We start from the raw sequence: 55,299 nt of genomic DNA, 5'->3' as shown, positions 1-55,299 counted from the left end.
GGCTCTCGCCGTTCGATCAATTACATTATCGCGTCGAGATTTATCATAGCTTCAGTATGCAAACCATTTCTAACCATATATAGGAAGAAGTCTCTATGTCAGTTACAGCGTGTTGGACTCTAAACCAGAAATCCGGTCTTTATGAAGTCGCTATGGGCTTTATGGACTTACCACATGACAACTTTGAATCTTTTAAGAAAGTCTTTACCGAAAAGGTTTCAGAGAAAATGGGGAAAGCTGTCAGAATTTCATTTTGCCTGAATAACACAACCATGAGCAGCTACCAAACTACACACCAAGACGCAGCGCAATTAAGCCTCATCTTTGATCAGGTAAAACTCGAGATGAAACACCCGATCAAATCGGTCAATGCCTCGCGAGTGCTTCAACTGATGGATTCTTGTTTGGATGGTGAAGATCGTTACCAAGAGTTTGTGAAGCAGGTCGCTGTAGAAGCGAACATGTCGGTGGAAGCATTGGAATTCGAGTTAGAGCCATTTATCTAATTTAGTGACTATTTTCGATGCTCTGCTTGCTGGTGGAGCATCTTTATCCCACTTCCCACTTGTCGTCATTTCGTTCCGATCAATTGCTTATGATAGGTAATTAATACCATGACTCCTGTAAGCACAACCGTTTACTAGAATTTAAGGAGACATCATATGCAAAGAACTTTTCAGCTTATCCTTTTCCCAACTCGCTTTAGTACCTACGCTGACGCAATAAAATACGGAAAGGTTATTGAGACCGATTCTCTAGATGCATTCTCTAACCTGTTCGAATCGATGCACACAACGGGCTTCTATGAGGTTCAAGAGGTTGCTCACCTAATTCTGACGCAGGTGCAAGATGAGCACACATTAGGCACCTTATATCGCCATACAGACGGTTTTGTGTACTTTGTTTCTTACGACTTCATTAACAGTCTAATCCAAGAGAATGAGCATCCGGTTAAGCATGGTTACGACTATTTACCAACTATGGTTGACGAGTTCCTTAAGGGTAATTTTGGCTCAGAAACGCGCAAAGAGTACGGCAACAAGCTGGAACATGAGTTTCACAAGCTTGAAGTTGAAGAAACTGAAGAAGACCAAGAAGATTAATGTCTTTTGGGGCTAGCTTGACTGGCCCATTTCATTACCACTTATTTTCGACTTGAGATCATGTTAATGGATATTGAATTTCTAACGCAGCACCTTTTTGAAAACGCACATTTTACTAACCACACACTAATGGCTGTAGACACAAAGCAAGTGTCTGGTGAGCCTGTTCATACCATCTACGTTCCTATCGACGTGAAAGATGACGAAAGCGGAGAGTCATTCTCTTCAGCGGTAACTATCACCCGAAATAACCCAACCAAATCATGGGAAGTAAAATGTAGCCAGATCCAGAACACCAAGGAACTGGCCGAAGCTTGGGAGTACGGAATTGAGAAACCAGAAATCACAAAAAACTGCCTGCCGTTAGGTATGCAGATCAAGTGTTCAGGAGATGTGTTTGTAGTGAGCTCTCATAGCAATGGTGTTAATGGTGAACTTCGAGCCGGACTGGTAAACTCTCAGGATAAGGTTATGAGTGTATCAGTTGAGTCAATGCTACATGAGCTAGGAACTGGTCGCAGTGTAGCCTTAGGCCACTTAGATCAGAATGACTTAACAGACAAAGACTTCTTCGCATGGAGAAAATCCTTTTTTGACTCCTTGAAATAGCAATCCACTGTATAACCACCAGATCAATTGTTTCGTTCTGGTGGTTTCTATAATGGTTTCACTTACAGAAATCGTATTAAACATTAGCGAAGAGGATTGTTAATGGACAGTTTGCCAATACTCGATAGATCACCTTGCTCTAAATGTGGCTACCCTCACATACACAGTGACCAGGAAGCAATGAAGCATCTGGCCGATAAGCTACCTGCTTACGTTGTGGTTGATATAAACCAGTGTGAAGAAAAGGTTCTGCTTAACAATGATCAAGGCAAGATAGTGGTATTTAGTTACAATCTTCGAATCTCAAGTAGCCTGTCTGACAACCGCTTCGATTACTACATCCACGGTGATACAACCGCTCACGATCGCCTGATTACTCAGCTATTCAAAAGCCAAGCAATTACTAATTTGTGCCATAAGGAGCCAGAAATGAACATCGGTGAAGAAATTACAGAAGAACAGTTCGATGCACTTTGTGAAAATCACTCGGTGCTGGCTGGTGGAACAGACTCGGGTAATTGCTCAACGGTAACGGTCATTGGCAATGCTAACGGTACACCGGTAGCCATTCGTTATTCATCTATTGAAACGGATCATGATTTCAAATGTTATCTGTTCAACTTTCTCCCTATACACTCGGTAACATTGGAGCATGAATCATGATTACAGAAGATCAAATCAGAGCTCGCATTAAAGAGCTCGAAGCTGACGAGCGACATAGCTATGCGCCAGCAAATGTTTTTTCTAACGCTCCTTTGGCAATCATCCAAACGAGTATTAAATCCGAGCTTAATGGGTTGTACTTTGCTTTAGGTGAAGTTCCGCCGAATCAACAAAACCGCCGAGAGGTAGTAAATGGAAACTGAACAACAATTTAAAAATCAAATTGACCAGATCATCTACGACTTATTCTCTAAACGTTGGGTTGGTGAGTCAGTCACATGTAGCTTAGATGCTATGAAGAAGCAGCTTCATAAAAACCTTACTGATCAGGTTAATGGCTATTGGTCAGGTCACACTGCCTATCACATCATGGTTGAAGGTGGCTTTTTGATTGATGCTAAGCACGTTAACGGTAAACCTAAGAAGTTAACAAAGTTGGGGGAGTCGTTTATGGCTCAATACAAAGAGAAATAGACTCTCCTGTAGGGCGTCATGATCAATGGGAATTCTATGCTTAATCGGATAATCACCTTGTGTTTTTAATAAGTATTACAGATTCGTTCACATGACCAACATGAGGTGAATATGAAAGGTATCAACTGGGCGGCAATTGGTAATCAGGCATTCAACGTTTTCGACCCTCATTATGGGTTTTGGTGTGAAGGCGGTTTTACTCGAAATCAGCATAAAGCTACCAATTACACGCAGGCAAATCTCACAGATGAGGAACGCCTGTCGATTGAAAACGATGGCTGCACTCTGATGTCTGCATAGCAGCATGAGCAATTAGAGCTGGCTGTTTTTTAGAAAACGAGCAAGTTCACTCAATTTACAGGAAATGTTAGTATGACAGGCTTTGAAAATCAGCTTAAAACAGAGCTCGAACGGGGTTTCTTCCTTCTTCTTGAAATTAAAACTCGATGCATAAAGACTATGCATGAGCTCAATAATGTATTTGTCGGTTTGCTTCGTGATAATCCTGCTGCCAGCGAGCTTGATTGGGTTGAACCATTGCGTTTAGCTATTCTTGACCTTGCGGGCACTGGTACAGAGTTTTTCTCTGTACATGATTATGTTGAAATCATTGAACGCAGATATAAGGGCACTGCTCTACTTTTGGGGGATAGACAGGTCATAGGCTTATCCGCATTCACGGCGGATGAACTGAAATCACCTCACCTGCAGTGGGTCAAAGAACTAGATCGGAAAGTACACGGATATCGTGAAATATTCCCTGACTTAAATGACTCTGGTGCTGTAACGATGGCAAAATACAGCACGTTAAAAGAACTCAGCGATCAGGAGTTATATGAACTCTATAAAGAGTTCTCAAGCCATGAATGTCCGTATAACACCAGCATGAACTTTAGCAGTTGGGTTGAATGGTATGAAGGTTCAAAGGCTTATTTTGATGGTGAAGGCAATGTGATTCCAGAGCTTTCAAAGCAGATGCTTAAAACGCTCACTGCTTGGAAAGATCAGAGTTTGGAGGAGAACAAATACTGGTTGTGCCGGAACTACGAAATTCACCCCTCTCATGAAAAAATTATCACGCCATGGATTATTGAGTCCCGCAAATCTATGGGTTCCGATAACGCCGCGTAAAGTCACAAGATCAATTGGTACGGGTCGGTTAGGTCGATAATCGCCCTGTACTTTCAATTAATCACAAGGTGACAAGCAATGGAAAACGTAGATAGGCTAGCAATGTTCATTTTAGAAGTGTTTCAGATTATTGGAATACTCTCAATTTCATATTGCCTATTTTCTGCCTGCGTAGCAGTAAAGATCAAGGCTCAAAAGGTTATCGCAGCCATTAAGAAGGTTATCTTCGTTAAGCGTGGTGTAGTGGTTCAAAACAGCTACAGTTCAATGCACTAAGGGGCCAACAATGACCACCAACGTTGAGTATCATCAAAACCCGAAGATTAACGCGATCATGGTTAATGCCAAAGACGCTGATCTGGCATTCGGTGATTTACGTGAGTATGCAGAAAAGTACGAGGGTACTGGAGCTTTCGCATATTTTTTAGGCCCTTCACTATTAAGTAAGCGATTTGATGAACCTCAAGTAATGGATGCCATTCACTCCCTGGCACAATTTGATCAGGATGATGAGGACAAGCGCCTTGCTACACGAGCAAAACGTTTCATTGAGAAATTCAATAAATGGCGTAGTGAAGATAAGTTCATTGCCGACTTGTTAGAGTACGGCTTAGCCGCATACCGAGCTGGTGGCGTTCTACATGTGGCGCACAAGTGCCAGAAAACAGATGCGAAGCCTTATCAGGTATCACGTTTTGTAGTAGGTCAGGGAGTTTGTGGTGACACTACTTACTGGAAGCCTGAACAAATTTTCGAGCATGGTGTATGTGGCGCAGGAATTCCAAATAGTGCAGTGTATATTCCTTATGATCAGATATTCGACTTAGAAGACGAGTTTAAGGTTGATAGTTACAGCACTTCAGACAGAGAAAAAATCAATGTTTTTTAAATATCCAAGATCGCTACTACTATGTTTACTACCAATTGTTGTATTGGTTAGTGGTTGTAAAACAGAGTTAGAAAAAGGCCTTGATGAGTATAAGGTCGCTACGAGTAACTATTTGGAAGAACAGTCAAGTGAAAGTCGTCTGGCGGTCATTGAGTCTGGTACCAATTTGAACACTGTTTATTCTAATGAAGCCAATCGCCTTCTGTCATTAATGTTCCGAGGTTCCGAGCTTAAATCAATTCGCTCAACTACAGCGGTGGTGAATGTAAAACTGATTGAGTCTGTACCATCATCAAAAGATTGGGATCTGTTAAAATTCCTAACGTCCAATAACCCATACATCAGTCATTCTGATTTTTCATTTCATCGTTTCAGTGACGAGGTATTTGCAAAGGTAGGCCAACAACTAGTTCTTGACGAAGAATGGGATGCCCTTTTAATTCTCGGCGCACCCTATCGTACTTTTTCTCATGACTCTCTGACATATTTAGTAAAAAACTATCACGGGAAGGCCCCATACTTGCTCGCATTAAAAGGTATTGGATTGCATGAACTTGGTAATTATCATGCTGCTTTCAACGTGTTCCAGTCGGCAGCTCTTTTAGATCGTAAGTATGCAATGTGGCCTGTAGCCATGGCGAGGCATTTTGGATGCGAGGATCTTGAATCAATATGGATTGAGTTTGTTTCAGACCCATCAAGCATTAACCAATACACAAGATTTTTCTCTGGCGGTACTTATCCCTCTTTTGGAGCTACTTTGACAAAAGATCAGATTTTTCAGTATCGTTCTGATATCAAGGGCGGCAAGTTAGCCCCCATTTTTAAAGGTTGTTTACCAAGAGGGAATGGGTAGTGGAACTGAATGAAGCATTCAACTTATTAATTAAAGATAAGTACAGAAGTATGACTTTTGTCGTCGGAATCATGTTCTTTGGTGCCGTTGGTTGCTATATGTTCAATGCGCCATTTGGTTATTTCATTGTGTTAGCACTCTTTGCAATAGCTTCTGTTCTTGACTGGTGGATACTACGTTACCGCGTTGCGAAAGGTTTATATTGTGATAATGAGTATGAGTGTCGGGAGTTCATAGCCAAAGCAATTGAATTGCGTAGGCGTCAACATAAGCACAAATAATCTCATGATCAATCGTGTAGTCGTGGTAGCGCTTATCATTGGCTTATTGAATGTTTTGAGGACAAACAATGAAACTTTTTGAAGCCATACACAATGCCGCAATCATCGATACAACTGATTTTCACGATGATCAAATGACAACGGCGATTGCTGATATTCAGGACATCTTGGGCCAGGAAGATGGTGGCGTTGCAGGTGTTCACTTCTGCGGTCTAGAAGAAGAGTGGTCAGCAATGCCTTATGAGCAACGAATAGACGCTCTCAAAAAATATGTGAATGCAGAGCTCTCATATTTTGAGGGGCATTTTGAATTCCAAGAACAGCCCAAAGGGAAATAACCGGATGAGCGATAATAATAAATTACTACCTAATGCAAACTGGCAGACTCAGCAGCGTGGAAGCAATAATGATGAATATCAGATTTACCTAAGCTGTGCTGATAATGGGAATGGTGGTGACATTACTAATGGCGGCAAGCCATTGAAGACTTACGATGAATGGTTGGCTAGCTGAACCTCCAAACGCTTATCCCCAGTTTTCACCAATAATGAATCTCAAATATAGGTAGAGTGCATGATAGTATCGCGACCGTTACATGACAATGAACCTGATTTGCTAGCAGGCTTCGAGAGTCAACCATTAGTAATAAAAAATTTGGATGATATAGAGATTCATCGAATTGGCGCGCCTCTTAGTGGATGGTCACACGATGCCTTAGAACGCTATGATTACTATAGTATTAGCTCGGAATGGGATGCATATCTTGGTAGTCAGTGGATTGGTTCATCGGAACTATAAGGGGAATATCGATGGCAAAAACTCACCTCAAAGTATCAGGTGTTGATGCTAGAAGTAGCGGACAAACTCAGTTTGAGTTCACACACCAAACAGCCTGTGGTTATGTGAGAGACAACGTTACAAGAAACATGGATCACGTTGATTGCTTCTATTGCTTACGTTCAAAAGAAATGCAGAACTACCTCCAGATCAAAAAATCATTCAAAGATAGTTAATTTCAGCCTCTGCCGCATTTGTTCGAACAAGTTGCCGTTTAAAGTCTGTGGCACTTCTTAACCCATTGTTCATCTGTAGGTTCAAGGCTCAATCCGTCCTTGCCTTGTACTAATCCCATGATCAACTGCTTTGCTTTGGTGAGATTTATCATTGATTCATCAAATGACTTATCAATCGCAAGGCAGGAATCATGGAACTTCAACGCTTACTCCAACTTATCGACGCTCAAGACTTTCGTTCTGACTGCAATTATCCAAACGTTAACGCTACCGCATTCGTAGAAGAGCAAATAAATGAATATTGCCGAGCTCCTGTTCACACAAAACAAGCCATGGTGGAAGCGTTTAGCTATGAAAATGTTGAACTGTTTGTTAAAGACCTAGCATTTGCTTTGAAAGGCTGTTACATCAAGTCAATTAAGGTTTCATATGGTTTGAGTGAACGTCATGTAAAACTCGCACACAGTCTGTTAGCGTTTGAAAATAACGACAAAGAACTCGCCTTTGCCAGCTATAAGCGAGTAATGCAAAACAACTGCTCTATGCGCGATTTTGAAAAGCTTCTTAATGATGGTGATGCTGTACCGGACTATGAAATACCACAACAGCTATCAGAACGTGCTTTGCGTTGGATTGATGAGCTTGAATACCTAGAGTGCGTAAATCAGTTCGGGACAGCTCAGGACAATTACTGCGAGAGCAAGATATCGAATGTTGTTGCACTGACAGAAGAGCTCACTGAAAAACAACAAGAAATGGATGTTCGCAAACAATGTGGAGATACATTTTCTGCTCTTGTTTATAAACGTGCCGACAAGGTTTTTTTCAAACCAGTCGTTACTGAATTTGGGCAAAACATCATTAAGTAATTACAATAACTTAAAGGCTTCTTGTCATGGTGAAAACTTCACTTATCGACAACAAAGCGCAGATCCTGCTCACCATAGCAGGGTCATTGGCTTTGTTTGTAATAGCATTATTGATCACTGTTTTAGACCTCAACATTTATGCAAGCGTTGGTGCTCTGATTCTTTCTATGTTGTGTGGTTGGGGTTGCTGTTCCATCGGTTACATGTTGGGAAATCGTTGGATCAGTGTTGAAAAGGAATTGCCTCCTAAGAACGGACGGTATCTGGCTAACCTAAATGGCTCTGTTGTGGCTATTGTCCCGTTCTACAATGGCAAGTGGCAGGATAGCGACAAGGCAGATTGCATAACGCATTGGATGTCAGTTCCTTACAAACCACGCCCCGAATTCTAGTGGCTCATTTGGATTGACCGTATTTAGCTGTTGTTCGATATTATTTTTTAAAAGAATGGAATTAAGAATGAAAATTAGTGAGCTCAATTTAGTTGGTCGAGAAGACCGAACGGTTAAAGACGTATCTGATTACGTAACTGATGCTATAGATGTGGACTACCATGACCGTGAAGGTATTGCCGAGGAAGCCGATCGACGCTCAACAAACACCTTAAATGCCTTTGGACGATTATGTGAAGTATTAGCTGACAAAGGCATACTTTCTGCACAAGAAATCAGTTACATCGCGACTGACCGCATCCAGAATGATGTTAGGTTTGAGACTGATCAGAAGGACAGTTCGCAGATTATCGAGTGACAGGCTCATTTAAAATATACGTTTATTTAAGCCTCGTCCATTTGAAACTGGAACACTGAGTAATTCCGAATAATCCTTTACTTCAGGCAATATCAATGAACAATAAATATTCATGGATCATATTCAACCTAGTATTCTCAATAGGTTGTTTTTTAGTTCTGTACACTACAGATTTTACAGAGATTCTTGAGAGGCAATTAGGCATCATTCCCTTTGTGTTTGTGGTTGCTAATTTTGTCTGGATTTACAAAACCGTCATTTACTGGCGCAAGTGTATTCAGGCCGACGACCCTGCTTTCGACGCTATTGTTTGTAGTATCCAGAAACAGCCTTATACCAAATCAAGAAAGGAAGTTGATTCTGATAAGGAGAGAAAAGATGCTGCTTAAGAAGATCAAACAGGGCTATACGGTTTTACTTTGTATCTGGTATAGATTGTTCTCAAGTAGGGTTTAATCGAAGAGGTCTTTTAGTAGCGTATGACTTTGCAACTACCTACTGAGGGCCGAGAGCTCAATCAAGCGGCAGAAAGGCTAACGTTCCACGTTGGCCTTTTTTATGCGAGTAAGAAATTATCTCCGTCCGACCTAAATGGTCACATGATCAATTGTATTAGGTCATGAATTCATACACTAGCTAGGTCCCAGGCATGAATCAGAGATAAGGAACAACAATGAAGGATTTTACAGTGATCGGCTTTTACGAAGAGACTAGCCAGATCTTTTCTCACCATGTATCTGCGCCAAACGCTCAAAAAGCATTCTTCCAAGTAGCAACTGATTTCCCTGAAGCAACTTTGACAGCTGCTTTAGAAGGGCACCTAACTGAAGGAAATGGAATTGAGTTCCCCGGTGAGTCACTTGTCGAAGCTGAAACCATTATTGATCAGCCAGAAGTTTTCAACGTTTAAGTTTCATTTACTCATTACAGAGAGAATCACTATGCATGACATTACCCCAAAATCAGAACACATCATCGTACCTGTAACCCTAGCTATGCATTCCAACGTCACAGACATTGATACTGCAGCTGATGGTCTAAACGAACTGCTACGCGGCTCTGTGGACGCTGGATTTATTGCAGACTACAAGTTTGTGACAACCAACAATGAAACAGTGACGAGCTCGGTTGACCCGCAAGAGGGCGAACTTTTCGAAGTCCCTATTGCAATCAACACGTTCCTGTATCCTGATTCTATTAGTCCTGACGTGGAGACCAAGCTTGTTTGGGTAACTACTGGTGAATCTCTTAACTCTTGTAGCTTTGACTGGTATTTCGACATGAATGAAGCGGCTGACCAGTTTGAGAAGGATAAGCGCGTTGTTCCTCTCGGTAAAACGCAGTGCCACTTCTTTGCGTATGAAGTGGAAGCAAAAAAAACCAACGAAGAAATCACCGAAGAGATCGATGCTTTCTATGCGGATAACTCAGTGAGTCGTGAATTCAATGAACATTCGTTAGTTACTGGATTTCCATTCAGTCCGGAAGGTTGGCTTGCTGTAGTGGCGGAGAACCAGAAGTTTCTCAATAAATCAGAATCAACCCAAAACTAAATGTGAAATTTCTGATTAGTCTGTTAGACCCAACCGATACAGGATTTTGCATGTATCGCAAAAACTGCAGTGAGACGATGGAAGGGGACAGTTATACGGTCGTTTTTCATTGTCCTAATGATAAGGAGCTGGACGTGAATTCAGTATATTGCGATTAAGTGGAAAGCTAACAAGTTTCTTTTCAGATAAAACATGCCTAAGGCTGGTGGATTCCACTGGCCTTTTTTATTGGCGGGCTCAACGCGCAGTACTCTGTGATGAACTTTGAATAGTTGAAGCGTGTGTAACTGTCACATGATCAATTGCTTATGAGTGGCTGATTATAAACTGACCTTACAAAGACTTAATAACATTCACTTAGGTACGAAATCATGAAAAAAGCAGATTTGATTCAAATAGTACAGTCAGTATTCGCGGCCAAACAAGCTGAAAAGGACGAAATCCAAATCATCAAAGATTGCAAACCACTTCGCATAAAAGGTCAGCTATTCTCACTCCACTTTATGGGCGACCATTTAAGCATTTCTCCTTACGGTGGTGGTTATCTTCGTCGATTCACGATCGAAGAGCTTATGTCTGATGATGTTGAAATTGCAGAACACCCATCTATGTTGGGCAAGCAACATGCATTTTTCGAAGTTGGGGACAACATGGTTGCTCAGGGTTGGTTTAATCCGGAGTATCGTTGGAACGGTTGGGCTGTGCCTGTCTTCAGCATCGATGAGTGTAAAAAAATCATTGAGATGCTTCATAACGAAGGCGGAGAAGAAGGATATAAATTCCGTCGAAATGAAGATGATACAGGTTTCTATTTCATTGATTTCTACAGCGATCCAGATGAAGAGTACTTTGTTGAAGATAGCACTCTTACCCTTGAGAGCGGTCAAGAGATCAAAGTTAACGGTCTTATCGATGGTTGGTGTTGGGACAATATTGAGCCAGAGCGCTACGAAGAATTTAACAAAGCAATTGCTGATGGTTCCTACCAGTCAACAGTAAGTAAGCTAGCTTAATCCATCCGTATGAGCCCTATCAAGGGCTCCTTTAACCGATCGTCAGCCAATAATACTTTTACTGTCAATCTTGGAGTAATCTATCATGAGCCGATACAGCCGAAACAAAGACATTAACAACTACATCAAATCGCTAATAAAGAAAACCAAATGGACCTGCGCACCTGGCACAAAGCATTTCGCGCTTATTTCGCCTTTGGGTAAAAAAATCACAATACCTGGGTCACCAAGCGATCACCGCGCATTCTCGAACTTTGTGCGAAACATCGAAAAGATAAAGGTCACTGAAGCTTCGATGCTGCACTAGCCTTAACGTCCACCAGCTGAAAGGAGTTGTTTCAATGTCTAACCGCGATGGTAAAGGGGCCAAGAGACGCAAAGGCCAAAAGGTTTCTCACTCTAAACGTGGTGATAAATGTCCACGCTGCCGCTTTAGCAATTTTTAGTACTCAAAGAGGTCCATATGTTTAGACTAATATCGATGCTTCTTGTCGTTACAGCCTTAACCGCGCTTAATGGTTGTACTGTGCAAGGGGTCCGAGTTGAGGGCCTGCAGTATACCCCGGGAAAAACTGCGATCGTTGATGACGATGTTAGCGCTAGTTATGACGATACTCGACGCTATTTTTCTGCATACATAGACTCGGTTAATGGGCAGTCAATGCCAAGCTTTCAGCTGACAGGCCACGGTTACGCAGCTGTTAGCAGTGTGGAGCTTCCTGCCAACGAAGAACTAAAGTTAGGTTTTACTTGTCACGATCAGGTAGACGGGCAGGATGTTTGGTCCATGTACAACGAACTTAGAGTGACCCTTTCCTCCGGGAAGTGTTATGAGCTCTATGGCTCAAGGGGGACAATGTTTAGGACCAGATTTATCGAGGTTCCTATACATCACAGGTTTGATTCGAAATATGAGCATTTTAATCGCAATCATAAGAAAACACGCGTAAGGCGCATAGTGACCGCTCTACCTGACTTTAGACCGTATTGTCCAACCATACAGCTAAGAGAGGTGCCATGTACATCTGTCTTGAAATCAACCAACTCGGAAATTACAGATCAATGATTAATAGTGTTCTTAAGGCAAAGCCACTCGAGTACATCCAAGTTATCGACACTGATGATGAGGCTGATGTTCGCAGGGTGATTGAATTCTGTGGCGTCCCTAGTCATGGCATGGATCAGGAGCTAATTTATCATTTCGAGGGGAGCCCTTACATGTTTGATGGAACTGAGCTCTGCAATATCAATGGTTCGTTTATCATTAGACTTGATAAGGACAAGTATCGTGTAATGTCCGAGCCTGTGTTCAAACAACTGTTTGAGCTCTCTGTTTAGGTTATGTTACATTGTGTCGCTTGTTGTGGCGTCATTTGTCGCCTATACTTGTTTTGTGAATTCTAAATGAGGAATAGACCATGTATGCAAGTGCTTATCAGATGCTGAGCGGTACGAAAATTAAAATTGGTTCAGTACCAGAGATACTTTCAATTATTCGAACGGGTCTACCTGTATCTATCCTTGATAATGGGACCGAACTGCTTGGCGTTAATAAAACCGAGTATGCTCAATTGATCGGAGCTAACCTTCGAAGCATCCAGCGTAAGCAACAAACAAGTGGCAAGCTAAGTCCAACATCTAGCGAACATGCGTTGATGCTTGCGGAGTTAGTTCGTCTTTCAGACGAATATTTTAAGGATAGAGAAGCAACTTTACGCTGGCTCAACCGTCCTTCACTGGCATTCGGAAATTGTTCACCATTGTCAGTCTGTGACACTGTTACAGGCATCAACATGGCGATGGAAGAGATCAATAAAATGAAATACGGACTTACTGCATAATGGAAATGTTCAGATTATCACACGCTGATTACCCTGACTTATCTGGTGCTGGTGGTTTATACGGTTCTGGTCGCTGGCATGAAAAAGGAGTCCTTGCTTGTTACACTGCTTCAGCACGAGCTCTATGTGTCCTAGAGCGAATGGTTCACGAGTCATTAGAAGATCTACCAAACTTAGTCATGATGACTATATGGGTTCCTGATGACGTGAGTATCGAGCGCTATTCAAGTCAGCAACTACCTGTAGGTTGGGATAGCATCCCAGACTCAGGAGCAGCTCGGTCAATCGGGCAAGATTTCTTTTCAAGGGGTGATTCTCTTCTGATGCAAGTTCCAAGTGCCATTATTTCTGAGGAATACAATTACATCATCAATCCCCGCCACAAAGATGCCGGGAAGATCAAAATCGTTGAGACCAGAGATTATTTTTACGACGCTAGATTGCAGAAAATGATTAGATAAAATTGTGCCGTTCTACTATCGAACGGCATTCGCTTTCGCTCATCATTATTCTACCTTCCTACAATTCCTTACCCTCAATTCTTGGTATAGCGAGAAGATCAATCAATTCGACCTTTTATTTTTTATCCTAGTCTTATTGACAAAGAACGGTTCCATTAGGGGCTGGTCAATTCCGAAAAGTCGATTTGTGCATAGGAGGGAATATGCAACCATACGGATTCTACAGCCAGCATGACGCGGTATACCCGCTTGATGTTGCCGACACTCAAATGCTATTGCCGAAAGGCGCTCGCATTCGAAATAAGAAACAAAAACGTCGCTTACATAAGAAATCAATGCGACAACATCTAAAGCGTCAAACTACCAAAGAAACATTGTTTGCGTGTTAGTTCTCGTGGCGAAGGCTTAGATCAATTGGAAAATCTAAGCCATTTCTAAAATGGTACGAACAAACAACGATGGTTTGGTTATTTATTGGTAGTCGAATGAGGTTTTTCAAATGGCGCTTACAACTGAACAATTCGATATGATTAAGCTTCATGCTTCAATTGGTCGGAAATCGCATCCAGGACACTGCAAAGACCAGTTAATGCCAGTTGATCTGTTTGGTTCTGGGGCGGTATTGAAAAAGCCGGCACCAAGTGAGTATAGAGCAGACCAATGGCATTTAGTCGATGGGTCACTACCAAGAATAGTTTCAGAGTGGGCCTGTAAGCCTTACTAACCTTGATTCAAGTTAAAGAGACATGTAATGAACAATCGTAAAGAACGAATTACGGATTCCCTCGTGTTGTTTTGGGGTGGAATATACAGCAACTGGTTCAAGCGTAGTTTTAACTACGGGAATGTGACGTACTCATCTTGCGAGCAGTTTCTGATGCACCGAAAAGCCCTTTTATTCGGAGATGATGTTACTGCTGTCAAGATTATGAACACTCACAACGTAAGCAAGATCAAGAAACTTGGTCGTGAGGTTCAAGGTTATGACGATGCAATTTGGTCAAACCAACGCTTGGGTATTGCAGTTCGTGGTATTTACGAGAAATTCAGTCAACACGAAGATCTTAAGCAGCAAATGCTTAACGACTTTCAATTCGGTTTTCGTAGCTTTGTAGAGGCGTCACCAAAAGATGAGTTGTGGGGCGTATTCCTCGGACAGAATGATGATCGAGTACTGGATGTTCATAACTGGCAAGGGACAAACCTTCTTGGCACCGCTCTTGATCTTGTAGCTACTCGTTTACTTATTGAGTCCGGGCATAACCTTCGAGAGTTGCCTTTAAATGTGGGTATATTGCTCCAATACATTCCTCTTGCCTGTCGTTTGCATTCTAAAGCGAAAAAGCTATCGATCGTCACTAACGTTTGTATGAAAGCAAATGGCTCAACATTTATGAGTGCAGATGATTGGCTAAATGGCGGTGACGTTATGTACAAAACTATTCGACACTTTCTCGGGTACAGAAAGTTTAACGAGACGGTTGATTTCAGCAAATTTCGACCATGGGAACATAATTTGGAAGAGTGTATTTTCCCTAATCCCTAAATAGTGGTAGAGGATCAATTACGAAATAAAAAGCATTCAATGCCGTTCCCACCTTAAATTCTTCTTTTCAGTAAATGAACCTAAAATGCTCCGTTCGGCGCAAGGCGTTCCCTTAATCTGTTGAAAGCCTATAGATATACAGAAAAATCTATACTTAGAGCCTTTAAATTCAGCGATGTGTATAATATCTTGTATATACATCGTATTTTTATGAGGTATCGAAATGGCTACGAAAGTGGAGTTGAAAAAGGTTAGCATGAATCTAACCCAAACCGACATTACCAACTGTGAAGAATTAAAAACCACCCTAAATCAGAGGACTGAGGCAAGTGTAGTTAGCCTGTCACTGGCTTTAACGAAAGAGTTCACCGACATGATCCTGTCAGGACAGAGAATCTTAACGGAAGATAAGGATGGGAAAATTCAAGAAATCCGAATCGTTGGACTTGTGCAAAACAGATAAACCGAATTAGCCCGTAGCGCTGCCTTCTCCGTCTTCACAGGAAGATATCTTACCCACAGAAAAAGCCCAATAACAAAGTAATATTATGATTTATTGGGCTTTATTTAAAAGTACCATCAACTTTCAACAGCTTAAGCGAACGCCTTGCGTTCGGCGGGGCATTTTTACCTAAAACTCCTGAAGACTGCCGTTTGGTATTATGTACTTAGATCACTTGCTTTGTGCCGCGACTGGATACAATGAACAGGCTACTAAGCTAACGAATGGTAGACGCCATGGAGGTATCTTATGCCAGCACAAGGTTTTTACCCACGTTTGGGTTTCAATTTTTTAGATGCACAAGATAAGCACGACATGCTGCCGCCAGGATTCCGAAGCCGGAAGTCAAAACAAGCTCGGCATTTTCATAAGAAAAGTATGCGTCTTTATTTAAAACACTGCACTCAGATCAATGTTAAGGAAGCTTGATGAAAATAGAAAACTTGTCAGATGATGCTAAAGAATCTTTGGTCGCCATGATTCAGCACTGTACTTCTCACGGTATTGGCATGGGTATGGATGAAGGGTTCGACGTTGATGACAAAAAGCGTCCGTTTCGTCTTGAACTAGAGTCGTTAGCCAAAGAGCTAGAAAGTCAAATTGATAGCAATAAAACAACTAATTAGGGAGTAAGCATATGTTTATGGCGGTAGGTCGCCCGGCTATGGGTGAAACAGCAGTGCATGTTATTGAAGATGCTATGACACACGAAGAAGCAGCAAAAAAAGCCGCTCTAGAGATCCTTGAAGAGCAACACGAAGACTGGAACGACAATATATACATCGATGTCGTTACAGATCAGCACTTCGAATATAAGACTGATTTTGTCTTTGCAATTGAAGACCTTAAAGCCTAAGCCACCAGCGTACGCACTCAAGGAGTAACATTCGATGTTATATGAAGTGACCGGATACCAAACTAAAGAAGATTACAAGCAGAACAAGCCGGACGTGTTCCCGACAGAGTGTGAAGACCACGCGAATGCTGTGCACAGTGATCTTGAAAATGATGGCTACTATTTGGTGACCACGACTGATGATAACGGCACTCTAATTCGATAGCGATAATCAGTTCCATTCTCTTAGATCATTAAAGCTCGGTGGTTATTGTTAATAGCGATCGGGCTTTTTGTTTGTCAGAATGTCATAAATGCATATCTATTTGCTCATATTCACTTTTGCTTGATATATCCCCGAGATATTGCAAGACCTAAGCGAATATCTATTCAATACCCCATTTCTCTTCAGTAAGAAAAACTCTATAGCCTCAACTAACCACTAGGGCACATCTTCTATTTGCACCTCAACCTGTCGTCTTCGTGAAATGTAATCCGATCAATTGCTTCTTGTTGGACGTTAATAAAATGAACTCATAACGCAATTAATCAATTCAATTACTTAAGGAATTCAGCATGACGAACACAGCTAAAATCACCGAACTTAAATCTATCGTTGACCAAATAAAATCAGGTATTAATGACAAGTACCTGAATGTCATGAAAAGCGTTTCTCTTGCCTTTGGTGAGCCTATGGGCGATAACCCATTCAGCGGGTCTTGCCTGTACCTGAATCACCTTCTTTGCGAAGGTCTAAAAGAAAAGGGCTTTGATGCTCATTATGTGGGCGGTGCTGCTAGTTTCGGTTTTAACAAGTCTGGCAATGGTTACTGTGAATACGGTTACGTTACTCAAGAACAAATGCAAATGTACCGCGCAATGGGCTACACAATTGATGATCTGCCATTTATGGGACACGCATGGGTAGAGGTTCCATCCCTAAACGTCATTGTTGATTTAACTCTTATGCACCTTGAGTCGGTGATTAATGACGACAACAAAATGAATGGACTCCCACCGGAAACAGAGTTCTTAATTGATACTAATAAGCTTGTATTAGAGCAATCAGAACTCATCACACGCGATGCAGTTTGGGATTTTAATGCTGGTTGCTCTTACGTCAAAACAGACTCGATCACTCATGAAGCTAAACGCCGCTCTGAGCTGTTGCTAGAAAAAATCGGCTACGCTGAACTAATTCACAAGCAAGGCGGTCCAGAAGCGGTAAACGTTCAATTCTTGTAATTCAAAAATAATTCCGGTGTGCCTTGAGAGGCGCACCACCCCCAGAATTTTAGTACAGGAACATGATCATGAACCACGAAGCACATCAAAATGAAATTTTGGTTACCGACTTGTCTACACTCGAGATCAACGACGTAATCCGAATTTCTGACGGCACCAAACAGCCGCCAAAGCATCACACGAAAAAGCTATCTCGTTGGACGCAGAAGAATCAAACTGCTCTGTTCCATGGTCTGGAGCACAACAACACCATGATTAAAATTAAAGATAAGCCTGAACCGATCATGGTTCATTGGATTGGTCTGGACGGTCTGAAAGTATTTAAGCAAGTATCGGCTCTGAGCTAACTTTGGAAATGTTACTAGATCAATTGATAAGTGTTGGTCATCAATAAAATGAACTCATAACGCAATTACTAAAAACTCATTTTTGGGAGTTCACTTATGAATAACTCAGCTCAGCAATCAGAAGTACTTGTTACCGATTTATCGTCACTTCAAATAAACGATGTGATTCGCATCTCTGACGGCACCAAGAAGCCACCAATGCATCATACGCGCAAGTTAGCTGATTGGGAGAATCAGAATCAGGTTTGTTTGTTTAACGGTTTAGTTGAAGGAGGTGAGCGCCTGTCCGTTAAGGACAAGCCAGTTCCTTCAGCTGTTTATTATGTTGATTTGGCTAATTTACAGGTGTTTAAGCAATCAGAAGAGCAAGCCGAGAGTTATACACCAATGGAAACTCCAACTCGTCGTCAATTACCAAAATTTCCGTATTAAGAGGTTCTCTTTATGTCAGAAATAAACTTTAAAGAAGAAATCAAACTTGACCTATGCGTGCTAACTAATGAAGAACTAAACATCATCGGGTCAAGCACTGTATTTGTTAATCACCGTTTTGTTCCTGCTGTTGATCTAACAAAGCTGCGTAAAACTTATATGGAACTTGTAACCAAAGCTAAAGAGTTAAACCTTAAAGTTCTTCACCGCAATGGACTTAAAAAGCGCCTAGATGACCTCATGGGTCGTAGTGTGCATTACTCGATGGCTCGCAAAGACTACGAAGCAAAATATGCTCTGTTGCGTCTTGGCTTTCAGGCGAAGGTTGATAAGGGCATCTTTGTCGGGCACAGCGATGATTTGGAACTCGAAGGATTAACGAATCTACGCAATGAAATGGAGCGTTTATGTCTATCTCGAGAACTGCTTAAGCAGGCGATTGATATCCGTGACCAGATCACCGACAAGCTTTTAAATATCAATTCTGCAACTCAGTTGGTGTTGTAGAGCTTAAAGCAGGCAAAGGGGCTAACTGTTACCATCACGCAGTTGCCCTCAAAACATAAAGCATTAGATAAGGAAGGAACACTGTGAAGCCAGTCGTTACATTGATAACAGACAAAGTGGGCATGATTAACGTCTACATCGGTGATGCCAAGTTCGGGGTATTTGATCAGATAGACGGTAAGGAGTCAGATTATTGTTGGTTCCCTCGTTCTACAGAAAAGCTTTCGGGCGATGCAATCATGGCTATCGGTGAAAAGCTCAATGAGCTGAATGCCGAGCGTAAAGGCGAAGCCCAATCTGAATCAACGAAAGTTTTTGCTGACGTGCATAATCTGTTTCTTGTATCCGGTCGCGTATGTGGTGACGACGATGACACTGTTCATATTGTTAGCGGTAATGATATCGGTGATGCTGTAAGCACATTTGAAGAACAGTTACGCCATGATTCACGACACCCTGATGAAAACGGACAGGTGTACATAAATACATCGCATCCATTAAGTTACGCTATCGATCAGCACATTTAAAAATAGCTGGTGGACGTATGAACATCTCAATTGCCGGGAATCTTCCCGGCTTTTCTTTGTCTGTTGGGTGCCGCAGTTATCATTTGATAAATGTAACTCGATCAATTGCATTTACTGACTCGTTCATACAATGTCACCATCACCGCAATCACTTTATATAGGCATTTGTCATGGCAACTAGAGACGAATCACTGGGAGCACTAGACGTGCAAAAAACTATCCCCGAGGAACTTTCGGACATATCCACTTTAGATTTGTCAGTACTCTCTGGTGCAATAAATGCCGTTGAGCAGCAGTTTGGTATTGATGCCTGCTTAGAATATTGTGAGCGCCAATACAGCGAAATGTTTCGTTCTGAAGAGTATGCTCTCAACACCATTCTAAGCGATGAATTCACACTTGATGAAGCCAAAGAAGAGCTGTCTGACGGAATCATTATGTCAGTGTTTCTTCAGTCTCAGGCAGAGTACAAACATACTCCCGCGAATGACGATCAAGACTGGTACGCAGAAGGTTTTTACAATTCGTTCGAATGTTGGCAAGAGGCTAATGACAAATTAGTGCAATCTATTCGTGATCAAATCACACCAAATACTCTCGTTGTTGAAATTGTTAACTACAAAGGAGAAGGGGAGGGAATATCATTATTCGACACTAGCAAAACCCTTCGCATTTTCCGCGGTAAGTACTTCTACTCGTAGTCCCTTTAGTAGCCCAAACACATAAGACTAATAGCCGGGTATGCCCCGGCATTTCTTTAAATATGAACTGCCGCGGTTAAGATTTGTGAAATGTAGTCAGATCAATTGCTTTTAGGCGCTCGTTTATATCATCTACTTACTTGTAAAGAAGATTTCAATCAGTAAGGAATTCACCATGGCTACTTGCACCTATACTCCTTGGGGAGCAGCACATAACGTTATCTCGCATATTCGTGGAGTTAAAACTGTTTCTACTTCAACACACGGCGGAATAATGGTGAGCCAGGGATTTGCCAATAAGTTCTTCTCTAAAGCAGCCCTGAAGGTTGCAGAGATGTATAGCGGGTATTTCTGTTACGAAGAGGATGCAGATTGGATGGTCCCTACTTTCGAACTTAACGTCCAACAACGTCGAACAATCCTAACCTCGGATAAATTTGTGCAAATGTCAGATCAGGAAATTGAAGATTACCTGATTGAACAATTGAGCGGGACTAATCCTGATTACCTGGTAGAACGTGGCTTTGAGCCCCGCGGGGAGCTATATGAGGTTCATAAGATGCGTATCGTGGTGGATAAAGCTCGATTAGCTAAAGACCCAGACTTGATCACATGCCCTTGGGGTGACACCAAAACATTCATGCATGGTGTAAATTTAGTTACTACAGCTGACCATAAACGTCACTTCGTTACGGCAGAAAGTTATAGCAAGCAAAGAGATTCAGATCGTGTAGATAGTTTGTTTATGCGATTAAGTGAATGTGATGTAGTCGTAAGTGATATCGTGGCAAACAGTAGTGAGCTAGAGCCTCTTGACGTCCGATTACCTAAGTACGCTGTAGACTTAGCCAACTCGTACCTTGAATTGCTTAAGAATGACCCAGAAGCAGATAAGCGCGAATTAGCTGGTGGGTTTTATGGCTTTCGCTCTAGATACAACGGTACCATGGAAACAGCACGTAGTGAGTTCATTAATCAGTATGCCGCAGAACGCAACGTATCTTCTAGCGAAGCGATTGATATGTTCAACAAATGCCTATCTGACGCGTTGGACAACGTAAATACTGAATTCCACAATTGCCGTATCTTCGCGGATGCTAAAGCAAGACTCAACGCATAATACAAAGCCCAGAGGACAGACTATGTTTAATCATCAAGCAATCAATCCAATGGGCGCTAAGTTCTACCACTTAGGCGCTGGATATCAAGCAACAACCAATAACCGCTATCAGTCTCTCAACGGCATCATGATCAAGCGTAAGCTTTCTGAGCAGGAGAAACGGAGCCCGAAACTCCTTGAGTTGCGCCGTTCGCTTTCAATCAACGCAGATGGTAAAGCGACAGGCATGGACTTCAGTATTAACTCCCAGATCAACTTATTATTGCAGTCGTATGTTGCCAGACGTGTAGGAAGCGCGTTTCTAATCCGAACGTTACGTTATTTGTCAGAGCAATCGCCAGCAAATCGAGCAAGTGGTATCATTGAGATGATCCAACGAAACAATATCCTAGACCTTAAGCGACTTCAGTCTAGGCATTAATATTAGGGTTCACGAATGGAAGTGATTTTGATTTTTCTTTTTGAGTCATTGATTTACGGTGGAATTTATTTAACTGGAGCTTTCGCTTTGAAAGCGTTCACACTTGGTAGATACAAGATTGTGAGTGATGATTGTTACCGTAAGACTGAGTACTTAGCCTTATTTATTGGTATTTCTATATGGGCAGGCACTGGCTATTTAGTCTGGCATCATTTTGTAGCGGTTCAATAACCCTCTACTTTAACGGCGGACATACACTTGTCCGCTGCCTTCCTATCCAAATCGTGCCCTTTCTCATGATCAATTGAATACGAATTCCCCACCATATAATTCTTATTTGTTCAAACGCTCTTATCATCATTCATATGTTTTTATTCTATAAGGATTGATTATGGTTATTGCAGACACTTCAGATGATCTACAAATACTCGACGTACCAGATGGTGCAACGCATCATCACACAATGGGGCGTATTACCCTTTTCTATAAACGCGAGGATCTTTACCGGGCAAACGATGGTCGCAAATGGATGCTTTGGTCAGAGAAATGTAATCGCTGGGTCCAAGCAATGGTAAACACCGTGCATGTTCAAGCGAACGGTCTTCCACACGGGTTTGCTACTTTATAAAATGAATGAGGCTGGTGGAGCTCAAGTTCCGCCACTTGATCATGCTTCCGATATCTGACCATGCTTCCGTCTAATGTTGTAGGTCAATCAAACAATCAGATATACCTGATGTATCCAGCATCATCCTCTGACTGACGAAACCATTAAACTCAACCAGATCACTTAGAAATGGTCTTCTTTTCCTAAAATGGTGATGTCTTTAATCACTACCATATGTCAGGAGTATCAATATGCAGTTATCACTAGACCAAATAACGGGCTTAAACATCGGACTGTTCTGTTATCCAGAGCCAGAATCGGTAGAAGCGTTTAACGATGCGGTATTAGCAATAGGTTTAGGGTACATTACCATTCTTCACACGTCCGGGCGCAGCTGCAAAATGGATACGGGGTGCTACTACTACGATGAAGTTGGCAAATGTATTGTATCGAGCTTCACAGAGCCTGAAGAAAACAGCCTGCTACCTGATGACCTGAATGATTCCAATGAATTGAAAATTGATGTCTTTGTGCAATATGAAGACCATCTATCTGCAGACTTCCACCTTGGAGACGCTGAATTGCTACTTTCTAATGGCGACAAGTTGAAAGTAGGTATCGATGACGGTATGGATGAGCGCGATCGAGTCATCGCGATTATTGCTCACACTCTTCGTGAACTCTCACCTGAATTACGTGCAAGCATGAATGCTGAAGAGCGTTCCTATCTTGTTGATTACCATTATGAGGGCGAAACTCCAGGAAAAAGAACAGCCTTCATTACAGAGAAAAGTATGGATGATTTCCCAGAGAGTGAGGATAAATTCGTCTACTTTGACCTACCACTGAATGAAGCTATTGAAGCTTGTATTGATCAAACCTTAGTTGGAGAGTTCTTAATTGACTCAATAGCCCTTCTGAACAAAGACCAACTCAAATTTACGCTCGACTTAAGTTTGAAAAAGAAAACCATTCTTACTTTATGATCACTACTAATGAAAAGGGAATTAATCAATTCCCTTTTTGGGAGTCAAAAAAATGCATCAGCAATTGATAAACATCCAGCAAGGTTATGAAGTGGGCGCAATGCAAGGCTCAGTTGATGATACGAGCACAGTAATTTTACTTACCGAATTGGCAACCAATCGTAAGTGGGTACTTAAGCATATTTTTTCTGATTCTGAGTACCCAGAATCGAATGATGAAACCACTGTTTTTTTTAACAAGCAACATGCGGTTGATTACACATTAGATCAGATCAGAAAGAAAGGCACTATTGATTTAAGTCATTGGTATACTGAGCAATTCTGGCTAGAGCAAATTTATTACAACAATTGATAATACCTTCATTTCATCTAGATCACTTACCTCTATTCCGTAAACTTTAAAATAGGGATGTAATTACGTCCCCATTCTTTAGGAGTAACCACATGCGATTATTGATAGATGAAATTTCGTTCCCGAATGCTGATGATGAAAATCAAGAAGCAATTGGTACAAAAATCGAACTTGAAGGTGAGGGAGAGGAACTTATTCGCAGACAGTACTACGGTGAATCCTCGATGGAAGAATCTCATGCTATTGATAAACTCGTGACCGGTAAGGTACGTGAAGCTATGGCAAAGTATAAGATCACAGTTTGTGGTGAAGATAATCAGGTATTCGATGCTTGTGAAGGCTGCTTCTCTGTTACGGCGAAGGGCGAAAGCGGTGAAGGTGTAGGTTTTGTTGTTGTCATTTCCGAAGAAACCAATTAGGGGATTGAGATGAATGTTTTTGATTATCTGGCAACGGTAACGTTTGGCTCTTGTGTTCCTGATGGGCGCATCAATTTTGACAAACCAGCACCTAAACACCAACGAGATGTTCAGAAAGTGGCTATCTCGCAAGCTCACTTTAATGACCAATTTGGCAATTACCACTATGGCGGCAACTTCGACGGATCAGACTGTGGTGAGCTAGCGAAACGCTATCCTGGATTGTTTAGAGACGAGATCGTAGCTAACTTTGAAGCTGGAACCTGTAACAACTACCCGGATGCTCGATTTCGCCTCGCTTTAGCTTTGCTGCAAAACCATATTTCTACATATTACGATCCTCGCTATGATGACCATGGTGAAATGGTGTTTTTTGAAGGCAATGGTTTTAGAAAAGCGTTTAATGAAGGACGGTCATATGTATACATGGAAGATCTTTCATAGTGGCACAATGTTTGAATACAAAATGTTAAGGGACAGAAATGTCGGAAAATAGTAAACCAACTGCATTAATCCTATATGAAGCCTCAAGAGGTCAGGCAATCTCTGTAGATGACTACGAAAGGCTTGTAAAAGTGGGGCTAGTAGGAATAGGTATGTATACCGATATTAATCAGATTAATGCCAGACAGATAAGAACAACGATTACCGAGAAAGGCGATCAGATTATCCAGAAAGCGTTAGCAAACTAATTCTATTCATAGGATGTGCCATTGCTGGTGGCGCGTCCCTTTTCTATATAATCCCATGATCACTTGCTCATAGGCAGTCGCTTTTAAAATTCCTTTATCAACCTCTTAGTAACTACTGGTAATCAGGTAAAGGAGCACTAAATGGAAAGCCGTCTAAGCCTTCAAGCACAAACAAACTCTGATGACATCACACCCGAATATGCACTATTCAATCCAATAGAGCTCGATCACCTAATAGAGAAAGCTAAGGCGATACTCGACTGGGGCGATACATCAATAAAATACATCGCTATTGTGCAGGACGTTGAATGCGACTTCATTGATGGTGACGGTGATGTAAATAACGATCGATACCCTCAGTGGTCTCCGTCAGTGCTTCATGTTAACCAGTATGGCGTTAACATCGTATTTGAGCATCATGACTCAGGGCACGAGATGTTCTTTGAGTACGCACCAAAGCACAAAGCAGCGCTACACGTAAAAGCTGATTGCCCTAACTGCGAAGACTATCTCGAATTCGAATCAGCCCCCGGCATGTTTATTCGCAACAAGCAACTTAACGAAAAGCAATAATCCAATCAGTCAGTGAGGCGATTAAGCCTCACTTTCAAACTGCATTTCTCAGTCCAGTAAGGAAACAAAATGGAAAAGTCACTGTTTGAACGCATTATCCAAGTAACCGATATCACCGAGTCAGAGAAACTAACTGAAATACTCTCCGGTTCAGAACTTAAGCCAGAGGACTTTGTACCGTGTTTTGATCTGGTCAATGGCTCCAATGAATTCATGATTAAGTTCGATGAGGTATACCTATCAGATCTGCAGAACTCGATAAAGGAATCTGCTGTGCCAGAATTAGATATCGATGAACTGGTGGCTCATATGGTGCTTGTATGCGATTCTGAGCTTACTGAGGAGCAATTCTGGTGTGAGATGCTACAGGGCTACCAAATGACCTTAGCAGGCGATTCACCGTCTTTGAACACTATGTACTGGAACGGGGTTCCCGACAAGAAGCGTTTAGAAATGGCAATTATCCATTTAATGGTTAAAAACATCTTGAACGTTGAGCAGGGATTATTGACCTCTGTCGATATAGATGCTCGACTTGTTATGCCAAACCCAAGTATTCCGCCATTAACACTGTCTTGTAGCACTGATAATGGCGTCATGTATCAAGTAGCAAAGTTCTCAAATGATGAAGATGAGATCAAGCTTTTCGTTTTTAATGATGGCAGTAAGGACGACAACCTTAACTCACGTTATGGGTACTTTTTCTGTGTAACTGAATTAGAGATCTTTACACAAAATTGGTATGGGAATGTTGTGACTATCTCAAGCATCGAACAAGCGTTATCATACATCTGTGATGACATTAGTAAGGTAACGAATTTAGATGAGGTTGAACAACGTATTAGGGGGTGTATGTTTAATGGAGTCTGACCATGCTTAAAGCTGCCCCACCAGAAACTCTCAATATGGTAGCAGTAAATCAGTCTGTTGCCCGTGAGAAACTGAAACCAGTAAGTAACTTCTATGAAGTTGGCAGTGAAGTTTTGGAGTGGAGCAAGGCATTTGTAAACATGGGACAGTGCTATAATAATGCTCTTGCCATGACGGAGGTAGATAATTGCGATTACGTTCTTGGGTTTCTGTTTATACCAGGTCAGCAAATGATCATAGCTCACGCATGGAACCTAGATGATACAGGGCATTTTGATTTGACATCACAGCTCTACTGGAAGAACCGTCACGAGATCGAGCACTACTACATAGAATTACTTCGTTTGAATCCAACGCAAACGGAAATCTGCTTTAAAAAGGCTAAAGGTCTCCATCACGAAGCCCTGAGAAAACTTGACGAGCTCAAAGACTTCTACACATAAGCTCTAACTGAATATAGTGCTGTTATCTACGCGACCAGTGTATTTATCAGCACATGAATTCCTATAAAACGTTCCTTACGTTGCTCAACGCAATTCTAAAAGCCACTTTGCACTAAAAAAAAGCCGATGTTTTAACATCGGCTGAGTGTAACAAAAAGGTTGTCCAAACAGCAGCTGATTCCCTTAGAGAGTTTCGGAGCCCAACTAAGGATATTTGTGCCTGCCTACTGTTCTTTTAACCCCTGTTAAAAGTGTGTAGTCCTAATTGTGTTTTTTATCCACATCAGGACAAGTTGATCTTACCAAATTATGGTTTGCAAGTGGATCATAAAAATAGCAAATACATGATCCATGAAAGGGAATTTTTGTCCTTATTTCAGATAAATAGGTGAAATGTCACGTGTCCAACTTCCGTTTTTGACAGCTTCGCACAAGTTATTAATAGTTTGAACAACAAATTAAACATTGCGAGCTAACTATGTAAAAACAAATAGCAAATTCTGTTTTGAAGTAAATTTAGTGCGAGTAGGTTTTATGTATAGCGATATGATCAGGTAGTTTGAAAGAGGTTAGTCTTATCATCTTCTCAACTGGAAATTTAGCCCATAACTCACAAGGAGTGTCTTTATATGCGTCCATACGCTCGACAGTATAACCCTGCCTCTAACGCTCACGGATGGGACTCTTCCCCACGCCACAACAAAGCACCTCAAGGCGTTCGTGTCAAAGGTAAGGCTTCAATTAGACGCACCGAAAAGAAAGCGTCACGACAAGATAAAAAGAAGCAAATTGCTATGGAGATGCTTTCATAATTGTATCTGTCTATTGATCAGAGGTGTTTTAAACTTCCCTTGATAGCGTATCGGCTGTTCTGCTTTCAAGCTTGAAGTTTTTCATTTCATCCAAATAAGAGCTTCGCGATGGTTGCAATTGATCATAAAAGTGGAAAAACCTTTTTGATTGCTGGTGGTTTAAATGGGAACTCAGATTATCGGAAATTTAAATTTTGATACCTATTTGGAAATGGAGTATCAGAACTCTCAACATAATGAATTGTTCAATAGCTTTGATGATTTTCGAAAAGCTCGATTGTCCTCTCCAACGCTGTTTTCGAAATGGCTCGAATTTAATGCGCGCTCCGCTCCGCCTCTGGAATGGTTTAAGGGGCTGGTCAAAACATATGTAGAGCTTGCATCCTGGCAGATAGAAGACATCCCAAGACTTCTCCGCATAATAGAAAAGCATTACAAAATTACACTGCCAGATGAGGAGGGGATACTTACGGCTGAATACTGGGTAGATGCACTATCAACAAAGCGGAGGGCTAGAACAAGAAAACGCTAAGAGCTTTACGACTCTTAGCGCCTTAGTAGCGAAGAAAACAAGTTAAACGAATTTATAGAAAGTTAGTGTGTCCACCAATGTTCATGCCTGTAAAACAGTTCGCTGTGTTAGGGTTAACGACATACATCGTTGTTTCTTTGCGCTTTGGTTTCGAACTGGTAGTGCTATCAGCTAATGATACTTTTTGTAGCTTGATAGGTGTAGATTCAGCAATGGAATTTAGGGCGCAAATGCCAGAGATAACTAGCCCAACGGCAATGCAGCCAAACAGAGTGAAAACGTTATGTGTTAAAAGAGTAGATACAATGCCAACCACTGTGGCAACAACTGGAGCATATAATTTTGCAGTTTGTGTAAAGTTCATTCTCGCTACCTCGAAGGTGATTATGTTTTAAAGTTTGATTTGCTTTGTATGAGTTAATTATAACCGATTTGTTTATGAATTAAGCTATCATGTAATCTGATCAGCTTCAATTGCTCACGCCTGTACTACGCTAAAATGTTCTTTCCATGATTGTCCATTCTGTCTATTTTTCCAGTCATCTTGTGTAGTGTTGCAGTTCTTTTCTTGCGTTGCTTTTTTCTTGTGCGGTCACACATTGTTTAGTGCTTGTGATCAGACATTGTTTAGTGCTCGTGTTCAGAATCTCTTTGTAAGTGACATTAGATCAATTGCTTTAGGTTGGTTCGAAGGAAAATCATCTCATGTCAACAGACCGTCATTAGCAAGCCATTAAGGAGAGATTTCATGATTTATTCGAAAAGTGGAATAGCATCAACAAATACTTCAATAAGTCAAAACCCAAAGTGCTCTTTACCAGTTGAAGAACGCCCACTACTGATGGAGATCGATGGTGATGGCATTATTCGTGGAACTAACTACTGGGCGACTAATTTTAACGCTCTAGGCTACGTTTTCATTTTAGCACTTGAACATTCAATGGTTCTGTTTGCTCCTGATTCGCTTAGAGAGCAGCTTTGCAAAGAGATTGAAACCGCTACAGCCATTGAGGTCAATCACGGCATTTCAGCTGAGCACGAAGGAATTGAGTTTTTGGAAATCATCTTTGATGATCACTCACGTACCCCTTACTGTTTAGAGGTCTCTGTTGAGCAGCAAGCTCAGATTGTATTCCCTTTGAAGTCTGGTTTTAAATCATTCACTGTAGTCTTCTCAGATGGAACAAGCCTTTCAGGGCCATCGGTCGTAACCACAAACCAGTCTTTACCAACAGTAAACTGGTAAGTCAGTCAAAAATAAAAAAGCGCTCAACAGTCATGAGCGCTTTTTTTATATATGTATGATTATCAACTAGTCTGCGTTAGCAACTTTCTTCTGTTGAGCCTCATCAATATCAGTTACTTTTTTGTCTTCTTCATGCGCAGTAGCGTAACGAGCGGCAACTATTTCTTTAAAAAGAAGCGCCATCTTTTTACGTTCCACACTGTCGAAAGAATTGAACATATCTACATCTGCATGTTCTTCCAACGCTGCAAGCATTTTAGCGGCAGTCTCATCAAGCTCATTAAAGTTCTTGGCTTTGACATCTACTGTACTATTCACAATCGCAGCGTTCACATCAGCAGCGTAGCGCTGACGTGAAGGGTGAATGTTCTGGAAGTGAATAGATAGTGACGTCTTATCACCTTCACTTGCCATACGGAGCCTGCCCTTGCTTTGTACGCCAAAAGCATTGTCTTCATCAGCTTTTTTCTCAGCAAGTGCGGAGTTATTGAAGGTTTCAATAATCTTGTCCGTGATTGCTGTGTTAATAGCAGTAGTGCTTACTGTTGTACGCTGGCTCTTCTTGGTTTTCTGATGCTTCAGCTTTTGAGTCAATTCAAACTCAATCAGTTCTGGATCGACTTCATTAACAAGGTCTCGTTCAAAATCCATAACCGCGACAAGATTTTCAGAGTCGTTCATAGCTTTGCTGATTTTGTGTAGTTTATAAATCAGCGAAGCACCAAAGGTCGTTGGATCAGTGAAACAGTTCTTCAAAGAATCACGCAGATTATAAGCTTGAAGAGCACGAGTAATGATCGTGGCGCTCTTTAGTTCTGCCGCCCCGATGGACTGCTTGTCCTCAAAAAGACCGTCATCAAGCCACTTCTGATACAGTGCACCACGTTCAATTAGTGACAGCTCTTTCTGTTGAGAGAAAGACTCGGTGATAGAGTTAATCTGGTCTGCTGTAAGGTTACTTTTAGTTACCCAAACCTTATACTCATAACCATCCATAACAGCTACGCGCCAACGACGCGAGCCATCCATTAAATTGATATATCCACCAGCAGAATATGCCCAAGCCGGCTCAATAATGCCGCCTTTGTCTTTGATATCCTTACGAAGAGAGGCTAGTGAAGTTTGCGATAAATATCCTTGATTTCGTGGGTTGTGTTCAGACACACGAACAGTAGAGGTCAGCTCATCCTTGGAAAGAGTAACAAGATCAAACACAACCTCTGTGCGTTTGCCTTTTTTATCAGCGTTAACCCACATACTAACTGTAGATTTGCGAGGGGCTGATTTCGCTTTGTGAGATGATGTAATAGAGTTCATTTTCGCACCTAAGTATCCCTGTTATTTCGTGATGGCATTCTCACGTAAGGGTATTCTATTTAAGTATCCTCGTTCTTCTTGAAGGCGGGTTAAGGTAACACCAGGCCGCATTCCAGAACGGTATGTTCAGTTTTATAAATCACTGCTTTATTTTTTTCATCTTACAGCCAGAAAACAAGACTACAGATCCATTAGCTTGGCAACATAAGAGTAGTTGTTATTTTTGACCGGCATTACTACGTAAGAATCGGACAGTTTTTGTTATTATTCCAATAAAGATTCTTTATTTTTCAAACACAGTGCTTTTTTTTCTGTGTTATCAACTAGCCAGTGCGTCAATATTTTGATTGATACTATTCTTGACCACACCTCTTTTCAAGTGTTTCGCTGAAATTTGCTTCTTTTTGCTCAATTCGTTTTCATCGAATTTGCACATTTTTGTGACTTCGATTTATAAAACGAATTTCGTACTTTGGATTATATAGTACTACATTTTGCGAGCGAGATATCTATCTAGATCTTATTTGTCTCACTTATGGCACAGATCCTAATGCAACAAATGTAACAAAATCTAGCTATAAGACTTGTATTGATAAATCGGTCAGCTTGGTGAGAGCCGTCACTGACCGCGAATTAGAGGGAGTTTAGAAAGTAACGAGGATATCTGAAATTTCTTCTTTTGCATCGAGCAACGCATCAACCAATACAGGGTCAAAAGCTTCACCGCGCATAGACAAGACGACTTGCAGTGCTTTCTCGTAAGGTTGTTCATTAGCGTAAGCGCTACGGTGAACGATGTTATCAACGGTATCGATAATTGACATGAGTCGGGCTACAAACGGGATTTCACCAGCCTTGAGACCATCTGGGTAACCCTTGCCATTATATCGTTCGTGATGGCTTCTCATGCACTGTTCTAGTAGCTTAAAGAAAAACACTGTACGGCCTTGCGTAGCTTCAAAGACACGCTCGGGTGACATAGTATGTTCTTTGATTAAGTTGAATTCAGCATCTGATAGACCGCCCTGGCGATTCAGAAGAATTGGTGAAACAGTTGTCTTACCAAGGTCATGCATGGCACATGCTTTAGACAGGTAGTAATGCATTTTCGGTGATGATTTGAGGTACATTGCATCCGCATCGTTCAGCTCTGAATGATCAATCTTACGTAGAATGGCAAGCGCGATTTTTTCACAACGCAGATTGTGTTGTCTCACCGCATCCAAACCATTATTCTCACTGAGGCTTACAATCCCAATCAATAGATCAATGATCGAGTTTTCAAGCATTTCAACATTTTCTTCGGTGTTTCTCGAAATGTCTATGCCAAATAATTCCATAAATATCTCCTGATATGTGGTTGCTATGGTGTGCAACCTAAAAAGGGCCATAGCTTTGGCTATGGCCGTTGAGATTAAACAATGCTATCTAAGATGTCGCGCTCAGAATGAACACGCTTGCTTTCATTCAATCCCGATTTGCCGCGATTTTCATCTTTGATCATAAAATCAATAGCTTCACGAATACTCATGCCCGCTTTACGGTATTTCTCTATTACCTTCAGCTCTTCCGGATCAGTCGTAAACATTAGCTGCATGTAACGTGGTACATACAAGCGAACAACCTCTGCACCAGAAGATCCTCGGATATAAATCTCCGAGTATTCGCCTTTACGGGTATGAAGACTCTTAAGCAATTGGAAGTCTTGGTCATTACCGGAGAACTGACCTGCGGCCTGTGCTTGATCCACCTGCTCAGGTTCTTGGCGCAATAGTACTTTCCATTGCGAGTTCGCTATGATTGCGGTACCAACTCGAGAGTTGTAGTAATCGTTAATGCTTTGTGAAATCGCAATGCCGCACGCATTATATTTCCTGAATCGACGCCATCCTGCCTCAAGGAATGCGCGAATATGCTGCGAACCACCGTCATCATCCGATAAAAACTCCCACGCTTCATCAAGTCCAAATATTTTGCGCTTGTCTTTACCGGTTAAGAACATCTCATGCTGAATTGAAGAGATACACTGAAGCAGCACAGCACGCTGTAGAATCTTCTTAGCTTTCAGTTCTTCAAGCTCGAATACGACAAAGTGACCAGAGAAGTCTAGAGGTGGCAATTCATCACTAAAGTAAGATCCATACATACCACCTTTACACCATCGTTCAAGCTGTACACCGATATCATTGATACGGGTATCTTCATGAGCAAGACAACGATCGCGGACATTATCGATGGTACCTGCATTTTCATTTTCTCGCCATTCATCGGTTACAATGTTGGCAAGGGCCGAACTACGGAACTGGTCTAATTCCGACTCAGGCGCTGCCATGTATGAGATCAGCGAAATAAGCATATCAGCCTGACCATCTTTACCATCAAAGTCGTGAATTGCTTTGAATGGGTTTAAGCTGTACTTGAAGTCATCATCAAACACAACAAAACGCCCACCAGCCATCTCAACAATTTTTTCGTATGAACGGCCAACGTCAATGATGAATACACGACCGCCATCAAACACTCGCTGACTATCTAACGGCTCTATATCAGAGTCTTTATAGAATAGTTTTCCACCAAGTTCGGAACCCGACGAGAGTATATTGGTGAATAAACCATTTACCCAGAACGATTTACCTGAACCGGAAGCTGCAGCAACTGCAATATTATAGTTACCATCAGATGTGAATGGGTCCCACATGAACAGCTGACCCTCGCGTGTAATCATAGGGTATACTGGTTTATGGAAACCATTACCTTTCCAAGCTGATACAATAGGGCAGAGATGCTTTAATACGTTCGAAGGGAAGCTTGTGTATCGTTTTAGGCTACTCATCAGATCAAGAGATTGTCCACCGGGCAGAGCAGCTTTGAACATCGGCAAACAAAAGAAACTATCTTCGGCTAGCGTCCAGCCAACCTTCGCGCCATGAGATTGCACCATTTGTGTGACACGCTGACCATCGCGGCGGTCTTTGGTGAACAGAATCACCTGCAGGTAGGCATTAGTAAACTGAGCACAATCCTTATCAATAGCAGTATTGAAAAGATCATAGTCTTCTTTTTGCCATGATAGACGGTCTACCCACTTTGCAAACGGTGTACTTGCCATGTGGGACGTATATGTACGCTTACGAGTAAACTTATCTTTTGCAGCCACCTGGTTAGGGTAGTGAATGTTTAAGGTGATCAAGAATGGACATCGGATACCTGACTGACCTTTTTGCCAGTCAACAACCAATGAGTACAATTGACCAAAAGTCATAATGCGTGGGTACTGGTTTACAGAAAGTACTTTGACAAACTTTCCGTTCTTCTCTCGAGACTGATCTTCGGTGTTTCCAAGTTCAATACCATCAGACCATGTTTTGATCTCACCGCCAACATCTAGAATTTGGTCACGAATCATTTTAGAAGCATCAAAGAACCCTGGATTCTGTCGCCAACCTGAATCTTCATTCCAGTTATGCACAACTTTCATTCTATGAAGGAACATTTCGGCATTCATGCGCTGTGGCTGAAGATGTATTGACTCCAACACACCTTCAAGAGCTTGACGTTTACGCATGAACGTCTCTAACTCTTCAACGCTAGGACGCAATTCACGGGTAGGATAGGAAATAGTTACCCACACTTCCATATCACGGACAAGAACTTCCCCACGCTCTGAAAGCGGGTGAATAGTTTTCTCTTTAAGGAAGCCGTAGTTTGCTTTTGCTACGTTATCAAGTAGATCAGAGATTTCATGGTTTTCGTTTCGTTTGCCTCGGTTCCCTTCGTAGCGATCGAGCATCCATTGGATATCTGGAGACGCAAACATTGAGATTTGAAGAAACATATCTGCTGGAAAGTCTGTTTTAAAAAGGTCTTCTAGAGCACTCTGTACTTCTTGGTTAACACCATTTAGTGGTTGGCAGACAAAAGTACTCATGAGACCACCGCCATCCATGATGAAACCACCAAGCTCATCGATGTACTCCAAATAGGGGAGGTTATCACCCCAAAGGTTTGCATTGAATGTGTTGTTCATAGATTGCTTACCTTATTGGTTGAATTGCGATGAGTTTCCAACAGCCTTCGCTGCAGCTTCCATCGCTTCAGGTGGTACAACACCTTCGAAGTTAAACTCTTGCGCAGGTTGACGCGTGCTCACTCCCATACCGCCAGTATTAGATGGTGTTGATTGAGAAGCCATGGTTGCACTACGTGACAATGCTCGAACTGCTGTAGGTGTTCTTGTGCCAATGCCAGTTGATGCTTTATCGCCAATGATCCACTTACGTTTCTCAACTTCTGCAAAATATTGAACTGGCATAACCAGTACATCATTTTCATTTTGGTAAGGGGCGATGGTGATACGAAGAATGTCAGGTGTTGAGCGTACAGCTAACGGATCAGCTGATGGCAGGTGTAGGCGCTCTTCCTGGTATCGTCCGTAAGCAGCTGAGCGATCCTTTGTAGAAAGAGGTTTGTTAGCTGCGGTGTTATGCTCCCATGGGTCAGATTTGACTTTAGTCGTTTTACACTCATCGTCATCACAATCATCTTTTACTGCAGTATGACCAGCACTATAGCTAGCTGAGTTAGGGTCATTACGTGCTGCTTCATCACGAACTTGTGCGGCAGTCATACCTTCAAGATTGCTGTATGTATCAGTTGCAGCCCACACTTCACGGGCACTAACACAATCGATGCCGGTTGCACCAACGCCACATTCTGGCGGCTCTTCACCGACGTTAAATGCTGAACACCCACCCAAGAGTGATAGGGAACCGATAATTGCTGCTAATTTAAGTAGTTTCATTATTTTTTACTCCAATCTAGCCCTTGGATGGACGCTAGGTTCTCTGGTTTGAAATCCAGGAATTGTTCAAGATTTTCAGGAAGGCCGGCGACTGTCGCCCCATGACTGTTATATGTAAACGGGTATGATTTAACGTTGTACATTCGCTGTAGAGTGAACGTTGAGATAATGTCATTTACGTTGCACTGCGGGTTCTGCTCTAAATGCGTTGATGCGTCTTCCTTGATAGGGAATTTCATATCAAGGTACCGTTCTTTTGCTAACTTACGGTCCATCGCGCACATAAGGTGGGCAACCGAGTTGCCGGCTACCTTATTTGTCGTTGCCATCAGGATTACATCGATTGTGAATTTATCCATGTGTTCTTTGACAAATTCAACCGTAGACTTTGACGCTTTGTCATCTTGTACGGGTGCCATGATCGTTATATCTGCTTTAGGCTTGTCAGGACCATAACGGAACATTGGTAATGGCATCTTCTGAACTTGCTCTGGATACACTAACCACAAATCATTTGCAGTCTTAAGATCAAGGACTTCTTCACCATTCATGATATTTACAACGCGTTTAACTTCGAATGCGTAACGCATATTCGAACCCATAGCGACGTAGTTACCATTTTTAAGCTTTGTTAAAACCATTCCGCCTGTTTCTGGTAGCTTTGCCGTCCAATCTGCGTTTGCAGTGATACTAAAGAAATCGGTTAACTTCTGCTCTCGACTATTTGCTACGGATTCGGATAGAGGGTCATTTGCTAGAGCATTACCGGAAACCGACGCGGCCAAAGCCAACGCAGTTAAAGCAGTATTGATTCTATTCATTGATGTCACCTCGTTTAGCTTTAATAGCTTCAGGTGTAACGTTTATGAACTCAGCGAAACCAACATCACCGATGATTGCATCAGCATCAAGGATTAAGTAGCCCTTGCCGTTATATAGCTCAACTGTTTTGCTGATCGCTCTTCGACCAAGATTGCCAGATGGATCAATCTTCGCCCAACTTTCAACTGTATCATCGAAGCTGATGACTGCGATTTTGGGAGTCGTATCCACCTCTTTTGTCATTAAAGAAGAAACGGCATCCTGAAGACCAGTTATCTGTTTTTGCTGGTACACAGCAAAAAGAATAAGCAGCACGCAAAGGATAGGGGCGATGTTGTCCATAAGGCCTGTTACCAGACCTTTACCTTGCTTTTCTGCAGGAGCCTTTGTTTGCTCTTGCATAGGTTCTTTTTTATCGGTCATTAGCGACGAATCCCTACAGTTTGAGTTGCTACGTTAGTTGCATTTCCGTTCACAGCTGTTGGTTGCTGTGCTGTACCAGTGTCTTCATTGAAGTCAAGTACACTTAGAGATGTCACAATAAAGTCCACTTCGACACCAGGTGAAACCTTCAAAGTAGGTTGCATTTTATCTGCAAGCTCCATGTAGTAGTCAGCTAGTCGTTCCATGGCGGTACCCGCACCACCTAAAGCTGCTGAACCGGTAAGTTGAGTCATTTGTTTACCTGAGATAGCGTAAACACCGTCCTCACTATTCACTTCTAGTGATGTTTGGCTAAATATGTCCGTCAGACCTTGTAGGAAGCCAGCCATTGCTGTTTTCGCTAGCATCTCACCATTGCGAGAGATCAAAGTAGCCGGAACTCCAGTTGAACCATCACGACCAGTAGCTACCGCTTTGATTGAATCTTCAGTTGCTGTTCCGTCATCGCGGATGCATGTAATGGTAGAAGCACGGTAGTCAACTCGAGTTGATTCAATAATCGGCTTGGCTGATGCAACGATGACACATTCTTTAACTTCTTCAGATACGTTGAAGTTTGGCATTAGAGCTTCTCGTTTGATGCGGAAGATACCAGGCATTGGATCGTTACTTGCGTTAGAACCAGTTGGAACATAAGAACCGTTCATCAAAGTTCCCGAAATAATTGAACCTGCCGTTAGTGGAACTAGATTTGATTTGCGAATCTTTTCCTGTTTAATCACTTCTGCACGACTTTCAGCAGCGATACGCATTTCATTTTGTTTACTGCGAAGTTGGGCCTTAGCTTCTGCAAGCTGTTCAAAGATAGTCAGTGACTTGCTCTTTTCGCCATTAGCGCTTACCGGACCATTAGCTTTATCAAGCATCTGACCAGTAGCAACACGCATACTACTACCGCTGTTAACAACGCGGATACCTGATTGCGGAATCCCACGAGTCATTGTTGGTGCACTGTAGTTTGATTGTGCTGCTGATGAGTTGCGAGGACCTACAACAGTATTAGGCGCTAGGTTCTGAGCGGAGTTACCTCTATTAAAGCCACCTTGATTAGCTACGTAGGGATTTGCATTCTCAGGCAATTTCACTCCCGGAGCTAACTTGCTAATGTCTTCGCCATTCATAAGAGCATTTACAACGTTTTGAATGTTCTGTTTGTTTTCATCCTTAAGCTGGTTCAGAGCATTCTTATGCTTAGCTTCCGAGTCACGTTTTTGCTGTTGCATTTTCATTTCAGCTTCATCGAGCTCATCGTAGATTGCTTGCTTTTCTTTAGCCAGATCATCGCGCTCATCTTGAACTTGCTCTTCTCGAGCCTGCATTTCTGTCTCCATTACCTTCAACAGATCAGCAGATGCAATTTCATCTAGCTTGTCAGCACCACCTTCGCTGAATACAGTTGTTGGTTTGTTTGACTCACCTGAAATATCATCGGTAACAAGCTGGTATTCGTTTTTGCCACGTTTTGCACGTACATGCTGTTCTGGCATTAAAGAAGAGGCGATAACTATAAGAGCGGCCACGATACCGAAGATTACGAACTTGCGCTTCTTTTCATCAGCCCAGAAGGAGTTTTCATCGTAGTCACGTTCTGCACTTTTTTTCAGAAGTCTGGCAGCGGCTTCTTTTGCTTTTTGCGTTAGAGTTACTTTCATTTAAGCCACCACTTAGTTAGTCACGGATGGACGTTTACGAGTAATTGCTTTCAGATGCTTTTTACTGTAGAGCTTGTCTCGTAGTACATAAATCTCAGTGCTTTGACCTGGTTGAAGATGCGAACGACGGAAAGTTGCTGCGGCCAGCACTCCTGGAGAGATGCAGTAGTCGTCTTCAACAGAGCGCACTCCGTTTAGATCATTTGTAACCTTGACGATATCGATAATTTCTTTACTAGACTCAAGCTGCTGTACAGTCTGATGGTACATTACCAGTTTCGTACTATCACATGGGTATAGGTCTTTCTCTGGAACTTGATTTTGAAGCCTCAGTGAGAAACCCTGAGGGATATCTTCTTTCGCAACTATAGTTAAGAGATCGATAATTCGGTCTGAGTATGGATCTGTATTGGTACGAAGCTTACTTTCGCCTTGTTCTAGTTGTTCTTCAATCTCTGCTAACTCTGCGGCTGCTTTGGCTTCTTTAGCTTTTGCATCAGCAATGATTCTTGAGCGTTTCTGCTTCATTTCTTTAGTCAGAAGCACATCAACTTGAGCGATTACCTGTGGTACGTTAGCAGGAAGAAGTAGGACGTTAACCATGGTTTCAGGCATACCTTCTTCGCCCACCAGCAAACCAATTGGTTCGCCGGCAACAGAAGGAGTGATATACATGTATCCGCCATCCTTAAGGATAGGCGTCCTCATATCTGAGGTAACAACTTCGAGTTTATTAAAATTGAAGCCAATACGGTTTGACTGAGCAACACCAACAGCAATTGTAACTGGTTCACCCGGTGCCGCCATCAACTCAACCTTTGGCTTGAATATTTCTAACGCCTTATCTACTACTGCGTTGCTTGCTTGCTGTTCAGCGCTGATAATAGGCTGTTGATATGATTGTTGTGGCGCAGAGTACTGCGGATAAGCATTCAGAGTATTACCCTGACTGTCCGCTTGAGCGATCAAAGAATTGCCTTTTTGTGTAACAGTTTTCTGTGAGCTTGTTTGATGCCCTTGACCATTAACCGTGCCTTGCATGGCTTGCAAACGACCTTGTTGATCAACAGAAGGCATTTGCCCGTCCATGATTGCTTTGTTGGCAAGGGGTAGGTTGCTTGCTGTAGCTTTTAAGATTTCATCATCCAACGCTTTCTTTTCAGCCGCAGTTAGTTTTCGCTTTGCATCTTGACCTTGCTGCAAGGACTCACTGAACTGAGAAGGAAGATAATTTTGTTCAGCTAGAGCCACATTTGCGGTTACAGCTGAAAGAGCAAAAGCGACTATGCTTAACTTAAACGATTTCATTATTATTCACCTTATCCTTGCGTAGCTTGTTCTGTTGATTGCTCTGCTACTGGTAATTCTTTCTGGAGTTCTTTGGCACGACGTTTTTTCTGAGGTGCGCCTGCATACTGTTTAAGGTGAGTAATAACAGGTGAACCAACGCCGTTAGTGTCTATACGAACTTCAAATGTCCACATTTCTGAAACCGATCGGCCAGTACGGATAGATGTTGTTTCTTTCTCACCAGTTACCCAAACAACTTTGGTTACTGGGTCGATTGCTACATCTTTAACAGAGAACTTTTCTTCGACTTTTCGAATTTTCAAGCGAGCTAGCTGAGCTGTCATTTGCTCCTTTACTTCATCCCAGTTCTTGGCTGGGATCATGCGCTGCATTGTTTGAAGCACGATATCCATGCGGGAAGGGGAAATATTACCGATCATCTCAGCAACAAACATTGCCCACATCGATTGGTATGATTCACTTACCTGATTGCCACGCATTGATATTTGTTCTGTAAATGTTGGCGGCGTAACAATCGAGGTTACTTCTTTTTTGGCTACCAGACTAACAAGCCAGATATTTGCGACTGCCATAACTACTACGGCAATACCCATGTGACCGCCCATGCTGATCGTTTTGTTGTAAGTCTTAAGAACCTTCGATTGTGAGAAAATTTTTTTTCTTAATGCTGGAATGTCTAATAGTGATTTTTTATCGCTCATAACGGTTCCTAGTTACTGATAAAATCTGCGTTTAATGGGGTCAGGAAAATATTTGGTGACTTTGGCTGGTATAAAACCCTGGTACCACAAGTAGTGATAGAGATACCCGGGTGGAAAATTCTTGCTCAACTTCATGTTGACTATGGTGATTGCGCCTCCAACTAGTACCGAATAGTTAGTCTGGCCGATGGCGGTTCCTATTAGACCGAACAACACTAAGGGTGCTATCTCTTTGAGGTTAAGAGGGCCTACCATTTGGGGTTCATTGACTCGGTAAGGAACGATGTTCTGATTTGCTTGCAGTGTGTACTGCTGTGTTGGAGGTTGCGACATAATTCATGATTCCTAACTAAAAAGTAAGGTGTACAACTTTCAGATCACACAATCTTGTCGGTTGTACACCCTGGGTTACTGCATTAAATCAAAATAGACATTAAAGCCCTGGAGCTGGAACAGCTGGTAGCTTCGCCATCACTGCAGGTAGAAGGTCGTAAGATGCAGTTAATGAACCGTCGATGATGTCAGAAACGTTTGCTAGAACCAGTAGACTCACGACACACATTACAAATGCAATACCGTTTACGTTTACGAGACCAAAGTAGATACCACCTAGAATCATACAGATCATCAAGATGCGGCCAGCGTTACCAGTAGCAAGTGCTTGTAGTTCATCCCAGATGTCAGATAGAGAGTCATCAAGGTCTGAACCACCAGATGATGCAAATGCCATGCGAACAGCGAAGATAGCAACTGTTGCGACAAGCATGAGGATCATTGTGCGCACTTGCTCTTTAGTCATGTTGAAGTTGTTTTCGAAAAACGTTGCCATTTCTTGGCTCCTTTCATTTACAGTTTGATTTTTGAGATATTCCATTCTTCACAACGCAAGAGAGTGGCACAACGCAAGCATTACACTGTTAACGCAAAATGAGTAAAGTCTGTGTGCTGTTCCAATATCTATTCGTGTTTAGAAATCGTTTTAAACGCCAATACCGTTGCGGTATCTTTGCGGCGTGATTTTGCATACCCGAACCTAGATTAACTTGCGTTCTGATTTAGGCATTGGAGCCATAGGTCATTACAAAGATAATTTAGGTCTGACCGAGACCTAACTATGGTGTGTTTAGGTCTTGGATCAAGGGTTTGAGTATGCGTTCCAGATCATTATAAAAAATGCGTCGTAATAAACAACTCTTTTTTAGATCAGAACGCAAATTTTCTGTTCCGTTCTTTAGATCAGGGTTATTCCTTGTTATCTAGAATGCTTTCGTAATATGAGACGTAATTTGCTTCAACGCAAATCCGCTTAATAAAACTGCCGCAGGCGGATAATAAGGACCGAAATTCGACGAGTATGGTAGAAACATATAAACGTTAACCATAAACAGTAGAAACGCGAATGATTTTAACCAGATCACCTGACGCTTACCCGAGCTCATACCAAACTCGTACATTTTGATTTCTCGAACTTTATAACCCTCAAAAACCATCGCCGCGACTATTGGGGCAAGAGTAAGAGCCCAATACTGCATTAATGACCATCTAAATAGGCATTGGTAAAGTAACAGCTCAAGCTTATCCCCTAGATCAGAAAGCTTGGCCGATGCCCATCTGATTTGTTTCCATTTTGAGGTTTTCTCTTCCACATAAGAGTGGCTTTCTACGGTTTTCTCCGGAATATATTTCTGTGCGAGTTGGTAATATAACTGGGAGCGCTTAACTATTTTATTGCCGTCTTGTTCTCCAACGAATTCAACAGTGTCAGCTATCTCAGTATTCAACGTTACTGCGTAACGGTCCAATTTCATGAAGAAAACCACATATAAAACAGCCACCAAAACAAGAGTTAGTACTGCCCGATGTTTTAGGGTGTGGGTCTGGTCCCTTTGTTTGCTCCAATCTAACATTTAAGCCGCCTTTCTTATCTTGTTTGCTCTTTTCATCATACGAGCTGCTTTTTTGGCATATTTATTACGGTTCTTCTCTGGCTTACCGTCTACCAAAATAGGTACGCGCCCCTTGATCTTTTGGCCGTTCTGGAGTCTGGCGATATATTGCAAGTTTGGCATATCACCTTGCGCTTCTGCTGGGAACATGTCTTTTTCGACTTTATCGATAGTCTCCGTTCTACCGTTGGCAGCGTCCCCCATCATGTCATCGGTGGTGCCAGCTCTATCCTGCAGCGCATACGTTATTTTCGTTACATCTACGGTACCAAAGTTCGATGCAATATACTCCTTGGTAACCTTATCTGACACCCTAAGAGCAAACATGTTAGAGGCCAGACCTAGTATCCTGTCTGCTGTAGCCTGATCAGCTTTCGCAATAAGGTCATTTACGGTTTGGGTACTCAAATATACCTCAAATTTTGCACCCCTACCGACTGCTAAAATGTCAATCAGCTTCTCATTGAGCGCAGCGTGAGCCTCATCTACGAATAAACTAACTCGACGACCTTCACCTTCCTCATTCGAGTAGCGTCGTGACGCTGCTGCAGCGACAGCCGAGATGATCAGCTTAGCGATAGCACCGGCAATCTGTGAGTCGGCCATTGAGTTAAGCGCGATATACAGACAACCACCAGATTCAAGCATTTCCTGCAGATTTACTGTGTGAGCGGTATTTTCTTCGTCACTCAGTAGACTCTTAGTATTTGGAGACAACAATACATCAAGAGGTGAAGCTGTTAATTGGTCGAACAATGGTTCTGTTGATGCCAACATCTTGCTTCGGTGACCTTTATCATGTGTTACGAAGGACACGATACCTTCAACAGCTTTAACACGCTGTTCGTCAGCAATTTTGTTAGGATCTTTGTAGTATTCAATTAGCGCAGCAAGACTCCCGTTCTCGTCACCCTGAATAGGGGACTTCATCTTGTTACGTTCTAATTGGTACAGGTCTTCACTACCGAAGTGATGAGCAAAAAACTTATCTAGAACCTTCTGTGCAAGCTCTACTTCTCGGAAACGTAAGTATTGGCTTACGTTAATTAACTGAGCCGGAATTGCTACATAGTGCATTGCCTGCACGACCTGGTTGATAGCCCCCCATGTAAACTGTACGAATGGGTCATTTGGATCGCCGCCATTAACATCGAGAATTCGAGAAGGAATATCCGTAATCTTTTCGTAATCACGCAACACATCGATTCGAACTGACTTTGAAGGGTGAGCTGTAGAAAAGTAGTAGAAAGGGACACCCATGATACGGCATTCTTCTCGCATCCGCTTTTCCCAATCAGTATCCGGTTTGGGGTCTATGATCAGATTAAAGTTACCGCGGTTAAGCGTTCCGGTAGAGAGTAGGTTAAGCAAAGTCGTCTTACCTGTGCCCGGCAGCCCAAGTATGATCGTGTGGGCATAGAAAGCGGAGGCCATAGCGTAGAATTCTTTCTCTTCGCCAATGCCGTGAATATACGGCTTACCACCAAGTAGTTCTGTTTCCTTCTTTGCTTTACGCTTAAACACATAAGGAAGGTTGAGCTCGTTCATTGTCGTAGACATTGATGAAATACGCCAATAATCTGAAGCGTGTTCTGCTCCCCATTCAAAAGCTTTACCCAAGAAAACTGGGACTTCCTTTTCATCGAGATCTTCATCTAGGACATGTTTTAACGTTTTTTTCCTGATCTTATTGATATCTTCAAAGTAAAAGTAGTTGTTTACCAGCTTCATTTTGCTTTTGATGCGAGGGTATGACTTTCGCATCCAGTTTAGGCCCATAGCCATAGATAGTGCCGAAACAAGGAAAGGAGCGCTTCCAACAACCGCGCCACTTGCCATCGCTGTAAAGACACCTGCTCCAAGATATCCAGATCCAATATAGAACTCATGCTCTGGCCTGAATAGGTCGGCAGTAGAGTTCATGTCTCTCATATTCATAGGTTAATCACCTTGCTTAATTTCTAAAGTGCAAATATCGTTGACCTGAAGCTTACTCCATAGAGTCTTAACCACCAGCTGAGTTTGCTCTGGTTTCATCTTAGGACAGGCGTTGCTATTCATTTTGTGCTCAAGGAATTCGGTTGAAGCTTGTACGAAATCCTCTAAGCTCACATCAAGAGCCTCTGCCCCAGGGACAAATGGAATAACTACGCCGTTCTGAATTCCTTTCACTAGGACCGTGCAAGCGCCCATTTCTGTTTTCTGCTCACTCTGGAACATTGACATGATGTCAGCTTTGTTCAGTTGAATCTGATATGACAGAGTTTCTGTTGTTACAGCAACTGTTGATTGTGACGTCAACTCGTACACATCCACATACTCGGTTTCTTCTTCCAGCTCAGATAATGTAAGGTTTCCGTCCTCACCCATGAAGTCCACTCCTTGCTCCGAGGGAGAATCCTTCTGTACTAGGCTCTGATCAATGCAATGAACCGAAAACTCATCTGGTACGTCTGAATAATGGGGCATTTCATATTCTCCTTCTTCTCCACGCCAGTCATCACCATAAGCCTCAAGCGGGATATCATCGAACTTAGGCGGCTCATTGTCATTCTCAGTAATCTCTGCCGAAGGTGAGCCATTACTGATACTCACTTGTGACTGCGTATCCTGCGGTCTAACATTGTTTAGCGGTTTTTGTTCGTTATCTAAAGCCTGTTCTTCTACTCGATCAAACAATGGCTCAGTTTTAATTTGAACCTTCCGTCCTTTCATACCTAAGAACAGTTTTTCTGCTTTAAGTTGGTCAACGGTAACGCCCAGTTCCTTAAGTTTGCCTGAGGTAAGCAATATATTAGGGATAAGACCAGACTTTAGCATTTCCATGTTCTCAGGTTTATCTTTACCCCATGCCAGCAAAGCCGTTTTACATGTTGATGACATCTCAGGTTCCAAATTGGCTTGAGATTTGTTATCTACCTTTTTAGAAGGTTCTATTTGAGACTTTTTAAATGGCTCAACCTGAACAGACGGATCTTCTTCTAGAGTGACGACCTGGTTTTCCTCGGTTATATCTGAGTTCACAGTCGAGTTTGGTGCATCTACTTCATTAGACTTAAGTGCGGATTCCTGCTTTGCTGTAGTATTTTCAAGCAGTACTTTTACAAGATCAATAAATGACTGTTTAAGTACAACGGTTCGGTCATTCTTGCGAGCAACGTGCATACCATTTGAAGCCCAATCGTCAGCATCAAACTCTTTAGCTTTGTCCACAAAGAAGGGAGCCTGGAATAGAACAACAGGTATTCTTCCCGAAATAACTGCCTCAGCATTCTTTTCGCTTATACGTGCCCATTCAGCATATGCAGAGATGAGTTGTTCTGAGTAAGGAACGTCACCGGCACCAGTTTCTTTGCCGGGATTATCGAATAAGGTATCCTTCGATACGTGTGTTTTGATTTCGCCAGAACCTTTAAGAACAGTAGGTGGCTCATCAATCATCTCAGCTGTAACCTTAGGCGCGTGTTGTTGATGTAAGCGACTTAGCCGTCGTTTAGGCTTAGCTGATTGTTCCTGGTCTCCGCTAGTAGGTTTGGATGGAGCGACATTGTCCTTAGAAGGTTTTGAACCACCATTTGACTCTGCATTACCACCACTGACCTTCTCTTTGGCATTCTCAGACGCTTTACCACCATTCTCGGCATCTTTACTGCCTTTGGCTTCAGAATGCTTCTTAGATGGTTTACCGCCAGTTTTTGATTTAACCTTACCATCATCATCCAATTCTACTTCTTGGGACTTGCCGGCAATAGACTTGATACGCTCACCGTTTACCTCTACTTCCTCAGGTTCTACGACATTATGAGATACGATATTCCACTTATTCTCAGCATCAAGCATGACCGCGATATCGCCTTTATGCGATTTGTGTTTCTTCTCTGATACCTTGCTTTGGTCTTCAACGTATTCCTGGCATTCGGACTCACTGAAGAACTCAATAGCTTTCTGCTCGGATATATAAACAATCGCAGTAATAGCATCTGGGATCTTGTCGTTACCAAACAGTAGAGTGGGGTGCTCCAGCATGACTGCTGTAAACGAACCTCCATCTGGCTCATAGGTGCGAGAGTTCTTTTTGTTCGTATTGAACTTAGTCTTCAGAATCTTAACGATTGAACGGTCTTCATTTGCTCGCTTGATGTAAGCGGCGCTTTCCAGAAACTTCAGGATTTCATTAGGAGTATAATTACCCATGAAAGCCCCCTCGACTGGAGATTCCCGCAACTCACGTTGGATCATGTTAAGACCTTCAGGGTATCGAATGAATATCGAACCACCGATGTTAAATACATGCTTAAGGAAAGTTTGCTCTTTACGCATACGGTGTAGTTGCTCGATATACACTTCAGCTACAGAACGGCGACGGTCTTTAAGGTGGAATGTACTACGTGCCTTAGTGAAGCTACGGTACACTGAAAGCTGTTCTGCTTGTTTCAGGGAACTCTCGAGATAGTGATGGCCTGATTTACCACTTAAGATTGACGTAATCTGTTCCCACAAACCGAATCCAGCATCTGGTGAACTCGTTATAAAATGAATTGCCTCTGGAGTTAGGATTCGCTCCAGCATTACGCTAGCCATACCCTCATGTCTTTTGAAACGTCCAGAACCATCTACATAACGGGTAGTAGGATTCATATCTACGAAGTAACGCTCACATTCCTGCTCCTTCAAAAACTGATTTAAGGTCGTTAGTGAAGGGTTCCACCTAACTGTCGAACCGTCAGTCTTTATGCCGTGTACATTCATATCAGTAATTGACTTACCAACATCATGTAGAAGACCAATCACAAACGCAGCGTATTGCCAAGGACCTCGACGTTGAGCTTCAATGTCGTTAAGGCCTATAGCTTCGATATCTTGCGACTTAGCAAATTGAAACGACATGTCCGCAACCTCAAGAGAGTGCTTCAGTAAACCACCCGGCCAATTATGGTGATGTGACTCTGACGCAGGAAGTTGACCAACCTGATCAGCAAAGTTGAATATTACTTGTCGGTAAAGAGTGTCGAAATTGTAGATTTTATCTCGTTCTACTTTACGGATAGTTTCACCCAACCCAGGTAGAGGCATCTCTGTTCGACGCCATTCTTTTGCCAATACTATTTCTTTTGTCTTAGATACTGGTTTGTCATTTTTCTTAGCACCGATGCGGACTATTTTTTTCAATGCTCCTAATAGCCCAATACCACTCTGGCTATTCAGAGTGGTATTAGGTTTTCCTGTTAGAGCGTTATGTAATTCCCGGTGCGATAATTGACGTTGTTGCTTACCTGCCGCGGCGTTACTCGCTAACCATCTTTGTTGACGCTTCTCGAGTTCCTGATCTTCTGGGCTTCCTGCTGTAGCTCTTAAAGCCTTTAGATACTTTTGCATTTCATCAGTATCCATTACATCAAGACAGCTTTTCGACTCAATACCTACACGCTCTATTGTACGCTCGTGTAGGTGATCATCTGACAGGGTCAATTCATCATTCACATTCGGGTTAAACACATTTACGTCAATTCGTTTATTCATTAACGAAGTTCACTCTTAGTTCGTTACTTCTTCTTCCGACTCGTGATCAATCTGTTTACGGTAATTGTTTAGGATTGTATTGAATTGGGATACATCGAAAGGCTTTTTGTTGTTGCGTCGATTTGTGCGCTTCATTTTCGAAATGTAGTCTAGCACTCTGAAGGTGTTAGACACGAAGCGTGTGATTTCTCGGTTATAATTATCTACCTGCTCCATATCAACACCACACAGACCAACTCGCTCGATCTTAGCGCAGGTTTTATCTGCATCTTCAATAATTGAAATGTAACCCCAGAAGTATGCGTGCATAAATGAAACCGAAAACTCACCAGCTGTTCCTGCTTCTGTACTTTCAAATCTGCGTTTTAAATCTGAGTTATTCTCAAGAAGCATATCTATCTCAGTATTGATATCTGAGAGAAAAGCGTCTGCGTTCTTCTTAACTTCAGCATGGAAACCTTCGATTAACTTACGCGTCTCGGGATCACGATTTGATAACTGCATCATTGGTACATGTTGCGCTGCTGCACCAGCCCATACTGAAATGTTCTTTTGAAGCAGGCTAATCATTGCTGTCGATTCAACTTTGAGTGTGTGCTTGATTGTTGGGAATTCTCGCTTACGGCCGTCATCCACACGACGACTTCGCTTTGCAAACTTATCACCAAGACGACGACTTGCGTTATTGCTGTTTCTTACTCGTGTTGCTTGTTTTGATTCTGATGTCGTGGACGACTTAGATGCCTGTACTTTTTTCGAGGCTTTCTCTTCAGGTTTTGAATCCTCCGCATTAGACGGAGCGATTGTATTGTCAACGGCTCCTGGTGCCATGTTTTCTGATGAAGTTTGTTCTTGTGCTGCTACTTCTGCAGTTGAACTATCCAAGCTCATAGTTATCTCCAAGACAAGTTAGGGTTTAATTTACGTTTCAATGTAATCTGATCACGCTTTAACATTTATCCAAAGTAGGTATCTCTAATCTCAGGATTTATATCAAAGTTACGTAAGACGCTATCAGGTGTATTCATTAACAACTGACCTTGCTCCCTGGTTAAGCGGTTAGGGTCCATATCGAATTTATGGAGAGCCTTTCGCAATTCGCCAAGCAGTTCAGCTTCAGTAGTTAGAGTGGAATGCTCAACAGGATCGTTTTTCTTGAACGCAATGTCAATATCTTCTAGTACAGTTTTTAGATCAGAGTAACTTAGGTTCAACTTAAAGATTATTGTTCTTAGTTCTGCAAGTTTAGTCTCAATGCTTAAAACAATTTCTCTCTGCCAGATATTGTGATCATTGAATTTAAACTGTGACGCTTCATATCGACCTGGCATGTAAGGGGAGGGAGCTTTTCTCATAGACACATGATCACTCTTACGCTGTACCTTCTTGTCGCCATTTCCGCTTTTAGTTTTATGACCGTATTTTGCTTTACCCCAGTACATCCCTAATGAATGTGAATTTCCATTGCTATCTAGTTTGATTATGGGGGCGTAAACTACAAATGTCATAGCGCTCAAATCATCACCTGATCTTTTAACAATCGACGACTTGTTTTGATCATAGATTTCTTTGGTAATTCCCTTAACCTTTGACCAGTATTCTTCTTGTACCTTTTTTGCTTCCTCGTAGATACTCAGGATCATCACGTCCATTTGATCATATGTTTTCTCTAATTGCTTACCTAGATCATTACTGAAGTTAGATATCGGGAATAGGTTCCGTTTGTTTGCCATTTAATGTGCCTTGTTTGTACTTGTGATCAATGTAGCTCAAGCTCGCACGACCAAGAGATCAGCACTCCTGATCCTTTGTTTAGATCGTGGTATCGGTTAGGTTTGTGTATCGATGTTAGATCAATGTCACGCTGAACGCTAGGTTTCAGTGTGTTTTTAAAGTGAATTGGATTCTAATATAGGTTTTAAGGGGATTTCAAATTTGGATTCTCATAAAAGGGATTTCAAGCACTTGAAATCTCATAATGGGATTTCAAATGCTGTATATTTGGGTGATTAAGCCTATTTGCTGCGTTCGCGAAGCTGTTCGCTAAACAATGTTAGACCGCAGCTGTTTGGTTTGTTTTTGGTGTTTTGTCATTAGATCAAAGAATTCTTTTTTCAACGCATGAATAGTGATAAAATCGAGCTTCTAACCATTCAATTTATGTAAACCACGGAGCTAGCTCGTATGACTTCATCGTCACGCTTGCGCTCTGGCATGTTGTTTAGTGCAATTTTACTTTCGTCATCAGGGAATGTTTTTGCTAATGATTTCACTAGCGACAATAACCCTGGCGGATGGTACTTTTACAAGGACCCAATTGCTAAGCCTGAACCACTAATTCCAGAGCCTGTTTTACCAGTACAAAAAGAGCCAGAAAAAGAGCAGGAAAATGATAAGGACAAACACCCCGATGAAGAGGTAAAAATAACTTCTGCGTGGTTGCGTGAAAATCTTCCAAAATTGCTTGATGAAGCTCAGGATAATCCTAGCTATGAGAACGTTAGACGTTACATGTATGCACAAAGAATTGCTCTTGATAGAGCAACATTATTTGCCAATACCTATCGACAAGTTTCTCAACGTGAGACTGCATTAAATGAAAATTTAAGACGTCCAAGCTCTCCACTTGAACTGAAGGCATTGAATAGAGAAATTAATGATACCCGTAGAGAACTTTTTGAGTCTCATTATGATGACGTCGGTATATTCTTTTTTATCTCAGGTAATTCAAAGTACTGTGAGTCAATGCTTCCGATTCTTGATAAGTTAAATAAACGATTTAAATTAGATATTCTTCCCGTTTCGGTAGATGGTTGGACATTTAATACCAATACATATTGGGCTGCAAAAACTGTCTTTGATGATGGAACTCTGACAAGCGCAATGCCGATTGACGTAACTCCGACTTTTTATGTAATCAACAAGAAGAACATGAGTGCGACTAAAATGGCGACAGGTCAGATTGGTGAAACTAACTTTGTTAACTACCTTCTTTCCGCAATGCATCAGCTTAATGTAATCGATAATAATGAGTATCAGGCGACCAAGCAGGTTAAGGATATCTATTTAGTTCCAACTGATTCATCTAATGAAGCATTAACAGTCAATGAGAAAGCTTTGTACGAGGATTCTGACTATCTGGCAGACAAACTACGTGAAAGCTTTAAAGAAAAATATCTATCACCAAACAACGACCACTTCTTTGCACCTGGAGCTAACTTTAATCGCGGTCAAGAGAAAGTTGTAGTTGATGAAACGAATGGAGTTCATAATGGCAATTAAACGCTCATTAATGTCGATTGCGATTGGAGGCACTTTATTAGCGTCTTCGATTGCACCTCAAACGGCTTCGGCAGCATCACTTTCAGATATGGTTGAGGACCTATACGGCTCTTTCACTTCTGCTGATACATCTTCTTATACTTCAGCTTCTGGAAGGCAAGTTTACTCCGGTGGGGCAGTTTCAATAAGATTTCACCAGAAAGATGTAAACTTAATTAATTTCCAAGCTCCAAATGTAGGGATTGGCTGTAATGGAATTGACTTCTTTGCAGGCTCAATTGATTTGATGTCTAAGGACGAACTAGTGCAGGTCGGTCGTAACATTGCAGCAGCAGCAACTGTTTATGCATTTCGCTTGGCTCTCAACTCTGTATGCGCAAGTTGCAATGCGATCATGACGAACATCCAGAATATGGTAAACCAGATGAATCGGCTTGCAGAAATGAGCTGTGAAGATGCTTTGGCTGTCATGGAAAATGAGACTAAGGATTTCAGAAAGGATATGGCCGATACCGCCGCTAACAAATGGATGAAAGATGTTGCGCTTTCGACTACTGGCGACTGGGCTGACGGTTTAACTAAATTTACTGATAACTGGCGTAAGAACATGGATGAGGAGGGCGTAACTAAAGCTGACATCGCGGCCAAGAATCCAATCTCCTTGAAAGAGTTTACCGACAAAGGGTATTTGATCGCTTACAACACTGAAGCTTCGAAAGTTATTTTCTCATGGTTGCCAGAAGCTGATGGTCGTGCTGCGTTATGGTCAGTCCTATCTGAGAATGCTGATTGTCCAGACGATGCAAATAAAGAGTCAAAAGGAATGATGTGTGGCTTGTTGCCTAAGTATCGACACCGTCTAATAGACTTCTTTATGGGCGATCAAAAGAATGCTGATGCAAACAGCACAAAACTTGGTGAGTACCAAATGATTTTACCCGAGTGTAAGTCGTCTGAAACCATTACTTCTACCGACACTTACACATACAAAATATGTAAGTATACGAGTAATAATGTCGCGCATAACTTGAATGATGGTTCAAAGTATTTACCAATGGTAACAACATGGATGGAAAATGTATTTGGTACCAATGCTTATGACAAAGATAAGCCTACAGTTATCAAAACTGACGCCCTGTGTGACGTAAATGACAACGTAGAAGAAAACTCAAGTTTATTCTCAGTTCTAAACACGATTAACACTCGAACATTAAGTGATACTCAAGCAGCGTTAATAGGCATTTTGGGCACTGATTACACACGCGATCTTTATAAGATGGATCGTAACGGCATGGTTACATCAAAATCTGAAGAAATTGCTGGTTGCTCTTTGCGAGTTCACTTACTTGAAAAACACGCTCGAGCTTCATTGGCAACAACAATTAAAGGCCTAAATCGTGCAATTGATTATGCTATTGAAGTAGTTAAAGATGATACGAGATGGAAAGACCAAGCATCGTTTGAATCAATCAAAGATTACCTATGCACACTTGCGGTAAATGAGAGTGACGTTCAGGACCTACTTCCCGGTTTAACTGACGATAAAGCTGGCAAATTTGTAATTGCTCCACCTTCTAGCTGTGCTGACATGAATGGTGGTCGTTAACTCGACTAATAGGACAGATAATGGATATTTATACTTCAGGCGATATGGCCTTTTTAGAGGCAATATGGACCGGGTTAGGTCACATATGGAATGGCGGATACTTAAGACCAGTATTTGCGTCAGCTCTAATGCTCAACTTTCTCAGTGGAATACTTCGTTGGATCTTTGATCAGAAGCAACCACTGTTCGCCAATTTTTGGCAATCTATACTGATATATTTAATTTTCTTCACATCGACTACAACAGTCACTTTGTACAAAGACCATGAAGGCTCACGAGCTATTGCAGGTAACTTTCCAATAGGATTTGTCGCTCCTGCAAGTTGGTTGACAACTACTGGTCACTCCATAGCAAATGAGTTTAAATCTGCGATTACTGCTGTGAACACAGGGTGGGGGTGGTCAAGCAATAACACGATCCTTAATTATGGTATTGAGCCACTAGAGTTATTGGTGCGAATGCGGAATGCTCGAGTTGGTCAAGCTGGCTTCAATAAATCCGATACGTTGTCGGATATGTACAATCCAGGGAATGCGTCGTCAGGTCTTTCTCTGGCAATGAATGATTACTATCAAGGGTGCGTGGCAAAGTATCTGGTTATTGCAAAGCATCAACCATCTAAACAGAAATTGTTTGACTATGTAATGGCTGCTAACCAAGCATCAATTTTTTGGAAAAACTTCTATATTTCTCAGGCAAACTGGCCTGTTTCTTTAAGGCTTGATGGAAGCACGGTAAACACTAACTGTGATGATGGTTGGCACGACATTAATACATTACTAACGGGTCGGGCGAAAGCCGCTGCCAAAGCTCAGCTATTCAGTGGATTAACGGATACGAACTCAAATGATGCGATGGCTGAAAGGCTTAATCAGATAGAAGATGTTGTTGCTGGTCTTGACCCACTTGGTGATTCATCGGCCGTATATAACCTTCAAACAAACGCTTGGGCTGCAGATCTAATGTATGGTGCCTGTAAAGAGTCCAATATATTAGGACCTGAGTTTAGGCAAGCTTGTCGTCAACAATTTGATTCTATACAAGGGCGTCGTACAGTAGAAGCATCAAAAGCTGAATCATTCAAAGAGATGGTTGGTCCACTTGTTACCTTCGTAGAAGGTTTCGTTTATATGATCACACCATTACTGTTAGTTATCATCTTATTTATGGGGGCTGCTGCTTTAAAACTGATTGGTAAATATATGTCAGCTCTGATGTGGGTTGTGTTGATGCCTGTGTGCCAAGTTGCGGTAGATGTATACTTAAACGTATATTTTAATAAGTGGTATTACTCGGTTCAGTCTGATCCATCAGGTATCAGTTTGTGGTCTGTTGCTGCACAAGAGTCTCATTGGACTCAACTAGAGTCATTCGTTGCTTTTGCAGGTACCGCGCAGGCTATGGTTCCCGCACTAGCAATGTTTATTATTTTTGCTGGCGTACATACTCTACAGGGGTTAGGTGCTGCGGCTTCATCCGGAGGTAGTATTTCTGCTGGAGCTGTTACTCCACAGGTTAGTGCTGATGCAAAGGCTGGTAGCGTTTCATACGGTAACGATAAAGTCATGATGACGCGTGATGTTAATGGTGCATACACGAGTCAAATTGGTGTATCAAGTTCTGTTGCAAGTGCTAACGACAGTGACTTCAAAATGAATATGGGCGCTGGTGCTGGGATTAGTAAAGTTGCGACGGCTAATGAAGCGCAAGTTGCGAGGGCGCAAGCGGCAGTCAACCACGCCTATGGTCAAACGTATACCGACTCAGTTGTTCGAGGAGATAGCATTAACCTAAACAAAATGACTGAGTTGGGTTATGCAAAAGATGAGGCTCTAAAGGCGGCTTACGTTGATTCTTTGTCAAAATCACTGAACCTTTCTGAAGACCAGCGTAGGGTTCTAGCTGACAACTTAACTGTTAGTTACGGAGAACAAGGTGAAGCTCAAGTTGGTGTACAAGGAGCGATAAAATGGGACAGCGGTGAATCTGCCGTCGGCGGTTTCGTTGAAAAACTTACTGGAGGTTCAGGTTCTGCTCAGGTCGGTGCTGGCGTTTCAGCTAAGCTAGACTTGAAAAAGTCAGACGCTGCATCAGCTCAAGATAGTAATACCGAATCAGCTTCTAGAAGTGAGAAGATAGACCATGCACTTCAGGATGCATATGAAACAACAGAGAAAATGAACCAAAGCTGGAAACAATCGAATGTTTTCTCCGATACTGGTAGTGATACAGATAAATTTGATGAGTCTGTTAGCCGAACTGGTGCGACTGTTGCTCAGTATACGCAACAACTTCAGCAATCAGAAGCGTATTCAAAAAACCTGAACAATTTGAAACAATCTTCTGTGTCTTCTGGGGAGTCAGTTGTATCAGCATCTAAAACTGCGGGTGGATTTGTTGCTCTATCTGGAATCATTAATGGTAATGATGCAGGTGGAATGAAGACTGGTATTGATAAGTCACGCGACTTCTTATTAGAAAAATTTGGGGGTGAGGATCTTAAAGGTGTAGATTCAAGAAACTTAACAGCTGAACAAGCCAAGGCACTAAATGAGAATATTGATGCAGGGGAAAGAGAGGTACTTAATAAACTCGGATTGAATGTTGATAGGGACTCAGGATTTGTTGAAGGTTCTGGAAACTTCATATCAAATAAAGAGCAATTCCTACAGATGA

74 protein-coding genes (1 of these 74 running past the window's edge) are annotated in these 55,299 nt (G+C 42.0%); 57 read left to right on the top strand and 17 right to left on the bottom strand.

The genetic code is table 11. From position 1 onward, the window contains the following. Positions 1-95: 95 nt before the first annotated feature. The 53 genes from H735_RS09835 (at position 96) to H735_RS09570 (ending at position 27,975) form a co-directional block, all read left to right on the top strand. Positions 96-506, top strand: coding sequence for a hypothetical protein (locus tag H735_RS09835; RefSeq protein WP_020194469.1), 411 nt, complete (start codon positions 96-98; stop codon positions 504-506). A 156-nt stretch (positions 507-662) separates the two neighbouring features. Then, entirely contained in the window at positions 663-1,103 is a 441-nt protein-coding gene (locus H735_RS09830; RefSeq protein ID WP_020194468.1) for a hypothetical protein, read from the top strand. A 66-nt stretch (positions 1,104-1,169) separates the two neighbouring features. Further along, positions 1,170-1,712, top strand: a complete 543-nt coding sequence (locus H735_RS09825; protein ID WP_020194467.1) for a hypothetical protein — start codon at positions 1,170-1,172, stop codon at positions 1,710-1,712. 180 nt (positions 1,713-1,892) lie between these two features. Beyond that, the gene (locus H735_RS09820; RefSeq protein WP_020194466.1) at positions 1,893-2,375 is read left to right on the top strand and encodes a hypothetical protein; all 483 of its coding nucleotides are present in this window, start codon (positions 1,893-1,895) and stop codon (positions 2,373-2,375) included. Beyond that, a complete protein-coding gene (locus tag H735_RS09815) occupies positions 2,372-2,578 on the top strand; it encodes a hypothetical protein (RefSeq protein WP_020194465.1) in 207 nt (68 codons plus the stop codon). Before H735_RS09820 ends, H735_RS09815 begins: the two co-directional genes overlap by 4 nt. After that, the gene (locus H735_RS09810; protein ID WP_020194464.1) at positions 2,568-2,849 is read left to right on the top strand and encodes a hypothetical protein; all 282 of its coding nucleotides are present in this window, start codon (positions 2,568-2,570) and stop codon (positions 2,847-2,849) included. The genes H735_RS09815 and H735_RS09810 overlap by 11 nt, the downstream gene beginning before the upstream one ends. A 111-nt stretch (positions 2,850-2,960) precedes the next feature. After that, on the top strand, positions 2,961-3,149 hold the full coding sequence (locus H735_RS09805; RefSeq protein ID WP_020194463.1) for a hypothetical protein: 189 nt from the start codon (positions 2,961-2,963) through the stop codon (positions 3,147-3,149). 72 nt (positions 3,150-3,221) lie between these two features. Beyond that, complete coding sequence (locus H735_RS09800; protein WP_020194462.1) at positions 3,222-3,980, top strand: hypothetical protein; 759 nt, start codon at positions 3,222-3,224, stop codon at positions 3,978-3,980. A 78-nt stretch (positions 3,981-4,058) separates the two neighbouring features. Next, positions 4,059-4,256 carry a hypothetical protein gene (locus tag H735_RS09795; RefSeq protein WP_020194461.1) on the top strand — a complete coding sequence of 66 codons (198 nt, stop codon included), beginning with the start codon at positions 4,059-4,061 and terminating at the stop codon, positions 4,254-4,256. 10 nt (positions 4,257-4,266) lie between these two features. Then, positions 4,267-4,869 carry a hypothetical protein gene (locus H735_RS09790; RefSeq protein ID WP_020194460.1) on the top strand — a complete coding sequence of 201 codons (603 nt, stop codon included), beginning with the start codon at positions 4,267-4,269 and terminating at the stop codon, positions 4,867-4,869. Beyond that, positions 4,859-5,725, top strand: coding sequence for a hypothetical protein (locus tag H735_RS09785; protein WP_020194459.1), 867 nt, complete (start codon positions 4,859-4,861; stop codon positions 5,723-5,725). The genes H735_RS09790 and H735_RS09785 overlap by 11 nt, the downstream gene beginning before the upstream one ends. After that, complete coding sequence (locus H735_RS09780; protein WP_020194458.1) at positions 5,725-6,006, top strand: hypothetical protein; 282 nt, start codon at positions 5,725-5,727, stop codon at positions 6,004-6,006. Before H735_RS09785 ends, H735_RS09780 begins: the two co-directional genes overlap by 1 nt. A 68-nt stretch (positions 6,007-6,074) precedes the next feature. Then, complete coding sequence (locus tag H735_RS09775) at positions 6,075-6,344, top strand: hypothetical protein (protein WP_020194457.1); 270 nt, start codon at positions 6,075-6,077, stop codon at positions 6,342-6,344. 4 nt (positions 6,345-6,348) lie between these two features. Beyond that, a complete protein-coding gene (locus tag H735_RS30810; protein ID WP_020194456.1) occupies positions 6,349-6,519 on the top strand; it encodes a hypothetical protein in 171 nt (56 codons plus the stop codon). A 296-nt stretch (positions 6,520-6,815) separates the two neighbouring features. Then, positions 6,816-7,019, top strand: coding sequence for a hypothetical protein (locus tag H735_RS09765; protein ID WP_020194454.1), 204 nt, complete (start codon positions 6,816-6,818; stop codon positions 7,017-7,019). Between the two features lie 191 nt (positions 7,020-7,210). Next, entirely contained in the window at positions 7,211-7,888 is a 678-nt protein-coding gene (locus tag H735_RS09760) for a hypothetical protein (RefSeq protein ID WP_020194452.1), read from the top strand. Between the two features lie 26 nt (positions 7,889-7,914). Beyond that, entirely contained in the window at positions 7,915-8,280 is a 366-nt protein-coding gene (locus H735_RS09755) for a DUF551 domain-containing protein (protein ID WP_020194451.1), read from the top strand. Between the two features lie 67 nt (positions 8,281-8,347). After that, positions 8,348-8,638: a hypothetical protein gene (locus H735_RS09750; RefSeq protein WP_020194450.1), complete on the top strand. Its 291-nt coding sequence runs from the start codon at positions 8,348-8,350 to the stop codon at positions 8,636-8,638. A gap of 95 nt (positions 8,639-8,733) precedes the next feature. Next, the gene (locus H735_RS09745; protein ID WP_020194449.1) at positions 8,734-9,027 is read left to right on the top strand and encodes a hypothetical protein; all 294 of its coding nucleotides are present in this window, start codon (positions 8,734-8,736) and stop codon (positions 9,025-9,027) included. Between the two features lie 284 nt (positions 9,028-9,311). Further along, a complete protein-coding gene (locus H735_RS09740; RefSeq protein ID WP_020194448.1) occupies positions 9,312-9,548 on the top strand; it encodes a hypothetical protein in 237 nt (78 codons plus the stop codon). 31 nt (positions 9,549-9,579) lie between these two features. Continuing rightward, positions 9,580-10,191, top strand: coding sequence for a hypothetical protein (locus H735_RS09735; RefSeq protein WP_020194447.1), 612 nt, complete (start codon positions 9,580-9,582; stop codon positions 10,189-10,191). Between the two features lie 371 nt (positions 10,192-10,562). Further along, positions 10,563-11,204: a hypothetical protein gene (locus H735_RS09730; protein ID WP_020194446.1), complete on the top strand. Its 642-nt coding sequence runs from the start codon at positions 10,563-10,565 to the stop codon at positions 11,202-11,204. A gap of 1,062 nt (positions 11,205-12,266) precedes the next feature. Continuing rightward, positions 12,267-12,542, top strand: a complete 276-nt coding sequence (locus H735_RS09715; protein ID WP_020194442.1) for a hypothetical protein — start codon at positions 12,267-12,269, stop codon at positions 12,540-12,542. An 80-nt stretch (positions 12,543-12,622) separates the two neighbouring features. Next, positions 12,623-13,045 carry a type II RES/Xre toxin-antitoxin system antitoxin gene (parS, locus tag H735_RS09710; RefSeq protein WP_020194441.1) on the top strand — a complete coding sequence of 141 codons (423 nt, stop codon included), beginning with the start codon at positions 12,623-12,625 and terminating at the stop codon, positions 13,043-13,045. Further along, on the top strand, positions 13,045-13,506 hold the full coding sequence (locus tag H735_RS09705) for an RES family NAD+ phosphorylase (protein ID WP_020194440.1): 462 nt from the start codon (positions 13,045-13,047) through the stop codon (positions 13,504-13,506). Before parS ends, H735_RS09705 begins: the two co-directional genes overlap by 1 nt. A gap of 203 nt (positions 13,507-13,709) precedes the next feature. Then, positions 13,710-13,895, top strand: a complete 186-nt coding sequence (locus tag H735_RS09700) for a hypothetical protein (RefSeq protein WP_020194439.1) — start codon at positions 13,710-13,712, stop codon at positions 13,893-13,895. 110 nt (positions 13,896-14,005) lie between these two features. Continuing rightward, on the top strand, positions 14,006-14,230 hold the full coding sequence (locus H735_RS09695) for a hypothetical protein (protein ID WP_020194438.1): 225 nt from the start codon (positions 14,006-14,008) through the stop codon (positions 14,228-14,230). Positions 14,231-14,257: 27 nt separating this feature from the next. After that, positions 14,258-15,052: an NADAR family protein gene (locus H735_RS29640; RefSeq protein ID WP_020194437.1), complete on the top strand. Its 795-nt coding sequence runs from the start codon at positions 14,258-14,260 to the stop codon at positions 15,050-15,052. A gap of 223 nt (positions 15,053-15,275) precedes the next feature. After that, positions 15,276-15,515, top strand: coding sequence for a hypothetical protein (locus H735_RS09685; protein ID WP_020194436.1), 240 nt, complete (start codon positions 15,276-15,278; stop codon positions 15,513-15,515). A gap of 288 nt (positions 15,516-15,803) precedes the next feature. Continuing rightward, on the top strand, positions 15,804-15,983 hold the full coding sequence (locus H735_RS09680; RefSeq protein WP_020194435.1) for a hypothetical protein: 180 nt from the start codon (positions 15,804-15,806) through the stop codon (positions 15,981-15,983). Then, positions 15,983-16,180, top strand: coding sequence for a hypothetical protein (locus H735_RS09675; protein ID WP_020194434.1), 198 nt, complete (start codon positions 15,983-15,985; stop codon positions 16,178-16,180). Before H735_RS09680 ends, H735_RS09675 begins: the two co-directional genes overlap by 1 nt. An 11-nt stretch (positions 16,181-16,191) precedes the next feature. Then, positions 16,192-16,410, top strand: coding sequence for a hypothetical protein (locus tag H735_RS09670; protein ID WP_020194433.1), 219 nt, complete (start codon positions 16,192-16,194; stop codon positions 16,408-16,410). A gap of 34 nt (positions 16,411-16,444) precedes the next feature. Next, a complete protein-coding gene (locus tag H735_RS30805; protein WP_020194432.1) occupies positions 16,445-16,615 on the top strand; it encodes a hypothetical protein in 171 nt (56 codons plus the stop codon). A 350-nt stretch (positions 16,616-16,965) separates the two neighbouring features. Further along, positions 16,966-17,634, top strand: coding sequence for a hypothetical protein (locus tag H735_RS09665; protein WP_020194431.1), 669 nt, complete (start codon positions 16,966-16,968; stop codon positions 17,632-17,634). Positions 17,635-17,702: 68 nt separating this feature from the next. Beyond that, positions 17,703-17,981 (top strand): hypothetical protein, encoded by a 279-nt coding sequence (locus tag H735_RS09660; protein WP_020194430.1) that lies wholly within the window; start codon positions 17,703-17,705, stop codon positions 17,979-17,981. 96 nt (positions 17,982-18,077) lie between these two features. Further along, positions 18,078-18,413: a hypothetical protein gene (locus H735_RS09655; RefSeq protein ID WP_020194429.1), complete on the top strand. Its 336-nt coding sequence runs from the start codon at positions 18,078-18,080 to the stop codon at positions 18,411-18,413. Positions 18,414-18,425: 12 nt separating this feature from the next. Next, complete coding sequence (locus tag H735_RS09650; protein ID WP_020194428.1) at positions 18,426-18,920, top strand: hypothetical protein; 495 nt, start codon at positions 18,426-18,428, stop codon at positions 18,918-18,920. 83 nt (positions 18,921-19,003) lie between these two features. Continuing rightward, entirely contained in the window at positions 19,004-19,447 is a 444-nt protein-coding gene (locus H735_RS09645) for a hypothetical protein (RefSeq protein ID WP_020194427.1), read from the top strand. Positions 19,448-19,617: 170 nt separating this feature from the next. Then, positions 19,618-20,148, top strand: a complete 531-nt coding sequence (locus tag H735_RS09640; RefSeq protein WP_020194426.1) for a hypothetical protein — start codon at positions 19,618-19,620, stop codon at positions 20,146-20,148. A 175-nt stretch (positions 20,149-20,323) separates the two neighbouring features. Continuing rightward, positions 20,324-21,268 (top strand): DUF7007 domain-containing protein, encoded by a 945-nt coding sequence (locus tag H735_RS09635; RefSeq protein WP_152447574.1) that lies wholly within the window; start codon positions 20,324-20,326, stop codon positions 21,266-21,268. Between the two features lie 22 nt (positions 21,269-21,290). Beyond that, a complete protein-coding gene (locus tag H735_RS09630) occupies positions 21,291-21,689 on the top strand; it encodes a hypothetical protein (RefSeq protein WP_020194424.1) in 399 nt (132 codons plus the stop codon). A 15-nt stretch (positions 21,690-21,704) separates the two neighbouring features. Continuing rightward, positions 21,705-21,920, top strand: a complete 216-nt coding sequence (locus H735_RS09625; RefSeq protein ID WP_020194423.1) for a hypothetical protein — start codon at positions 21,705-21,707, stop codon at positions 21,918-21,920. 160 nt (positions 21,921-22,080) lie between these two features. After that, on the top strand, positions 22,081-22,317 hold the full coding sequence (locus H735_RS09620; protein WP_020194421.1) for a hypothetical protein: 237 nt from the start codon (positions 22,081-22,083) through the stop codon (positions 22,315-22,317). 230 nt (positions 22,318-22,547) lie between these two features. Continuing rightward, positions 22,548-23,282: a hypothetical protein gene (locus H735_RS09615; RefSeq protein ID WP_020194420.1), complete on the top strand. Its 735-nt coding sequence runs from the start codon at positions 22,548-22,550 to the stop codon at positions 23,280-23,282. Between the two features lie 52 nt (positions 23,283-23,334). Next, a complete protein-coding gene (locus tag H735_RS09610; protein ID WP_020194419.1) occupies positions 23,335-23,634 on the top strand; it encodes a hypothetical protein in 300 nt (99 codons plus the stop codon). 92 nt (positions 23,635-23,726) lie between these two features. Beyond that, a complete protein-coding gene (locus H735_RS09605; protein ID WP_020194418.1) occupies positions 23,727-24,053 on the top strand; it encodes a hypothetical protein in 327 nt (108 codons plus the stop codon). 9 nt (positions 24,054-24,062) lie between these two features. Then, a complete protein-coding gene (locus H735_RS09600) occupies positions 24,063-24,497 on the top strand; it encodes a hypothetical protein (RefSeq protein ID WP_020194417.1) in 435 nt (144 codons plus the stop codon). 38 nt (positions 24,498-24,535) lie between these two features. Further along, positions 24,536-24,745, top strand: coding sequence for a hypothetical protein (locus H735_RS09595; RefSeq protein ID WP_020194416.1), 210 nt, complete (start codon positions 24,536-24,538; stop codon positions 24,743-24,745). Between the two features lie 141 nt (positions 24,746-24,886). Further along, positions 24,887-25,318 (top strand): hypothetical protein, encoded by a 432-nt coding sequence (locus tag H735_RS09590; protein ID WP_020194415.1) that lies wholly within the window; start codon positions 24,887-24,889, stop codon positions 25,316-25,318. A 69-nt stretch (positions 25,319-25,387) separates the two neighbouring features. Next, positions 25,388-26,188 (top strand): hypothetical protein, encoded by an 801-nt coding sequence (locus H735_RS09585; protein WP_020194414.1) that lies wholly within the window; start codon positions 25,388-25,390, stop codon positions 26,186-26,188. 2 nt (positions 26,189-26,190) lie between these two features. Further along, positions 26,191-26,631 carry a hypothetical protein gene (locus H735_RS09580; protein WP_020194413.1) on the top strand — a complete coding sequence of 147 codons (441 nt, stop codon included), beginning with the start codon at positions 26,191-26,193 and terminating at the stop codon, positions 26,629-26,631. A 629-nt stretch (positions 26,632-27,260) separates the two neighbouring features. Beyond that, complete coding sequence (locus H735_RS09575) at positions 27,261-27,443, top strand: hypothetical protein (RefSeq protein ID WP_020194412.1); 183 nt, start codon at positions 27,261-27,263, stop codon at positions 27,441-27,443. A gap of 163 nt (positions 27,444-27,606) precedes the next feature. Then, entirely contained in the window at positions 27,607-27,975 is a 369-nt protein-coding gene (locus tag H735_RS09570; protein WP_020194411.1) for a hypothetical protein, read from the top strand. 52 nt (positions 27,976-28,027) lie between these two features. On the opposite strand, the gene H735_RS09565 is transcribed toward H735_RS09570, so the two are convergent. Next, positions 28,028-28,339 carry a hypothetical protein gene (locus tag H735_RS09565; protein WP_020194410.1) on the bottom strand — a complete coding sequence of 104 codons (312 nt, stop codon included), beginning with the start codon at positions 28,337-28,339 and terminating at the stop codon, positions 28,028-28,030. 384 nt (positions 28,340-28,723) lie between these two features. On the opposite strand from H735_RS09565, the gene H735_RS09560 reads away from it, so the two are divergent. After that, complete coding sequence (locus H735_RS09560) at positions 28,724-29,221, top strand: hypothetical protein (protein ID WP_020194409.1); 498 nt, start codon at positions 28,724-28,726, stop codon at positions 29,219-29,221. Positions 29,222-29,287: 66 nt separating this feature from the next. On the opposite strand, the gene H735_RS09555 is transcribed toward H735_RS09560, so the two are convergent. The 16 genes from H735_RS09555 to mobI all read right to left on the bottom strand — a co-directional run bounded on the left by H735_RS09555 (position 29,288) and on the right by mobI (position 49,468). Continuing rightward, positions 29,288-30,436: a ParB N-terminal domain-containing protein gene (locus H735_RS09555; protein ID WP_161624574.1), complete on the bottom strand. Its 1,149-nt coding sequence runs from the start codon at positions 30,434-30,436 to the stop codon at positions 29,288-29,290. A 746-nt stretch (positions 30,437-31,182) separates the two neighbouring features. After that, positions 31,183-31,878 (bottom strand): HD-GYP domain-containing protein, encoded by a 696-nt coding sequence (locus H735_RS09550; RefSeq protein WP_020194407.1) that lies wholly within the window; start codon positions 31,876-31,878, stop codon positions 31,183-31,185. A 74-nt stretch (positions 31,879-31,952) separates the two neighbouring features. Continuing rightward, positions 31,953-34,565, bottom strand: a complete 2,613-nt coding sequence (locus H735_RS09545; protein ID WP_020194406.1) for a TraC family protein — start codon at positions 34,563-34,565, stop codon at positions 31,953-31,955. A 12-nt stretch (positions 34,566-34,577) separates the two neighbouring features. Further along, positions 34,578-35,339 (bottom strand): TraV family lipoprotein, encoded by a 762-nt coding sequence (locus H735_RS09540; RefSeq protein WP_020194405.1) that lies wholly within the window; start codon positions 35,337-35,339, stop codon positions 34,578-34,580. Beyond that, the gene (locus tag H735_RS09535; protein WP_020194404.1) at positions 35,339-36,160 is read right to left on the bottom strand and encodes a thioredoxin domain-containing protein; all 822 of its coding nucleotides are present in this window, start codon (positions 36,158-36,160) and stop codon (positions 35,339-35,341) included. Before H735_RS09535 ends, H735_RS09540 begins: the two co-directional genes overlap by 1 nt. Continuing rightward, positions 36,153-36,584: a hypothetical protein gene (locus tag H735_RS09530; protein WP_020194403.1), complete on the bottom strand. Its 432-nt coding sequence runs from the start codon at positions 36,582-36,584 to the stop codon at positions 36,153-36,155. Before H735_RS09530 ends, H735_RS09535 begins: the two co-directional genes overlap by 8 nt. Next, complete coding sequence (locus tag H735_RS29635) at positions 36,584-38,257, bottom strand: TraB/TrbI/VirB10 family type IV secretion system protein (protein WP_020194402.1); 1,674 nt, start codon at positions 38,255-38,257, stop codon at positions 36,584-36,586. The genes H735_RS09530 and H735_RS29635 overlap by 1 nt, the downstream gene beginning before the upstream one ends. A 12-nt stretch (positions 38,258-38,269) precedes the next feature. Continuing rightward, a complete protein-coding gene (locus tag H735_RS09520) occupies positions 38,270-39,565 on the bottom strand; it encodes a hypothetical protein (RefSeq protein WP_020194401.1) in 1,296 nt (431 codons plus the stop codon). Positions 39,566-39,576: 11 nt separating this feature from the next. Further along, the gene (locus H735_RS09515; protein ID WP_020194400.1) at positions 39,577-40,269 is read right to left on the bottom strand and encodes a TraE/TraK family type IV conjugative transfer system protein; all 693 of its coding nucleotides are present in this window, start codon (positions 40,267-40,269) and stop codon (positions 39,577-39,579) included. 12 nt (positions 40,270-40,281) lie between these two features. Beyond that, positions 40,282-40,602: a type IV conjugative transfer system protein TraL gene (locus tag H735_RS32085; RefSeq protein ID WP_020194399.1), complete on the bottom strand. Its 321-nt coding sequence runs from the start codon at positions 40,600-40,602 to the stop codon at positions 40,282-40,284. 100 nt (positions 40,603-40,702) lie between these two features. Beyond that, a complete protein-coding gene (locus tag H735_RS09505; RefSeq protein ID WP_020194398.1) occupies positions 40,703-41,098 on the bottom strand; it encodes a hypothetical protein in 396 nt (131 codons plus the stop codon). A 427-nt stretch (positions 41,099-41,525) separates the two neighbouring features. Then, positions 41,526-42,176 (bottom strand): IncC plasmid conjugative DNA transfer DtrJ family protein, encoded by a 651-nt coding sequence (locus H735_RS09500; RefSeq protein WP_020194397.1) that lies wholly within the window; start codon positions 42,174-42,176, stop codon positions 41,526-41,528. Then, positions 42,177-44,153, bottom strand: a complete 1,977-nt coding sequence (gene traD, locus H735_RS09495) for a conjugative transfer system coupling protein TraD (RefSeq protein ID WP_020194396.1) — start codon at positions 44,151-44,153, stop codon at positions 42,177-42,179. 3 nt (positions 44,154-44,156) lie between these two features. Then, positions 44,157-47,735: a TraI domain-containing protein gene (locus tag H735_RS09490; RefSeq protein WP_020194395.1), complete on the bottom strand. Its 3,579-nt coding sequence runs from the start codon at positions 47,733-47,735 to the stop codon at positions 44,157-44,159. A gap of 15 nt (positions 47,736-47,750) precedes the next feature. Continuing rightward, a complete protein-coding gene (locus tag H735_RS09485) occupies positions 47,751-48,626 on the bottom strand; it encodes a hypothetical protein (RefSeq protein WP_020194394.1) in 876 nt (291 codons plus the stop codon). Positions 48,627-48,691: 65 nt separating this feature from the next. Continuing rightward, complete coding sequence (gene mobI / locus H735_RS09480; protein WP_020194393.1) at positions 48,692-49,468, bottom strand: conjugative transfer protein MobI(A/C); 777 nt, start codon at positions 49,466-49,468, stop codon at positions 48,692-48,694. 451 nt (positions 49,469-49,919) lie between these two features. Here mobI and traF point away from each other — a divergent pair, with 451 nt between their 5' ends. The 3 genes in view from traF to H735_RS09465 are tightly spaced (at most 20 nt apart) and all read left to right on the top strand, a layout consistent with a single transcriptional unit that may run on beyond the window. Continuing rightward, positions 49,920-51,017, top strand: a complete 1,098-nt coding sequence (gene traF / locus H735_RS09475) for a conjugal transfer protein TraF (protein WP_020194392.1) — start codon at positions 49,920-49,922, stop codon at positions 51,015-51,017. Beyond that, positions 51,007-52,623, top strand: coding sequence for a conjugal transfer protein TraH (locus H735_RS09470; RefSeq protein ID WP_020194391.1), 1,617 nt, complete (start codon positions 51,007-51,009; stop codon positions 52,621-52,623). Before traF ends, H735_RS09470 begins: the two co-directional genes overlap by 11 nt. A gap of 20 nt (positions 52,624-52,643) precedes the next feature. Continuing rightward, positions 52,644-55,299: the 5' portion of a conjugal transfer protein TraG N-terminal domain-containing protein gene (locus H735_RS09465; protein ID WP_080641555.1), read on the top strand. The gene runs 1,433 nt beyond the window's last position; the window shows 2,656 of its 4,089 coding nt (coding positions 1-2,656); it begins with the start codon at positions 52,644-52,646; its stop codon lies beyond the right edge, outside the window.

Source organism: Vibrio owensii CAIM 1854 = LMG 25443 (genome assembly GCF_000817815.1).
Lineage (GTDB): Bacteria > Pseudomonadota > Gammaproteobacteria > Enterobacterales > Vibrionaceae > Vibrio > Vibrio owensii.
Note: the sequence above shows the minus strand (reverse complement) of the source record. Positions and strands in the feature narration are given on the sequence as shown.

Bases quoted from the DNA above. Each gene is read 5' to 3' on its own strand.
- H735_RS09550 (WP_020194407.1), bottom strand. From the start codon at position 31,878: ATGGAATTATTTGGCATAGACATTTCGAGAAACACCGAAGAAAATGTT.
- H735_RS09520 (WP_020194401.1), bottom strand. From the start codon at position 39,565: ATGAAATCGTTTAAGTTAAGCATAGTCGCTTTTGCTCTTTCAGCTGTA.
- H735_RS09815 (WP_020194465.1), top strand. From the start codon at position 2,372: ATGATTACAGAAGATCAAATCAGAGCTCGCATTAAAGAGCTCGAAGCT.
- traF (WP_020194392.1), top strand. From the start codon at position 49,920: ATGACTTCATCGTCACGCTTGCGCTCTGGCATGTTGTTTAGTGCAATT.
- H735_RS09635 (WP_152447574.1), top strand. From the start codon at position 20,324: ATGGCTACTTGCACCTATACTCCTTGGGGAGCAGCACATAACGTTATC.
- H735_RS09830 (WP_020194468.1), top strand. From the start codon at position 663: ATGCAAAGAACTTTTCAGCTTATCCTTTTCCCAACTCGCTTTAGTACC.
- H735_RS09575 (WP_020194412.1), top strand. From the start codon at position 27,261: ATGCGTCCATACGCTCGACAGTATAACCCTGCCTCTAACGCTCACGGA.
- traD (WP_020194396.1), bottom strand. From the start codon at position 44,153: ATGAATATGAGAGACATGAACTCTACTGCCGACCTATTCAGGCCAGAG.
- H735_RS09765 (WP_020194454.1), top strand. From the start codon at position 6,816: ATGGCAAAAACTCACCTCAAAGTATCAGGTGTTGATGCTAGAAGTAGC.
- H735_RS09570 (WP_020194411.1), top strand. From the start codon at position 27,607: ATGGGAACTCAGATTATCGGAAATTTAAATTTTGATACCTATTTGGAA.
- H735_RS30810 (WP_020194456.1), top strand. From the start codon at position 6,349: ATGAGCGATAATAATAAATTACTACCTAATGCAAACTGGCAGACTCAG.
- H735_RS09490 (WP_020194395.1), bottom strand. From the start codon at position 47,735: ATGAATAAACGAATTGACGTAAATGTGTTTAACCCGAATGTGAATGAT.
- H735_RS09505 (WP_020194398.1), bottom strand. From the start codon at position 41,098: ATGGCAACGTTTTTCGAAAACAACTTCAACATGACTAAAGAGCAAGTG.
- H735_RS09775 (WP_020194457.1), top strand. From the start codon at position 6,075: ATGAAACTTTTTGAAGCCATACACAATGCCGCAATCATCGATACAACT.
- H735_RS09600 (WP_020194417.1), top strand. From the start codon at position 24,063: ATGAATGTTTTTGATTATCTGGCAACGGTAACGTTTGGCTCTTGTGTT.
- H735_RS09545 (WP_020194406.1), bottom strand. From the start codon at position 34,565: ATGAACAACACATTCAATGCAAACCTTTGGGGTGATAACCTCCCCTAT.
- H735_RS09800 (WP_020194462.1), top strand. From the start codon at position 3,222: ATGACAGGCTTTGAAAATCAGCTTAAAACAGAGCTCGAACGGGGTTTC.
- H735_RS09760 (WP_020194452.1), top strand. From the start codon at position 7,211: ATGGAACTTCAACGCTTACTCCAACTTATCGACGCTCAAGACTTTCGT.
- H735_RS09715 (WP_020194442.1), top strand. From the start codon at position 12,267: ATGATTAATAGTGTTCTTAAGGCAAAGCCACTCGAGTACATCCAAGTT.
- H735_RS09620 (WP_020194421.1), top strand. From the start codon at position 22,081: ATGGTTATTGCAGACACTTCAGATGATCTACAAATACTCGACGTACCA.
- H735_RS09670 (WP_020194433.1), top strand. From the start codon at position 16,192: ATGTTTATGGCGGTAGGTCGCCCGGCTATGGGTGAAACAGCAGTGCAT.
- H735_RS09585 (WP_020194414.1), top strand. From the start codon at position 25,388: ATGGAAAAGTCACTGTTTGAACGCATTATCCAAGTAACCGATATCACC.
- H735_RS09630 (WP_020194424.1), top strand. From the start codon at position 21,291: ATGTTTAATCATCAAGCAATCAATCCAATGGGCGCTAAGTTCTACCAC.
- H735_RS29640 (WP_020194437.1), top strand. From the start codon at position 14,258: ATGAACAATCGTAAAGAACGAATTACGGATTCCCTCGTGTTGTTTTGG.
- H735_RS09705 (WP_020194440.1), top strand. From the start codon at position 13,045: ATGGAAATGTTCAGATTATCACACGCTGATTACCCTGACTTATCTGGT.
- H735_RS09665 (WP_020194431.1), top strand. From the start codon at position 16,966: ATGACGAACACAGCTAAAATCACCGAACTTAAATCTATCGTTGACCAA.
- H735_RS09615 (WP_020194420.1), top strand. From the start codon at position 22,548: ATGCAGTTATCACTAGACCAAATAACGGGCTTAAACATCGGACTGTTC.
- H735_RS09755 (WP_020194451.1), top strand. From the start codon at position 7,915: ATGGTGAAAACTTCACTTATCGACAACAAAGCGCAGATCCTGCTCACC.
- H735_RS09750 (WP_020194450.1), top strand. From the start codon at position 8,348: ATGAAAATTAGTGAGCTCAATTTAGTTGGTCGAGAAGACCGAACGGTT.
- H735_RS09595 (WP_020194416.1), top strand. From the start codon at position 24,536: ATGTCGGAAAATAGTAAACCAACTGCATTAATCCTATATGAAGCCTCA.
- H735_RS09785 (WP_020194459.1), top strand. From the start codon at position 4,859: ATGTTTTTTAAATATCCAAGATCGCTACTACTATGTTTACTACCAATT.
- H735_RS09835 (WP_020194469.1), top strand. From the start codon at position 96: ATGTCAGTTACAGCGTGTTGGACTCTAAACCAGAAATCCGGTCTTTAT.
- H735_RS09680 (WP_020194435.1), top strand. From the start codon at position 15,804: ATGCCAGCACAAGGTTTTTACCCACGTTTGGGTTTCAATTTTTTAGAT.
- H735_RS09675 (WP_020194434.1), top strand. From the start codon at position 15,983: ATGAAAATAGAAAACTTGTCAGATGATGCTAAAGAATCTTTGGTCGCC.
- H735_RS09685 (WP_020194436.1), top strand. From the start codon at position 15,276: ATGGCTACGAAAGTGGAGTTGAAAAAGGTTAGCATGAATCTAACCCAA.
- H735_RS09605 (WP_020194418.1), top strand. From the start codon at position 23,727: ATGCGATTATTGATAGATGAAATTTCGTTCCCGAATGCTGATGATGAA.
- H735_RS29635 (WP_020194402.1), bottom strand. From the start codon at position 38,257: ATGAAAGTAACTCTAACGCAAAAAGCAAAAGAAGCCGCTGCCAGACTT.
- H735_RS09640 (WP_020194426.1), top strand. From the start codon at position 19,618: ATGGCAACTAGAGACGAATCACTGGGAGCACTAGACGTGCAAAAAACT.
- H735_RS09745 (WP_020194449.1), top strand. From the start codon at position 8,734: ATGAACAATAAATATTCATGGATCATATTCAACCTAGTATTCTCAATA.
- H735_RS09660 (WP_020194430.1), top strand. From the start codon at position 17,703: ATGAACCACGAAGCACATCAAAATGAAATTTTGGTTACCGACTTGTCT.
- H735_RS09740 (WP_020194448.1), top strand. From the start codon at position 9,312: ATGAAGGATTTTACAGTGATCGGCTTTTACGAAGAGACTAGCCAGATC.
- H735_RS09650 (WP_020194428.1), top strand. From the start codon at position 18,426: ATGTCAGAAATAAACTTTAAAGAAGAAATCAAACTTGACCTATGCGTG.
- H735_RS09610 (WP_020194419.1), top strand. From the start codon at position 23,335: ATGCATCAGCAATTGATAAACATCCAGCAAGGTTATGAAGTGGGCGCA.
- H735_RS30805 (WP_020194432.1), top strand. From the start codon at position 16,445: ATGTTATATGAAGTGACCGGATACCAAACTAAAGAAGATTACAAGCAG.
- H735_RS09695 (WP_020194438.1), top strand. From the start codon at position 14,006: ATGGCGCTTACAACTGAACAATTCGATATGATTAAGCTTCATGCTTCA.
- H735_RS09795 (WP_020194461.1), top strand. From the start codon at position 4,059: ATGGAAAACGTAGATAGGCTAGCAATGTTCATTTTAGAAGTGTTTCAG.
- mobI (WP_020194393.1), bottom strand. From the start codon at position 49,468: ATGGCAAACAAACGGAACCTATTCCCGATATCTAACTTCAGTAATGAT.
- H735_RS09470 (WP_020194391.1), top strand. From the start codon at position 51,007: ATGGCAATTAAACGCTCATTAATGTCGATTGCGATTGGAGGCACTTTA.
- H735_RS09565 (WP_020194410.1), bottom strand. From the start codon at position 28,339: ATGAACTTTACACAAACTGCAAAATTATATGCTCCAGTTGTTGCCACA.
- H735_RS09625 (WP_020194423.1), top strand. From the start codon at position 21,705: ATGGAAGTGATTTTGATTTTTCTTTTTGAGTCATTGATTTACGGTGGA.
- H735_RS09700 (WP_020194439.1), top strand. From the start codon at position 13,710: ATGCAACCATACGGATTCTACAGCCAGCATGACGCGGTATACCCGCTT.
- H735_RS09530 (WP_020194403.1), bottom strand. From the start codon at position 36,584: ATGACCGATAAAAAAGAACCTATGCAAGAGCAAACAAAGGCTCCTGCA.
- H735_RS09805 (WP_020194463.1), top strand. From the start codon at position 2,961: ATGAAAGGTATCAACTGGGCGGCAATTGGTAATCAGGCATTCAACGTT.
- H735_RS09500 (WP_020194397.1), bottom strand. From the start codon at position 42,176: ATGTTAGATTGGAGCAAACAAAGGGACCAGACCCACACCCTAAAACAT.
- H735_RS09590 (WP_020194415.1), top strand. From the start codon at position 24,887: ATGGAAAGCCGTCTAAGCCTTCAAGCACAAACAAACTCTGATGACATC.
- H735_RS09535 (WP_020194404.1), bottom strand. From the start codon at position 36,160: ATGAATAGAATCAATACTGCTTTAACTGCGTTGGCTTTGGCCGCGTCG.
- H735_RS09735 (WP_020194447.1), top strand. From the start codon at position 9,580: ATGCATGACATTACCCCAAAATCAGAACACATCATCGTACCTGTAACC.
- H735_RS32085 (WP_020194399.1), bottom strand. From the start codon at position 40,602: ATGTCGCAACCTCCAACACAGCAGTACACACTGCAAGCAAATCAGAAC.
- H735_RS09515 (WP_020194400.1), bottom strand. From the start codon at position 40,269: ATGAGCGATAAAAAATCACTATTAGACATTCCAGCATTAAGAAAAAAA.
- H735_RS09580 (WP_020194413.1), top strand. From the start codon at position 26,191: ATGCTTAAAGCTGCCCCACCAGAAACTCTCAATATGGTAGCAGTAAAT.
- H735_RS09560 (WP_020194409.1), top strand. From the start codon at position 28,724: ATGATTTATTCGAAAAGTGGAATAGCATCAACAAATACTTCAATAAGT.
- H735_RS09730 (WP_020194446.1), top strand. From the start codon at position 10,563: ATGAAAAAAGCAGATTTGATTCAAATAGTACAGTCAGTATTCGCGGCC.
- H735_RS09810 (WP_020194464.1), top strand. From the start codon at position 2,568: ATGGAAACTGAACAACAATTTAAAAATCAAATTGACCAGATCATCTAC.
- parS (WP_020194441.1), top strand. From the start codon at position 12,623: ATGTATGCAAGTGCTTATCAGATGCTGAGCGGTACGAAAATTAAAATT.
- H735_RS09825 (WP_020194467.1), top strand. From the start codon at position 1,170: ATGGATATTGAATTTCTAACGCAGCACCTTTTTGAAAACGCACATTTT.
- H735_RS09485 (WP_020194394.1), bottom strand. From the start codon at position 48,626: ATGAGCTTGGATAGTTCAACTGCAGAAGTAGCAGCACAAGAACAAACT.
- H735_RS09655 (WP_020194429.1), top strand. From the start codon at position 18,078: ATGAATAACTCAGCTCAGCAATCAGAAGTACTTGTTACCGATTTATCG.
- H735_RS09790 (WP_020194460.1), top strand. From the start codon at position 4,267: ATGACCACCAACGTTGAGTATCATCAAAACCCGAAGATTAACGCGATC.
- H735_RS09540 (WP_020194405.1), bottom strand. From the start codon at position 35,339: ATGAAACTACTTAAATTAGCAGCAATTATCGGTTCCCTATCACTCTTG.
- H735_RS09820 (WP_020194466.1), top strand. From the start codon at position 1,893: ATGAAGCATCTGGCCGATAAGCTACCTGCTTACGTTGTGGTTGATATA.